At 62.5% G+C, this 56,024-nt stretch carries 49 protein-coding genes and 1 other RNA gene (2 of these 50 only partly in view); 20 read left to right on the forward strand and 30 right to left on the reverse strand.

The window, feature by feature from the left end; all coding sequences use genetic code 11:
• From purH to rnpB, 4 genes are all read right to left on the reverse strand, one after another.
• On the reverse strand, window positions 1-1,556 hold the 5' portion of the coding sequence (gene purH, locus ACZ9W6_RS03480; RefSeq protein ID WP_465189690.1) for a bifunctional phosphoribosylaminoimidazolecarboxamide formyltransferase/IMP cyclohydrolase. It extends 22 nt beyond the left edge of the window; only the first 1,556 of its 1,578 coding nucleotides appear in the window; it begins with the start codon at window positions 1,554-1,556; its stop codon lies off the left edge, out of view.
• 145 nt (window positions 1,557-1,701) lie between these two features.
• Complete coding sequence (gene fis, locus ACZ9W6_RS03485; RefSeq protein WP_465189691.1) at window positions 1,702-1,941, reverse strand: DNA-binding transcriptional regulator Fis; 240 nt, start codon at window positions 1,939-1,941, stop codon at window positions 1,702-1,704.
• Between the two features lie 23 nt (window positions 1,942-1,964).
• On the reverse strand, window positions 1,965-3,008 hold the full coding sequence (gene dusB, locus ACZ9W6_RS03490; protein ID WP_465189692.1) for a tRNA dihydrouridine synthase DusB: 1,044 nt from the start codon (window positions 3,006-3,008) through the stop codon (window positions 1,965-1,967).
• A gap of 132 nt (window positions 3,009-3,140) precedes the next feature.
• An RNA gene (gene rnpB / locus ACZ9W6_RS03495) (RNase P RNA component class A) lies at window positions 3,141-3,591 on the reverse strand.
• 105 nt (window positions 3,592-3,696) lie between these two features.
• Between rnpB and ACZ9W6_RS03500 the strand changes: the two genes are divergently transcribed.
• Window positions 3,697-6,831: a bifunctional diguanylate cyclase/phosphodiesterase gene (locus tag ACZ9W6_RS03500; RefSeq protein ID WP_465189693.1), complete on the forward strand. Its 3,135-nt coding sequence runs from the start codon at window positions 3,697-3,699 to the stop codon at window positions 6,829-6,831.
• Between the two features lie 80 nt (window positions 6,832-6,911).
• On the opposite strand, the gene ACZ9W6_RS03505 is transcribed toward ACZ9W6_RS03500, so the two are convergent.
• Together ACZ9W6_RS03505 and ACZ9W6_RS03510 are read right to left on the reverse strand one after the other, a co-directional pair.
• The gene (locus ACZ9W6_RS03505; protein WP_465189694.1) at window positions 6,912-10,730 is read right to left on the reverse strand and encodes a translocation/assembly module TamB domain-containing protein; all 3,819 of its coding nucleotides are present in this window, start codon (window positions 10,728-10,730) and stop codon (window positions 6,912-6,914) included.
• Entirely contained in the window at window positions 10,730-12,454 is a 1,725-nt protein-coding gene (locus ACZ9W6_RS03510) for an autotransporter assembly complex protein TamA (RefSeq protein ID WP_465189695.1), read from the reverse strand. The genes ACZ9W6_RS03505 and ACZ9W6_RS03510 overlap by 1 nt, the downstream gene beginning before the upstream one ends.
• 148 nt (window positions 12,455-12,602) lie before the next feature.
• Between ACZ9W6_RS03510 and ACZ9W6_RS03515 the strand changes: the two genes are divergently transcribed.
• Window positions 12,603-12,986, forward strand: a complete 384-nt coding sequence (locus tag ACZ9W6_RS03515) for a VOC family protein (protein WP_465189696.1) — start codon at window positions 12,603-12,605, stop codon at window positions 12,984-12,986.
• 118 nt (window positions 12,987-13,104) lie between these two features.
• Entirely contained in the window at window positions 13,105-13,485 is a 381-nt protein-coding gene (locus ACZ9W6_RS03520) for a DUF2513 domain-containing protein (RefSeq protein ID WP_465189697.1), read from the forward strand.
• A 115-nt stretch (window positions 13,486-13,600) separates the two neighbouring features.
• Here ACZ9W6_RS03520 and ACZ9W6_RS03525 read toward each other — a convergent pair whose 3' ends face one another.
• On the reverse strand, window positions 13,601-15,571 hold the full coding sequence (locus tag ACZ9W6_RS03525) for a M3 family metallopeptidase (protein WP_465189698.1): 1,971 nt from the start codon (window positions 15,569-15,571) through the stop codon (window positions 13,601-13,603).
• Window positions 15,572-15,796: 225 nt separating this feature from the next.
• On the opposite strand from ACZ9W6_RS03525, the gene ACZ9W6_RS03530 reads away from it, so the two are divergent.
• Window positions 15,797-16,273, forward strand: a complete 477-nt coding sequence (locus ACZ9W6_RS03530) for a glutathione peroxidase (RefSeq protein WP_465189699.1) — start codon at window positions 15,797-15,799, stop codon at window positions 16,271-16,273.
• A gap of 71 nt (window positions 16,274-16,344) precedes the next feature.
• Here the strand turns inward: ACZ9W6_RS03530 and ACZ9W6_RS03535 are convergent, their stop codons facing one another.
• The 3 genes from ACZ9W6_RS03535 to ACZ9W6_RS03545 form a co-directional block, all read right to left on the reverse strand.
• Window positions 16,345-17,646 (reverse strand): UDP-N-acetylglucosamine 1-carboxyvinyltransferase, encoded by a 1,302-nt coding sequence (locus ACZ9W6_RS03535; RefSeq protein WP_465189700.1) that lies wholly within the window; start codon window positions 17,644-17,646, stop codon window positions 16,345-16,347.
• Window positions 17,647-17,798: 152 nt separating this feature from the next.
• On the reverse strand, window positions 17,799-20,486 hold the full coding sequence (gene mdeB, locus ACZ9W6_RS03540) for an alpha-ketoglutarate dehydrogenase (RefSeq protein WP_465189701.1): 2,688 nt from the start codon (window positions 20,484-20,486) through the stop codon (window positions 17,799-17,801).
• Window positions 20,487-20,566: 80 nt separating this feature from the next.
• Window positions 20,567-21,763, reverse strand: a complete 1,197-nt coding sequence (locus ACZ9W6_RS03545; protein ID WP_465189702.1) for a methionine gamma-lyase — start codon at window positions 21,761-21,763, stop codon at window positions 20,567-20,569.
• A gap of 207 nt (window positions 21,764-21,970) precedes the next feature.
• On the opposite strand from ACZ9W6_RS03545, the gene ACZ9W6_RS03550 reads away from it, so the two are divergent.
• A complete protein-coding gene (locus tag ACZ9W6_RS03550; RefSeq protein ID WP_465189703.1) occupies window positions 21,971-22,477 on the forward strand; it encodes an Lrp/AsnC family transcriptional regulator in 507 nt (168 codons plus the stop codon).
• A 75-nt stretch (window positions 22,478-22,552) separates the two neighbouring features.
• Here the strand turns inward: ACZ9W6_RS03550 and ACZ9W6_RS03555 are convergent, their stop codons facing one another.
• The gene (locus ACZ9W6_RS03555; RefSeq protein ID WP_465189704.1) at window positions 22,553-23,179 is read right to left on the reverse strand and encodes a LysE family translocator; all 627 of its coding nucleotides are present in this window, start codon (window positions 23,177-23,179) and stop codon (window positions 22,553-22,555) included.
• Between the two features lie 170 nt (window positions 23,180-23,349).
• On the opposite strand from ACZ9W6_RS03555, the gene ACZ9W6_RS03560 reads away from it, so the two are divergent.
• Entirely contained in the window at window positions 23,350-23,793 is a 444-nt protein-coding gene (locus ACZ9W6_RS03560) for an N-acetyltransferase family protein (protein ID WP_465189705.1), read from the forward strand.
• A 37-nt stretch (window positions 23,794-23,830) separates the two neighbouring features.
• On the opposite strand, the gene ACZ9W6_RS03565 is transcribed toward ACZ9W6_RS03560, so the two are convergent.
• Entirely contained in the window at window positions 23,831-25,495 is a 1,665-nt protein-coding gene (locus ACZ9W6_RS03565) for a SulP family inorganic anion transporter (RefSeq protein ID WP_465189706.1), read from the reverse strand.
• Between the two features lie 32 nt (window positions 25,496-25,527).
• Window positions 25,528-25,668: a hypothetical protein gene (locus ACZ9W6_RS03570; protein WP_465189707.1), complete on the reverse strand. Its 141-nt coding sequence runs from the start codon at window positions 25,666-25,668 to the stop codon at window positions 25,528-25,530.
• 18 nt (window positions 25,669-25,686) lie between these two features.
• On the opposite strand from ACZ9W6_RS03570, the gene ACZ9W6_RS03575 reads away from it, so the two are divergent.
• Window positions 25,687-25,908, forward strand: a complete 222-nt coding sequence (locus tag ACZ9W6_RS03575) for a hypothetical protein (RefSeq protein ID WP_465189708.1) — start codon at window positions 25,687-25,689, stop codon at window positions 25,906-25,908.
• A gap of 16 nt (window positions 25,909-25,924) precedes the next feature.
• Here ACZ9W6_RS03575 and ACZ9W6_RS03580 read toward each other — a convergent pair whose 3' ends face one another.
• Complete coding sequence (locus tag ACZ9W6_RS03580) at window positions 25,925-26,491, reverse strand: GNAT family N-acetyltransferase (RefSeq protein ID WP_465189709.1); 567 nt, start codon at window positions 26,489-26,491, stop codon at window positions 25,925-25,927.
• Window positions 26,492-26,581: 90 nt separating this feature from the next.
• Entirely contained in the window at window positions 26,582-26,752 is a 171-nt protein-coding gene (locus ACZ9W6_RS03585) for a hypothetical protein (RefSeq protein WP_465189710.1), read from the reverse strand.
• Here ACZ9W6_RS03585 and ACZ9W6_RS03590 point away from each other — a divergent pair.
• From ACZ9W6_RS03590 to ACZ9W6_RS03605, 4 genes are all read left to right on the forward strand, one after another.
• On the forward strand, window positions 26,751-27,086 hold the full coding sequence (locus tag ACZ9W6_RS03590) for a DOPA 4,5-dioxygenase family protein (protein ID WP_465189711.1): 336 nt from the start codon (window positions 26,751-26,753) through the stop codon (window positions 27,084-27,086). The genes ACZ9W6_RS03585 and ACZ9W6_RS03590 overlap by 2 nt on opposite strands.
• Before the next feature lie 252 nt (window positions 27,087-27,338).
• On the forward strand, window positions 27,339-27,890 hold the full coding sequence (locus ACZ9W6_RS03595) for a hypothetical protein (protein ID WP_465189712.1): 552 nt from the start codon (window positions 27,339-27,341) through the stop codon (window positions 27,888-27,890).
• Between the two features lie 50 nt (window positions 27,891-27,940).
• Window positions 27,941-28,393, forward strand: a complete 453-nt coding sequence (locus ACZ9W6_RS03600) for a DUF6998 domain-containing protein (RefSeq protein WP_465189713.1) — start codon at window positions 27,941-27,943, stop codon at window positions 28,391-28,393.
• A gap of 283 nt (window positions 28,394-28,676) precedes the next feature.
• Window positions 28,677-29,027, forward strand: a complete 351-nt coding sequence (locus ACZ9W6_RS03605) for a DUF4236 domain-containing protein (protein ID WP_465189714.1) — start codon at window positions 28,677-28,679, stop codon at window positions 29,025-29,027.
• A gap of 622 nt (window positions 29,028-29,649) precedes the next feature.
• Here ACZ9W6_RS03605 and ACZ9W6_RS03610 read toward each other — a convergent pair.
• Window positions 29,650-32,169, reverse strand: a complete 2,520-nt coding sequence (locus tag ACZ9W6_RS03610; RefSeq protein ID WP_465189715.1) for a family 20 glycosylhydrolase — start codon at window positions 32,167-32,169, stop codon at window positions 29,650-29,652.
• A 195-nt stretch (window positions 32,170-32,364) separates the two neighbouring features.
• Between ACZ9W6_RS03610 and trxC the strand changes: the two genes are divergently transcribed.
• Both trxC and ACZ9W6_RS03620 read left to right on the forward strand, forming a co-directional pair.
• Window positions 32,365-32,817, forward strand: coding sequence for a thioredoxin TrxC (gene trxC, locus ACZ9W6_RS03615; protein ID WP_465189716.1), 453 nt, complete (start codon window positions 32,365-32,367; stop codon window positions 32,815-32,817).
• An 83-nt stretch (window positions 32,818-32,900) separates the two neighbouring features.
• Window positions 32,901-34,562 carry a methyl-accepting chemotaxis protein gene (locus tag ACZ9W6_RS03620; RefSeq protein WP_465189717.1) on the forward strand — a complete coding sequence of 554 codons (1,662 nt, stop codon included), beginning with the start codon at window positions 32,901-32,903 and terminating at the stop codon, window positions 34,560-34,562.
• Here the strand turns inward: ACZ9W6_RS03620 and ACZ9W6_RS03625 are convergent.
• Window positions 34,559-35,440: an alpha/beta hydrolase family protein gene (locus ACZ9W6_RS03625; RefSeq protein WP_465189718.1), complete on the reverse strand. Its 882-nt coding sequence runs from the start codon at window positions 35,438-35,440 to the stop codon at window positions 34,559-34,561. The two genes, ACZ9W6_RS03620 and ACZ9W6_RS03625, sit on opposite strands and share 4 nt — an antisense overlap.
• A gap of 57 nt (window positions 35,441-35,497) precedes the next feature.
• Between ACZ9W6_RS03625 and ACZ9W6_RS03630 the strand changes: the two genes are divergently transcribed.
• Both ACZ9W6_RS03630 and ACZ9W6_RS03635 read left to right on the forward strand, forming a co-directional pair.
• On the forward strand, window positions 35,498-36,130 hold the full coding sequence (locus ACZ9W6_RS03630; RefSeq protein WP_465189719.1) for an LmrA/YxaF family transcription factor: 633 nt from the start codon (window positions 35,498-35,500) through the stop codon (window positions 36,128-36,130).
• 120 nt (window positions 36,131-36,250) lie between these two features.
• On the forward strand, window positions 36,251-37,597 hold the full coding sequence (locus tag ACZ9W6_RS03635) for a glutamine synthetase family protein (RefSeq protein ID WP_465189804.1): 1,347 nt from the start codon (window positions 36,251-36,253) through the stop codon (window positions 37,595-37,597).
• Between the two features lie 106 nt (window positions 37,598-37,703).
• Here ACZ9W6_RS03635 and ACZ9W6_RS03640 read toward each other — a convergent pair whose 3' ends face one another.
• From ACZ9W6_RS03640 to ACZ9W6_RS03655, 4 genes are read right to left on the reverse strand one after another with little or no spacing between them, the layout of a single operon-like run.
• On the reverse strand, window positions 37,704-37,997 hold the full coding sequence (locus ACZ9W6_RS03640) for a copper-binding protein (protein ID WP_465189720.1): 294 nt from the start codon (window positions 37,995-37,997) through the stop codon (window positions 37,704-37,706).
• Window position 37,998: 1 nt separating this feature from the next.
• On the reverse strand, window positions 37,999-38,466 hold the full coding sequence (locus ACZ9W6_RS03645; RefSeq protein WP_465189721.1) for a cupredoxin domain-containing protein: 468 nt from the start codon (window positions 38,464-38,466) through the stop codon (window positions 37,999-38,001).
• Between the two features lie 33 nt (window positions 38,467-38,499).
• Window positions 38,500-39,885 carry a multicopper oxidase family protein gene (locus ACZ9W6_RS03650; RefSeq protein ID WP_465189722.1) on the reverse strand — a complete coding sequence of 462 codons (1,386 nt, stop codon included), beginning with the start codon at window positions 39,883-39,885 and terminating at the stop codon, window positions 38,500-38,502.
• A 23-nt stretch (window positions 39,886-39,908) separates the two neighbouring features.
• Entirely contained in the window at window positions 39,909-40,994 is a 1,086-nt protein-coding gene (locus tag ACZ9W6_RS03655; RefSeq protein ID WP_465189723.1) for a hypothetical protein, read from the reverse strand.
• A gap of 163 nt (window positions 40,995-41,157) precedes the next feature.
• Between ACZ9W6_RS03655 and ACZ9W6_RS03660 the strand changes: the two genes are divergently transcribed.
• Both ACZ9W6_RS03660 and ACZ9W6_RS03665 read left to right on the forward strand, forming a co-directional pair.
• Window positions 41,158-41,844: a heavy metal response regulator transcription factor gene (locus tag ACZ9W6_RS03660; protein WP_465189724.1), complete on the forward strand. Its 687-nt coding sequence runs from the start codon at window positions 41,158-41,160 to the stop codon at window positions 41,842-41,844.
• Window positions 41,845-43,188 carry a heavy metal sensor histidine kinase gene (locus ACZ9W6_RS03665; protein ID WP_465189725.1) on the forward strand — a complete coding sequence of 448 codons (1,344 nt, stop codon included), beginning with the start codon at window positions 41,845-41,847 and terminating at the stop codon, window positions 43,186-43,188.
• 3 nt (window positions 43,189-43,191) lie between these two features.
• Here ACZ9W6_RS03665 and ACZ9W6_RS03670 read toward each other — a convergent pair whose 3' ends face one another.
• Window positions 43,192-44,037: an EamA family transporter gene (locus ACZ9W6_RS03670; protein WP_465189726.1), complete on the reverse strand. Its 846-nt coding sequence runs from the start codon at window positions 44,035-44,037 to the stop codon at window positions 43,192-43,194.
• 244 nt (window positions 44,038-44,281) lie between these two features.
• Here ACZ9W6_RS03670 and ACZ9W6_RS03675 point away from each other — a divergent pair, with 244 nt between their 5' ends.
• The 3 genes from ACZ9W6_RS03675 (at window position 44,282) to ACZ9W6_RS03685 (ending at window position 45,751) form a co-directional block, all read left to right on the forward strand.
• Complete coding sequence (locus tag ACZ9W6_RS03675; RefSeq protein ID WP_465189727.1) at window positions 44,282-44,473, forward strand: hypothetical protein; 192 nt, start codon at window positions 44,282-44,284, stop codon at window positions 44,471-44,473.
• 147 nt (window positions 44,474-44,620) lie between these two features.
• The gene (locus ACZ9W6_RS03680; RefSeq protein ID WP_465189728.1) at window positions 44,621-45,016 is read left to right on the forward strand and encodes a thioredoxin family protein; all 396 of its coding nucleotides are present in this window, start codon (window positions 44,621-44,623) and stop codon (window positions 45,014-45,016) included.
• A 3-nt stretch (window positions 45,017-45,019) separates the two neighbouring features.
• Complete coding sequence (locus tag ACZ9W6_RS03685; protein ID WP_465189729.1) at window positions 45,020-45,751, forward strand: cytochrome c biogenesis CcdA family protein; 732 nt, start codon at window positions 45,020-45,022, stop codon at window positions 45,749-45,751.
• Window positions 45,752-45,815: 64 nt separating this feature from the next.
• On the opposite strand, the gene ACZ9W6_RS03690 is transcribed toward ACZ9W6_RS03685, so the two are convergent.
• The 8 genes from ACZ9W6_RS03690 to lpdA form a co-directional block, all read right to left on the reverse strand.
• On the reverse strand, window positions 45,816-46,205 hold the full coding sequence (locus ACZ9W6_RS03690) for a hypothetical protein (RefSeq protein ID WP_465189730.1): 390 nt from the start codon (window positions 46,203-46,205) through the stop codon (window positions 45,816-45,818).
• A 122-nt stretch (window positions 46,206-46,327) separates the two neighbouring features.
• Entirely contained in the window at window positions 46,328-47,116 is a 789-nt protein-coding gene (locus tag ACZ9W6_RS03695; RefSeq protein WP_465189731.1) for an EAL domain-containing protein, read from the reverse strand.
• Window positions 47,117-47,185: 69 nt separating this feature from the next.
• Window positions 47,186-48,847: a response regulator gene (locus tag ACZ9W6_RS03700; RefSeq protein ID WP_465189732.1), complete on the reverse strand. Its 1,662-nt coding sequence runs from the start codon at window positions 48,845-48,847 to the stop codon at window positions 47,186-47,188.
• Entirely contained in the window at window positions 48,834-49,730 is an 897-nt protein-coding gene (locus ACZ9W6_RS03705; protein WP_465189733.1) for a CheR family methyltransferase, read from the reverse strand. Before ACZ9W6_RS03705 ends, ACZ9W6_RS03700 begins: the two co-directional genes overlap by 14 nt.
• A complete protein-coding gene (locus ACZ9W6_RS03710; RefSeq protein ID WP_465189734.1) occupies window positions 49,727-53,173 on the reverse strand; it encodes a response regulator in 3,447 nt (1,148 codons plus the stop codon). Before ACZ9W6_RS03710 ends, ACZ9W6_RS03705 begins: the two co-directional genes overlap by 4 nt.
• 236 nt (window positions 53,174-53,409) lie before the next feature.
• Entirely contained in the window at window positions 53,410-54,285 is an 876-nt protein-coding gene (locus ACZ9W6_RS03715) for a hypothetical protein (RefSeq protein WP_465189735.1), read from the reverse strand.
• A 96-nt stretch (window positions 54,286-54,381) separates the two neighbouring features.
• The gene (locus ACZ9W6_RS03720) at window positions 54,382-54,834 is read right to left on the reverse strand and encodes a putative immunity protein (protein WP_465189736.1); all 453 of its coding nucleotides are present in this window, start codon (window positions 54,832-54,834) and stop codon (window positions 54,382-54,384) included.
• Window positions 54,835-54,976: 142 nt separating this feature from the next.
• Window positions 54,977-56,024 carry the 3' portion of a dihydrolipoyl dehydrogenase gene (lpdA, locus tag ACZ9W6_RS03725; protein ID WP_465189737.1) on the reverse strand. Its footprint extends 734 nt past the window's final position, so 1,048 of the gene's 1,782 nt are visible here — the last part of the coding sequence; its start codon lies beyond the right edge, outside the window — the gene reads right to left on this strand; the stop codon is at window positions 54,977-54,979.

Below are 56,024 nucleotides of genomic sequence, written 5' to 3' on the forward strand. Positions count from 1 at the left end.
CCGGTCAGTACCATGGCAATACCATGCTCGTCGGCGGCAGCAAACACTTCTTCGTCACGCATCGAGCCACCCGGCTGGATGATGGCCTTGATGCCCTGCTCGGCAATCACGTCGATACCGTCGCGGAACGGGAAGAAGGCATCAGACGAGGCGACCGCACCGATCAGACTCAGGCCGGCATCCTGCGCCTTGCGCGCGGCAATACGGGTAGAGTCCACGCGGCTCATCTGGCCGGCGCCGATACCGGCGGTCTGGCCGTTCTTGCAGAACACGATGGCGTTGGACTTCACATACTTGGCGACGCGCCAGGCGAACAGCAGATCGGACAGTTCTTGCTCGGTCGGCTGACGCTTGGTCACCACGCGCAGCTCGTCGAGGCCAACGTTGCGGATATCCGGCGTCTGTACCAGCACACCGCCACCCACGCGCTTCAGCTCGAAATGGTTGGCACCGGCTTCCAGTGGAATCTCCAGCACACGCACGTTTTTCTTGGCGGCGATGATGGCCTTGGCTTCTTCGGTGAAGGACGGGGCCAGCAGCACTTCCAGGAACTGGCCGGTTACCGCTTCAACGGTCTCGGCATCTACCGGACGGTTGAAGGCGATGATGCCGCCGAAGGCGCTGGTGGTGTCGGTGGCAAACGCCAGACGATAGGCCGACAGGGTGTCGCCAGCCACGGCCACGCCGCACGGGTTGGCATGCTTGACGATCACGCAAGCCGGCGCGTCGAAGGTCTTCACCGCTTCCCATGCCGCATCGGCGTCAGCGATATTGTTGTAGGACAGTTCCTTGCCCTGCAGCTGGCGGTAGTTGGCAATGCTGCCGGCGGCCGGATGCAGGTCGCGGTAGAACGCCGCCGCCTGGTGCGGGTTTTCGCCGTAGCGCATGTCCTGCACTTTGACGAATTGCGCGTTCAGGCGGTTCGGGAAAGCAGCGCGGTCTGGCACGCCGGCGTCCACACCTTCGGCCAGGCTGGTCAGGTAGTTGGAAATCGCACCATCGTAAGCGGCGGTGTGGGTGAAGGCTTTCTTGCAAAGGCTCAGGCGGGTCAGCTTGGACAGCTGGCCGGCGTTGGCCTGCATCTCTTCAACCAGCGCGCTGTAGTCTGCAGCGTCGGTGACAATGGCGACGTGCTGCCAGTTTTTCGCGGCAGAGCGCACCATGGTCGGGCCGCCGATGTCGATGTTCTCGATGGCATCTTCCAGCGGACAGTCAGCCTTGGCGATGGTGGCTTCGAACGGGTAGAGGTTCACGCACACCAGATCGATATTGCCGATGCCATGCTCCTGCATGGTGGCAACGTGCTCGGGCAGGTCGCGACGGCCCAGAATGCCGCCGTGGACTTTCGGGTGCAGGGTTTTGACACGGCCATCCAGCATTTCCGGGAAGCCGGTGTAATCGGAAACATCGATTACCGGCACGCCTTCGTCGCGCAGCAACTTGGCTGTACCGCCGGTGGAGAGGATTTCAACGCCAAAGCCGGCCAGAGCCCGGGCAAACTCCAGAACACCGGTCTTGTCGGAAACGCTGATCAGCGCACGTTCGATCTTGGTCATGGTTTTCTACCGCTTTCAAATTAACAGGGGCAGCCGCAGCTGCCGTTACAACTAAAAAGTGATCCCATCCCCCGCCCCTGCCTTGCAGGGGAGTTCGGTATTGCAGGCAAAACAAAAGCCACCCGTTTGCACGGGTGGCTTGTCGTCAAATCATGTCGTAACACTTCATCTTCTTGCGCAAGGTATTACGATTCAGGCCGAGCATTTCGGCAGCGCGGGTCTGGTTGCCCTGCGTGTGGTGCAATACCACTTCCAGCAAGGGCTTTTCCACCCGGGCCAGCACCATATCATAGATAGCCGAGGGCGCCTCGCCATCCAGATCGCGGAAATACTGTTCCATCGCATTACGAACGCTGTACGCAATATCGTCGTTATTGTTGTGCATGATTTGCCGTTTTTATTTTCGGTTTATTGACCCACTGCAAGCTCTGCAGCGCCCTCGTCCGTTTCCGGCGTGGTCTTTTCGTATTCCAGCCGGTCGGAGAAGCTCGCCAGCTGGTCAAAATAATTGCTGACAGCCACGAGCTGACTGCCGGTGTCTTCCAGTGCATACATCTGCTGGCGGAACTCATTGCTGCCGCGCAGACCCTTGGTGTACCAGGCAATATGCTTGCGCGCGATACGGCAGCCGCTGTACTCGCCGTAAAAGTCATACAGCTCGACCAGATGCGCGTGCATGATGGCCTGGATCTCGGCAATGCGCGGCGGCGGCAACAGCTCGCCGGTCTCCAGATAATGCTGGATCTCGCGGAAAATCCACGGCCGGCCCTGCGCGGCGCGACCGATCATGATCGCGTCGGCACCGGTGTGCTCCAGCACCAGCTTCGCCTTTTGCGGGCTGTCGATGTCGCCATTGGCCACCACCGGTATGCGCACCGCCTGCTTGACGGCGGCGATGGTGTCGTACTCGGCATCACCCTTGTACATGTCTTCACGCGTGCGGCCATGCAATGCCAGCGAGGCAATGCCGGCGTCTTCGGCCATGCGCGCCACCTGCAGCGCGGTCTTCACTTCGCGGCTCCAGCCGGTGCGTGTCTTCAGCGTGACCGGGACATCCACCGCCTTCACCACCGCGTCGAGGATGCGGCCAACGTTGTCGAGGTCGCGCAGCAGCGCCGAACCCGCGGCAACATTGCACACCTTCTTGGCCGGGCAACCCATATTGATGTCGATGATCTGCGCGCCGTGCTCGACATTCAGCCGGGCGGCGTCTGCCAGCTGCTGCGCATCGCCACCGGCGATCTGCACCACAATGGGTTCGACTTCACCTTCGTGGTTGGCGCGGCGCAAGGTCTTGGGGGTAGTCCACAAGGCCTTGTTGGCGGTGATCATCTCCGACACAGCCATGCCTGCCCCGAGCTTCTTGCACAGCATGCGGAACGGCCGGTCGGTAACACCCGCCATGGGCGCGACGATCAGACGGTTCTTGAGCAGGTAAGGGCCGATTTGCATTGCAAAAAGAAAGACATGGATGGATGAAGGGCGGCAATTGTACTGTCTTTTGGCCGGGCGGTAAAAGACATTTTTGCCTAAAAAATAGGCAAAACCACATTGACAAAGCGGCAAGAATTTGCAGGTGTGAGTGGGGGAAGCAGGCCGGTAAGCCGGGTTCTGTCGTTGGACAGCCATTCCTCTAGACCTGTCGTTACCAACAGGTTCAAGCAACCTACCCGGGTACAGCGCGGGCCACGCCAATGTACCCCTATTTGGTCTTGCTCCGGATGGGGTTTAGCCTGCCGTGCGTATCGCTACGTCCGCGGTGCGCTCTTACCGCACCTTTTCACCCTTGCCTGTGCCGTGCCGACAGCGGACTGACTTGCAGTACTCGTGCAGAACGTACACTGTAAGCAGTGCGTATTCTGCCCTGTCGGCGCGCCGCCTCACCTTGCGGTGGTGCGGCCAGCCATCGGCGGTTCAGCTCTCTGTTCCACTTTCCGTCGCCTCGCGGCGCCTGGCCGTTAGCCAGCATCCTGCCCTGCGGAGCCCGGACTTTCCTCCCCGTGATTGCTCACGCGGCGGCTGTCTGTCCTGCTTCCCGGCGCGCATTGTAGCCGAAAGCGGCCAACTGCACTGATAATTATCAAGCTTGGCCTTAATTGACACCCCTATACTGCAAAGCCGCTCAAACCGAGAAAGCATCATGAATCTAGATCAGCACAAACTCGCCCGACTGCAGCTTGCCGGCATGCTGGGCGCGGTGCTGACGGTGGTGCTGATTCTGGCCAGCTACTTTTTCTACCAGCAGTGGCGCGACTACCAGGACAACAGCGCCCAGCTGCAGCGCGAAACTCTGCATCGCGGCCAACTATTCCTGCGCGCCTATGGCGATCATGCCGGCATGCAGCTGGAAGCGATGTACAAGCAGACCCACGGCATCCTGCGCCAGCGCCTGCGCGAGCAGGTCGACCAGGCCTATGACATGGCCAGCTCGATCTACCGGCAAAACCACGCCAGCCTCGGCCGCGAGGCGACCGCCAGACTGATTACCGAAGCGCTGCGCCCGCTGCGTTTTTTTGATGGCCGCGGCTACTTCTTCATCGACACCCTGCAAGGCCAGTGTGTCTTGCTGCCGACCTCGCCCGGACTCGAAGGCAAGAGCCTGCTCGACAATCGCGACGACAAGGGCACCTTCATCATGCGCGAGCTGATCCGCTCGGTCGACAACCCCGAGGCGCGCGGCTATGCCAGCTACCGCTGGTTCCGCCCCGGCGAAAAGGTCATGAGCGAGAAAATCACCTACTCGCGCCGCTTTGACGAGCTGGGCTGGCTGATCGGGGCTGGTGAATATGTCAGCAATGTCGAGGAAGACCTGCAAAGACAAGGGCTGGACATTCTCGGACAGATGCAGATCGGCGATGGCGGCTATCTGCTGGTGATTGATGCCAAGGGCCAGGTGCGCCAGCTGGGCAGCAAACAGCAACAGTCGGTCAGCGAGCCGGCGCTGCTCAAACAGTTGGCCGCCATGGAAAACGGCAGCTTTCTCGGTTTTAGCCAGAACGGCACCCGCATGACCGCCTATGCCGCCAGCGTGCCGTCCTGGCAATGGCGTGTCCTGACCATCCTGCCGGACAATATGCTGCAGCAAAACACCGTCAATGATGGCCGCCTGCTGGAGGAGTCCACCCGCCAACGCGTGCTGACCACCCTGCTGATTCTCACCGTCGCCATCTGTCTGGCCTGGCTGTTCTCGGTGTATTTCAGCCGCTGGCTGCGCATGCTGATCGGCCAGTACCGCAACGAGCTGAAAGCCAATGCCAAACAACTGAGCGACAAGGCACGCGAAATCGAACTCACCCGCTATATGAGCGACAGCGCCGCCGACGCCATCATCATGCTCGACAGCCAGAGCCAGATTGCCTATTGCAACGAGGCGGCACGCCGCCTGTTTGGTGCCCGGCTGCAAGAGATGCTGCCGGTGCTGTTTCGCCAGGACCTGCGCAACCATTACTGCACCCTGCCTCTGGCCAGCCAGGAACTGACGCTGGATGTCAGCCTCAGCGTGCTCGACTACCAGGGCGAACGCTACCGCTGCGCCACCGTGCGCGATATCTCGGCGCGCCTCGCCGACGAGCGCCAGCTGCAGTTGGCCGCCACCGTGTTTGCCGCCAGCTCAGAGGCCATCCTGATTACCGACGCCCAGGCGCGCATCATTGCCGTTAACCGCTCCTTCAGCGAAATCACCGGCTACAGCGCCGACGAAGCCATCGGCAACCGGCCGAGCATGCTGAGCTCGGGCAAGCACGATCACAGCTTCTTTGACAGCATGTGGTCGCAACTGCGCGCCCGTGGCCGCTGGCGTGGCGAAATCTGGAACCGCCGCAAGAACGGTGACCTCTACCCAGAGTGGCTGACCATCAATCAGGTGAAAAACGACCGCGGCGAGATCATCCACTACGTCGCGCTGTTCTCCGACATCAGCGAACGCAAGGCGACCGAGCGCCAGGTGCAGCGTCTGGCCGAATACGATTACCTGACCGACCTGCCCAATCGCATGCTGCTGAACGACCGCCTGCAGCAGGCGCTGAATCTGGCCAAGCGCAACAAGCACCGGCTGGCGGTGCTGTTCATGGATCTCGACCGTTTCAAGAACGTCAACGACACCCTGGGCCACGCCACCGGCGATGCGCTGTTGCGCCAGGTCGGCCAGCGCACCCAGCATGTGCTGCGCGAGATGGACACGGTTGGCCGCACCGGCGGTGACGAATTCGTGATGATCCTGCCCGAGCTGGAGAACAGCGCCCAGGCCGGCATGATTGCCGAACGTGTGCTCGAAATCATGCAGCAGCCTTTCGATGTCGAAGGCCACACCCTGCGCATCGGTGCCAGCATCGGCATCGCGATTGCCCCCGGCGATGGCGATACCACCGACAGCCTGCTGAAAAACGCCGACCTCGCGATGTACGAAGCCAAGGCGGCCGGCCGCAATACCTACCGTTTCTTCAATGCCTCGATGACGGCCGAAGTCAGCGAGCGCCTGCTGCTGGAAAACCAGCTGCGCAGCGCGATTGCCACCCAGTCATTCCATCTCGAATTCCAGCCCAAGTTCAGCCTGCCCGGCCGCCAGCTCGGCGGCTTCGAGGCGCTGGTGCGCTGGCGCAACGAGGCTGGCGACATCATCCCGCCGGTACGCTTCATCCCTGTGGCCGAAGACAGTGGCCTGATCAACGAACTGGGGCTGTGGATTCTGCGTCAGGCCTGTCTGACCGCGGCCGGCTGGCATCGCGCCGGCCAGTCGCTGATCATCGCGGTCAATGTTTCGGCACGGCAGCTGGGCCATGGCGACTTCAGCGCCGATGTGGCCGACGCGCTGCGCCAAAGCGGCTTGCCAGCCGGGCTGCTGGAGCTTGAAGTCACCGAGAGCACGCTGATCGACTACGCCGGCCCGGTACGCCAGCAACTGTCAACGCTGAAACAGATGGGAGTGCGACTGGCGGTAGACGACTTCGGCACCGGCTATTCGAGTCTCGCCTATCTGAAAAACTTCGCGCCGGACACGGTCAAGATCGACCGCTCCTTCGTGCGCGAGCTGCAGCACAACAAGGACAACGCCGCGATTGTCTCGGCCATCATCACGCTGGCGCGCAACCTCGAGATGGAAGCGCTGGCCGAAGGCGTCGAAACCGAAGACGAACTGGCCGCGCTGATCGAACTCGGTTGTGACAGCGTGCAGGGCTTCCTCACCGGCCGGCCGCTGCCGCTGGAGCAGGCACAGGCGCTGATCACCCGCCACGCCGAAACAAGCGCCGCCGACAGCAACGAGACTGCAGCAGAATAAACCGTCAGCCAGGGTTGGCCGCAAACAGCAAGGGCTGTCGCCGCAGGCGACAGCCCTTGCTGTTTCACACCTGATCAGCCTCAGTCGAAACGCAGGGTGTAACGCAATTCACCATCGCTGTTGCGGCCGGCACGACCGATCAGCGACAGGCTGCGCGACAGCTGGTAGCTGACTTTCAGCGCTTGCTCGGCACTGCGCAGGCCAAACTCGTAGCCGACATACAGCTCGCGCGTCAGCTGCTTGCCCAGCGTCACCACCTGTTCGGCCGGGTTGATCACCCCGCTGCTGCTGGTACTGGCCGGACGCGAGCCGACACCGATATCGTCAAACAGGCCGAATTGCTCGTTGATCAGCCCGGCCAGCATGCCGCCGGCGGCCGCCCCGGCCACCGCACCATCCTTCTCGCCCGGCCCGGCCGCCCGGCCCAGCATCAGCCACGACAGGCGGTCTTTTTCCGACATCGGCTCTTCGGCCACCAGCCGCACCACCGGATTGAACACCGAGCCTGCCACCTCGACACCGGCACCAACCGGCGAGCCGCGCCGCGTAGCACGGATGTCCAGCGTCGGATTATCCAGCGCGCCATTGAAGGTCACCACACCACGGCTGATGTCGAGATCCTGACCGTAAGCCTTGAAACGACCGCGCTCGATACGCAGTTGGCCGCGAGCCTGCAAGGTGCCGCCACGCGGTGCCAGCAGCCGCACATCGCCGGCCAGCCAGGCTTCCAGCCCGTTACCGGCAAAACGCAGGCTGTCACCCAGCCGTATCGTCATGTCCAGCGCCAGCGGCCAGCGGTTGCCGCCATCGTCTATCACCTCGCGGCCAAGCACGATCACGTCATCCGACAGTTTCGGGCTGCCCAGCCGCGGCAGGTCGATCCGCCCCTCGTCCACCGTCAGCTCGCCGCCGAGGGTGATGCCCTGCTCCTTCACCTCGATCTGGCTGCGGCCGGACACCAGCAAACGGCGGCCGGGTTTCTCCAGCAGGGTGAAGCGGCGGAAGTCAAACAGCAGCAAGACCTCGGGCTGCGCGGCATTCAGGCCGATACGGCCGCTGCCCGACAGCTCGCCCTTGCCGAAACGCAGGCTGTCGATCAGCAATTGCTGGCCGCTGAAACGGGCCTGCAACTGGCCATCGCGCAGATAAATACCGTTGCGGCGCTCGCTGAACGCGAGCTGCTGGCCACTGAGGCTGCCATCCAGCAACGGTGCGGCCAAGGTACCGCCCAGCCGCAGATTGGCCTGCAGCCGGCCCTGCACATTCATGCCGGTATTCAGCCACGGCTGCGCCAGCGCCAGATCCGGCAGATTCAGCCTGACCGTTCCGTCCAGCGGCGTTGCCGCGATATTTTCGCCCTGGCCCCAGCCCAGTCGGCCATCCGCCTGCAGCTGGCCGTAACGGCTGTTCAACAGCGCATTAAACGGCGCCTGTGGGCCACTGCCCAGCTGCAAACGCAGCTCGCGCAGGCCCAGCGCCTGCTGCTCGCCCTTGATCGGCAGCCAGACATCACCGGCGCTGCGCTGCAGATTCAGCTGACCTTGCGGCCAACCTTGTCCCGGCTGGATCGCCCAGTCGGCAGCAAACACCAGATCCTGCTTCAGCGGGATGTCCAGCCACGGCCGCAGCGCCGCCAGTGCCAGCTGGTTGACGCGGCCACGGCTATACACGCCCTGCCCCGCCTGCCAGCCGCTGTCTTCGAGTTGCCATTGGGTATCCAGCGCCTGCCAGCGCGCCGCACCCAGTCGCACGCGGTCGGCCGCCAGTTGCAGGCTGGCCGGCTGCAATAACTGCAGCGGCAGCAGGCCGCCCAATTGCAGCTGGCGAAGCTCGCCCTGCCACGCCAGTTGCCCGGCCTGCAGGCCACCCTGCAGTTGCAGCTGGACATTCAGCGGCTTGCCGGCGGCAGTCGCCTGCGCCTGCAAGGCCAGCTTGTGCGCCGCCCGCAGACCATCCGCCTGCAGCGTCAGCTGCGCCAGACGCAGCTCGCCTTGCTGGATGTCGCGGCCATTGAGCTGCACACGGAAAGGACTGTCCTGCTGGATGCCGCTTTCGGCCTCCAGCTGCAGGTTGGCCGCAGCCAGCGCGCCCGGCAGGCGCAAGTCACGCGCCTGCAGGCTGGCTTTGAGTTGCGGCCGTTGCGGCACGCCCGAAACATCCAGCCCGCCCTGGATGCGGCCGGCAAAGGCCGGCCCCAGCAGCGCCAGATTCGGTGCATCCAGCAACAGCTTCAGCACATCACCGGGCTGGCCATAGCTGCCGCTACCCTGCAGGCGATTGCCACCCAAGCGCAAATCGGCCTGCAAACCCTGCACGCGCATACCCTGCCAGCGGGTTTGCAGCTGGCCACCGAGCGGCGCACCACTCAGCGTGCCGGCACTCAGCTGCAAATCCAGCTTGCCGCTGCTCTGCCCCTGCAGGCTCAGCTCGGTATTCAGCCGGCCATTGATATTGCCCTGCGGCAGGCTGGGTGCCAGCACGGCCGGATTAAGGTTTTTCAGCTCGCCTTTCAGCTGCAGCGCCTGGCTCAGCGGCTGCCACAGTGCATCCAGCAGCAGGCTACCGGCACCGGTCTGCAATTGCAGTTTTTCGGCGGCCCAGCTCTGGCTGTCACGCCGCAGCACGCGGCCGCTCAAGGCCAGATCGCGGTTTTTCAGCTTCGCGTCCAGCCGCGGCAGCGACCAGCTGCCGGCCAGCGCCAGCTCGCCATTGATGCGGTGGCTGGGCAGACCGGCGGCCAACTGCTGGCTGTCCAGTTGCTTCAGCGTCAGGCGCAGCGCCGGCTTTTGCGCGGTGAGGCTGCCGTCCAGCACCACCTCGCCATCGCCCAGCTTCGCGGTGATACCGCCGAGTTTCAGCCGCTCGCCAGCCACATGAAAATCGCCAAACAGCAGCGACAGCGGCAATTGCGCACGATCGGCCGGCCCCGGCTGATAGTTGATCAGCGACAGGCCGCCCTCGATCTGCTCGCTGCCCTTGGGCGTCAGCTGCACACCCAGCGCGAGCTCGGCCTTGGGCCAGGCCGGATTCAGCGCCTGCGGGTTGATGCCGCCCAGGCGCACATCCAGCTGGCGCAGGCGTTGCAGCGCCTGCGGCGCAAACGGCGCGAGTCCGGCTTTCAGCTCGGCCGACAGGCCCAGCGCGCTGACGGTGCCGACCAGCGCCGGCTGCAGCAAGTCCTGCTGCAATTGCAGCTGGCCGCTGGTGGCTACGCCTTCGAGTACGCCGCGGTAATCCAGCTGGCCACGTAGCGCAAACGGCCGGCTGTCGGCCAGCGCCAGCGAGGCATGCAGGCGGCCCCAGGGGCTGTCGACCTGCTGCAACACCAGCGCGTGCTGGCCCTGCTGATAGAAGTAGCCCAGCTGCAGATGCTGCAGCACGGGCGGCTTGTCCGCGGCCAACCTCAAGCTGGCGAGACTGAAGCGGTCGAGCTGGACATCCAGCGGCAAGGCCAGCGAGGCGGGCGCTTGCGGCGCTTGGCCCGGTTCGCCACTGCTGCCGCTGATCAGCACATCGCCCAGCGCCAGCTCGGCAATCTGCAAGCGGCTCTGCCACAGCGCCTGCGGCTGCCACGACAACGCCAGCCGGCTCAGCCGCGTCTGCTGTCCGCCCTGCTGCAGCCGTACATCGTGCAGCACGAAGTCATGCCACAACGTGCCCTCGCTGCGGCCAACCTGCAGCTGGCCCTTGCTGATGCGCTCGGCCGCCCGCCACAGCTGGGCAAAGCCTTGCTCGCTGGCGGTCAGCCAGGCGAGGCTGGCGACGACAAACAGCAGGGTAGAAAACAAGATGGCCAGCAGCCACGGCCAGCGGCGACGGCGGGCCTTGGCGGCAGGTTTGGCCGCGGCCGCTTCCGGCTCGGGAGTTTGCCCTTGTTGCGGGTCGGGGGTTGGCTGCATCAGAAAGCGAGTCCGAGATTGAGGTTCCAGCGCCAGCGCTTGTCGCGGTCGCCATAGCCCAGGTCAAACGCCAGCGGTGCCAGCGGGCTTAACCAGCGCACGCCAAGGCCATAACCGCTGGCCATGCGCCAGTCGCGCCAGCTGTCGGCGGCATCACCGCCGTCGATAAAGGCGGCCAGCCGCCAGTCTTTCCTGATCGGGTACTGATATTCGACCGAGCCGGTGGCCAGCACGCGACCACCGCTGATCACGCCGCTGGCCGGATCGCGCACGCCCAGGCCCTGGTCTTCATAACCGCGCACGCTGCCAACGCCACCGGCCTTGAACAGGCGCGAGGCCGGCACTTGCTGGCCATTCTGCGCATAGACCTGACCAAGCTCCAGCCGGCCAACCCAGGTGCCCGGCATGAAGCTGGGGCTGACATACCAGGCAGCCCGGCCATACAGCCGCACAAAGCGCGTATCGGAAGCCAGCCCGCCGACCGCGCCGGAAATATTGCCTTCCAGCAGATAGCCGTCCTGCGGCCGCAAGGCCGACTCGACCGCGCGCCGCGCCCAGCCGGCCGACAGCACCAGCGCGCCATTGTCGCGCTGCAGCTCGCTGCCCAGCTGTTCACGGTCCTGCAGCCACTCGATGCCGAGGCGCGATTCGATATTGTCTTGCTGGCGGATGCGGAACAGGCCGATCTCGCGGGTATCCAGCACCGTGCCGCCGCTTTCATCATGCTTTTGCTGCAAGTTCAGGCTGTGCGAATAGCCTCGGTTGTCGCGCGCAAAACCCAGACCCAGATCCAGCTGCTGCTTGTCTTTTTTCCAGTCGTAGGCAAAGGAGCCGGTATAACCCTGACGCAGCAGATTGTAGTGCTCGTAACCGAGGCGAAAGCCCGGCCCCTGGCCGGTGCTGAAGTTCAGGCCCAGCTCGACCTTCTGCCGTTTCTGTTCGGTCAGCTCCACGCTGACCGGCACCGTGTCGCCCTGCAGGTTTTCCCACAGCGGCGCGACGACCACGCCCGTAAAATGTGGGTCGGCCTCCAGCGCCGCCTGCAGGGTCAGCAGCTTGTCCTGATGGTAGGGGTCGCCGGCATTGAAACTGGCCATATCGCTGACCAGCCGTTGCGGATAGCGGCTCATGCCCTGAATCTGCAAGGCACCGAAACGCAGCAGCGGGCCGCTGTCGACATCCAGCCGGATCGCCGCCCGGCGCGTTTCGGGGTCGATCTTCACCTCGCTGCGGGTGATGCGCGCCTGCGGAAAACGGTCACGCAAAAACGGCCGCAAGGCGGCGCGCTTGCTGGCATCCCACTCGCTCTGGCGGAACACCGCGCCATCGGGCAGCGCCCAGTCTTCCATCACTTTCGACAGGAAACGGCTGAAATCCTGCTGCTGGCGCACCGGCCCCTGCAGGTTCACATCGACATCCATCACGATGACCGGCGCACCGGCCTCGACCGTCACGCTGATCTGCTGCCCCTTGCGGCCAACCTTCACCTGCGGGCTGAAATAGCCCTCGGTCTCCAGCAGGCTCTTCACCTCGGCCTCGGTACCGGCCACGATATTGGCCAGATCCTGCTCGCTCAGTGCCTCGTCATTGCGCAGCGCAAACAGGTCCAGATGCTCGCGCAGCAGCGGCTCCAGCGTCGACGGGGCCGCCAGCGTCACCTCGTAGTCGAGGGCCTGCGCCAGCGTCGACCAGCAGGCCAGCAGTAACAGCAGCTTTTTCGGCATGACAGCGCTCGTTGAATCGGGAATGACGCATAGTAGAACATGACGCCATAAAGCAAAATGGCATGCAGCGACTTCGATAAGCGCGGGCTTGCCTTGCCGGCCGCCAGCCCCATCTGCTGCTGCCACCCTCTAGCTGAAAGGATAAATCATGCCCGCCTTCATTTCGCGCTTCTCCCTGCTGGTTGCCGATTACGACGAGGCCATTGCCTGGTATCGCGACAAGCTGGGCTTCAGCGTACTGGAAGACCGCGCCGAGCCGGCCAAGCGCTGGGTGGTGATCAGCCCGCCTGGCGGCGGCTGCGCGATGGTGCTGGCGCGCGCCAGCACGCCGGCACAACAGGCGCTGATCGGCGCCCAAGCCGGCGAGCGCGTCTGGCTATTCCTGCAGACCGACGACTTCGCCCGCGACCACGCCGCCATGCTGGCTGCCGGCGTGCATTTCTGCGAAACCCCGCGCCACGAGGCTTATGGCACGGTGGCGGTATTCGAAGACCTGTATGGCAATCGCTGGGATTTGTTGCAGCCGAAGTGAGGGAGGCATAGACCTAACACTCAACACCTTGATCATTCGCGGTGAAAGCAATACCCTCCCAAGTCAATTGGAATATTTATTGCCAGATCGCACATAACAAACCTGTAATGAGGTGCATATGAAAAGAGATTGGGATGTCATCAGAGAGTTGCTTGTAAAAGTCGAAGAATGCACGCTACCTACTGAGATGGTGCGTCTGAGTGACTTTCCTCCTGAACGTGCTGCAGAAGTTTCTTATCACATGGCTCTGCTCATTGAGGCTCAGTTAGTGAATGGGCAGGTTTCCAAAACAATTGGCTCTTCTCCCCATGATTTTATTGCCAAGTCATTAACTTGGAATGGCCATGAATTTCTTGATGCGATTCGTAGCGATACGGTGTGGGAGAAGACAAAAAGACGGTTTACCGAGCAAGGTTTAACAATGACCTTTGACCTTGTGAAAGATGGTGCAAAACATATTGCCGCAGCACTTTTCAGCGGTGGCTTGAATGTTATTTAATTTAGCCGGCTAAATTAACACCGCCACCATCCTTCCACCAGCAACTTAAGGGCAAGCCTCATAGCTTGCCCTTTGGTTTTGCTGCTGACGGCCAGGGTTGGCCGCAAGGCTGCGCTTACTTGCCGGTGATCTGCTTGATGAAGGCTTCGGCATTCTGCTTGCGGCCGAGGAAGGCTTCTACCAGCTTGGCCGGGTTTTCTTCGCCGCCACGCGCGAGGATGGTGTCGCGGTAACGCTTGCCAACCTTGGCGTCCATGAAGTTGTCACCGAAGGCGGAACGCATGTCCAGCGCCATCACTTCCGACCACATATAGCTGTAGTAGCCGGCGGTGTAGCCGCTGGCGATGTGGTTGAACGCAGCCGGGAAACGGGTGCCGTCAACATGGCCCAGCAGCGTGGTCTTTTCCATTGCCTGCCAGGTTGCCAGCGTGCCCTTGGCTTCCGGCGTGGTCAGCGCCATGTCAAAGCGTGCAAACAATGCCTGACGTGCGTAACGCATGCCGGCACCGTAGTTTTGCGCGGCCTTGATCTTGCCAAGCAGCGCCTTGTCTACCGGCTTGGGCATCAGCGCCACGGTTTCGGGGCGGAAGGCCCATTCTTCGAACATCTGCGACGGGGCTTCGACGAAGTCACGCTTCACCGCGGTGCCGCCGTGGAAGGCGTAACGGGTCTTGGACAGTACGCCGTGCAGCACATGGCCGAATTCGTGGTAGAGGGTTTCCAGCTCGTTAACGTTCAGGCCATTGCGGTCGAAGTTGGTTACCAGTACCGACACCGGCTTGCTGCCCAGCTCGGTAGAGACGCTGCGCACGCCCCAGGCGGCAGCGTGGCCGTATTTGTCATCACGCGGATACAGATCGACATAGAAGCTGCCGACGTAATCATTGCCGTCAAACACGTCGTAAGCCTTCACCTCTTCGTGCCATACCGGCAGCTTGCTGTTGGCCGCAAAGCGCACGCCATACAGCTTGCTGCTCACGTCCAGCATCCAGTCCACCGCCATCTGGCTCGGGAAGGCCTTGCGCACGTCGTTCTGATCGAGCTGGTAATCCAGCTCTTTCAGCTTGTTCTGGTAGTAGGCGACATCCCAGCGCTCCAGCTTGCCGGGGAAAGCATCCGGGTCGCCCTTTTTCAGGCTTTCCAGATCGGCGATTTCCTTTTTCTCCAGCGCCACCACTTTCTGGCTGACATCGGCAAGGAAGTCGTTAACCGTCTTCACATTGCCGGCCATGCGGTCTTTCAGCGCCCAGTCGGCAAAGCTGGCATAACCGAGCAATTGCGCCTGCTGGCGGCGCAGAGTCTGCAGCTCGTCCAGAATCGCCAGGTTGCGCTCGCCACCACGCTGGTTGCCCAGCAGGAAGAACTGCTTGCGCACATTGGCGTCCTTGGCGTAAGTCGCGATATTTTCGCGCGCCGGGCCGTTGAGCTTGAACTGGTACTCGCCCTTGTCGTTTTTCGGGATGCGCGCGAGGAAGGCCGCCGGCACGCCGTCCACCTGCTTGGCGGTCAGGCTGATTACCTGCTTTTCGTCATTGGCGACGTTTTCGCGGAATTCGCTGGCCAGCTTGGTGATCTGCTCGCTCAGGCTCTTGAACTGCGCACGCTTGTCGGCCGGCAGGGCAATGCCGGACGACACGAAGCTGTCCAGCATGTCTTCACGCACGCCGGTCTCGAAGGCATCGGCCGGCTTGTAGGCCTGGAAGCGCTGATACAGCGCCTCGTCCTGATACATATTGGTGGAGAAGCCCGACAGCTTCTGCATGCAGTCCTTGCCGGCATCGCGCACGGCCTTGTCGGTGGAGGTGGCATTCTGCAGGCTGGCGGTGCCCGAGGTGCTGCGCAGCGTGGCGCTGACCTGGTTCCAGCGTGCCAGCAGGCCGGCTTCGTTCACCTTGTTCAGCGGCAGCTTGCGGATATCCGCCAGCCCCGCCTCGATAGTCTTGATATTCGCCTCGCAGGCGGCAGTCAGCGCCGGGCCGGTATTGCCCAGCAAAAAGGCACCGCGCAACTCGGCGTCAGTATTGGCATAAGCCTGGCCAACCAGCATGGTCAGCAATGGCAGGGACAGCAAAACCTGCTTCTTCATCCGTTTCTCTCCATTATTTTTTGTCGTACCCGGCTCGTGACCCGGCATCGCGAATGACTATAACAGGAGAAAAAGCGCGCAAAAAGCAAAATTAAAGCAATTTAATTCTGAAAAATAATATCTGTTAGTAAATAATATCCAAAGCATAATCATCAGGACAGCGGCCAGCTGGGCAGCTGTCCCTTGCCGGTGCACAATGCGCGCTTCAATTTGTCAGTCATCATCATGAGTGTTTACCCATACACCCTGCCCGGCCTTGCCGGCGAGGACATCCCGCTGGCCCGTCATCAGGGCCAGGTGCTGCTGCTGGTGAATACCGCCAGCGCCTGCGGCTTTACCCCGCAATTTGCCGGCCTGCAGGCCCTGCACGAGGCCTATGCCGCCCGTGGCCTGAGCATCATCGGCAGCCCGTGCAACCAGTTTGGCCAGCAAGAGCCCGGCGATGCCGCCGCTATCGGCGCTTTCTGCCAGAAAAACTACGGCGTGAGCTTTCTGATGTCGGCCAAGCTCGAGGTCAACGGCAAGCACGCCCACCCTCTGTGGCAATACCTGCAACAGGCGCGACCGGGGCTGTTCGGCAGCCGCCGCATCAAGTGGAATTTCACCAAGTTTCTGGTCGATCGCGAGGGCCAGGTCGTCGCGCGCTTCGGCCCGCGCACGCCGCCCGAGGCGCTGCGCAGCGCCATCGAAGCGCTGCTGTAAATGAAAAAAGGTTGGCCGCAATGCGGCCAACCTTTTTATCTGCTGAGCTCAGAAGAAACGCGCGCTGGCGCTCAGTCTTCTTCGGTCTGCCACTCGATCTGTGCGCCCAGGCTCACCAGGTTTTCTACAAAACGCGGGTGGGCACGGCGGATCGGGCCGGCATTCAGGATGCGCGAAGTGCCTTCGATGCTGGAAGCCAGCATCAGCAGCGCAATCGCCACACGGATGATGTAAGGGCTGTCGACCACGGCCGGCGTCAGTTGCTTGCCGCCGAAGATCACCACGCGATGCGGGTCGGAGATGAAGGCGTGCGCGCCAAACTTGCCCAACTCGGAAGTCCAGCCCAGGGCACCGTCGTAAATCTTGTTCCAGAACATCATATTGCCCTGTGCCTTCACGCCCAGCGCGATGAAGATAGGCAGCAGGTCAACCGGCAGATACGGCCACGGTGCGGCTTCGATCTTCGGCAGGATGTTCTTGGTGAATGGCTCGACCACGCGCAGCTCGTCGTAGTGGGCGGTAGACCAGCCATCCTTGTGCTCGATACGGATGCCGAACTTGGCAAAAGTGCGGTCGATCAGCGGGAAGAATTCCGGAGCGCTGTTCTTCACCTCGATATTGCCGCCGGTAATCGCGCCCAGTGCCAGGAAGGTCACCACTTCGTGGAAGTCTTCGACAAAGTGGAACTCGATACCGTTGAGCTTTTCCACACCTTCAACCGTCAGACGCGAGGTGCCGATGCCGTCGATCTTGGCGCCCATGGCAGCCATGAAGCGGCAGAATTCCTGCACGTGCGGCTCGGAGGCGGCATTGGTCAGCACCGCTGTACCCTTGGCCAGCGCCGCGCACATCACGAAGTTTTCGGTAGTGGTTACCGAGGCGTAGTCAGGCCAGTGATTGAAAGCCGACAGGCCGTTCGGTGCCATCACCTTGATACGGCCCGGCAGCGGTTCGACCACGCTGCCAAAACCGGTGAAGACGTCGATATGCGGATCGATCTCGCGCGCGCCCAGGGTGCAGCCCTGTACATCGCTTTCGATACGCGCCGCGCCGTAGCGAGCCAGCAGGCCCGGCACCAGCATGATGGACGAGCGCATTTCCTGCGGCAGGTGATGGATTTCGGCATCAAAGTGCGCGTCAGCGTGGCAGATGGTCAGCGGGCCGCCGTCCAGACCGCCTTCGACACTACTGCCGAAAGACTTGAAAACAGAGATGATCTTGCGCACATCGGTGATGTCCGGCACACCATGCAGGGTAACCGGCTCGCGCGTCAGCAAGGTGGCGCACAGGATGGGCAAAACCGCATTCTTGTTGGCAGAAGGGGTGATACGGCCACGCAGCGGAGCACCGCCGCGAACAAGCAGATGTGACATAGGGCAATTACCGATAGAGAGCCAGAAGGCGCGCCACAATGGCCACGCCGGATGGCAGGATTCTGCCAGTTGTCGCGCGGCTTTGCATGCTTAAATCGCCCTTTTGCGGCAGAAAATGGCAGGCCTGTCTCCGGCCTGCCCGCAAGGCCTGTTCAGCTCGACCACGGCGGCATGCCGGCATCCGCAATGGCATAACGCGCCAGTGCCGCCGCGCAGTCTTCGGCACTTACTTTCCCCAGCTGGCGCAGGGCACCCAAGGCGGCCAGCACGATGTGATGACGATCGACCTCGAAGAATGCCCGCAGCCGGGCGCGGTTGTCGCTGCGGCCAAACCCGTCGGTGCCCAGCACGCTGAACGGTGCTGCCACATAGGCAGCTATCAGCTGCGGCCAAGCCCGCACATAGTCGCTGGCGGCCAGCACCGGCGCACTGCCGGCCAGGCACTGTTGCAGATGCGATGGCGGTGTCTCGGCCAGGGGTTGCAGTCGTTGCGTGCGCTCATTGGCCGCCGCCTCGCGCGCCAGCTCGCTGTAGCTGGTCACGCTCCACACCTCGCTGCTGATGCCCCAGTCCTGCTGTAACAACTCGGCTGCGGCCAACACCTCGCGCAGGATCGCACCGGAGCCAAGCAGACGAATTGCCGTCTCGCCCGTACCAAACCGGCCGAAGCGATACATGCCGCGGATGATGTCGTCGGCCACGCCCTCGGGCAGGGTTGGCTGGGCATAGCTCTCGTTCATCATCGTCAGGTAGTAGAACTCGTCGTGCTGCGCCTCCAGCATGCGGCGCATGCCGTAATCGACAATCACCGCCAGCTCGCCGGCAAAGCACGGGTCGTAGGCGCGGCAGTTCGGCACGCTGGCTGCCTGCACCAGGCTGCTGCCGTCCTGATGCTGCAGCCCCTCGCCGCCCAGCGTGGTGCGGCCAGCCGTCGCGCCAAGCAGAAAGCCGCGCGCGCGCTGGTCGGCCGCCGCCCAGATCGCATCGCCGATGCGCTGAAAGCCGAACATCGAGTAGTAAATGTAAAACGGCAACATCGGCAGGCCATGCACCGAATAGCTGGTAGCGGCCGCCGTCCAGCTGCTGATGGCGCCGGCTTCGCTAATGCCTTCTTCCAGAATCTGGCCATCGGTGGCCTCGCGATAGCTGAGCATCGAACCGATGTCTTCCGGCTCGTAGCACTGACCACTACTCGAATAAATGCCGATCTGGCGGAACAGATTGGCCATGCCGAAGGTACGCGCCTCGTCAGCGACTATCGGCACGATGCGCGGCCCGAGCTGCGCATCTTTCAGCAAGCTGCTGAGCATGCGCACAAAGGCCATGGTGGTGCTCATTTCCTTGCCGTCGGCCTGCAAGGCAAAGTTGGCGTAGCTGGCCAGCGGCGGCACCGGCAAGCATTCTGCCTGCTGCAAGCGGCGCGGCAGGTAACCGCCGAGCGCGGCACGGCGTTGCTGCAGATAGCGCATTTCGGCGCTGTCCGCCGCCGGCCGGTAGAAGGCAAGGCCGGTCGCCTGTTCGTCGCTGAGCGGCAGATCGAAACGGTCGCGGAAGGCCAGCAGGTCGCTGTCATCCAGCTTTTTCTGCTGGTGGGTAGTCATGCGACCCTGGCCGGCCTCGCCCATGCCATAGCCTTTCTTGGTATGCGCGAGAATCACCACCGGTTGGCCGCTGACTTGCAACGCGGCGTGATAGGCGGCGTAAATCTTCACCAGATCGTGGCCGCCGCGCTTGAGGCGGTCGATCTCGCCATCGCTGAGCCCCTGCACCAGTGCGGCCAACTGCGGATTCTGGCCGAAGAAATGCTCGCGGTTGTAGCGGCCATCCTTGGCGGCAAAGGTCTGCAACTGGCCATCGACAGTCTGCGCCAGCGCCTGCAGCAAGGCCTGGCCGCTGTCGCGCGCAAACAGGCCGTCCCAGTCCGAGCCCCATACCAGCTTGATGACCTTCCAGCCGGCACCGGCAAACAGCGCCTCCAGCTCGTCGATGATGCGACCGTTGCCGCGTACCGGGCCATCGAGGCGCTGCAGATTGCAGTTCACCACCCACACCAGATTGTCGAGCTTCTCGCGTGCCGCCAATGTCAGCGCGCTCATGCTTTCCGGCTCGTCCATCTCGCCATCGCCGAACACGCCCCAAACGCGGCGCTGTGCGGTGTCGAGCAAGCCGCGATGTTGCAGATAACGCATGAAGCGCGCGTGATAGATCGAGCTGATCGGCCCCAGCCCCATCGAGCCGGTCGGGAACTGCCAGAAGTCCGGCATCAGCCACGGATGCGGATAACTGCACAGACCGCGCGCGCCATGCGTGCTGGCGGCCAACTCCTGCCGGTAATGGGCGAGATCGTCCTCTTGCAGCCGGCCTTCGAGATAGGCGCGCGCATACACGCCGGGGGCGGAATGCGGCTGGAAGAACACCAGATCGTCGCGTCCAGCCGCTTCACCGGCGCGGAAAAAATGGTTGAAACCGACTTCGAACAGATCGGCCGCACTGGCATAGCTGGCGATATGGCCGCCCAGCTCGCCATAGGCCTTGTTGGCACGCACTACCATTGCCAGCGCGTTCCAGCGCATCAATGCGGCCAACCTTTCCTCGATGGCCAGATCACCCGGAAACGGCGGCTGCACCTCGGCCGCAACGGTGTTGATAAAGGGCGTATGGCGCGGCGCCTGCCAGCCGATGGCCGCCTGTGCGGCCTGTTGCGCGAGACTATCCAGCAACTGACGCGCGCGCGCCGGGCCGTCGTGCTCGAGTACCGAGGCCAGTGCGGCCAACCATTCGGCGGTTTCTTCGGGGTCGATATCGTGCTCTGCCAGTGTCTGGCGGGTTCTGTCATTCATTGAACTCTTCCTTGCAGCCTGCCGGCCGCCGCCCGTGGCAGCGGCCCCAACCCGGCAGCGCCGGCTGCCGGACGACACGATCACATCGCCTGTGCCAGCGCCTGACGGATGTCGGCCAGGATGTCAGCCTGGCTTTCGAGGCCGGCAGAGAAACGCACCAGCCCTTCGGCAATGCCGGCTGCGGCGCGTTCTTCCGGGGTGTACGTCGCATGGGTCATGCTGGCCGGATGCTGTGCCAGGCTTTCGGCATCGCCGAGGCTGACAGCGCGGTGCACCAGCTGCAGCGCGTTCAGGAAGCGGCGGCCGGCTTCCTGCCCGCCCTTGAGTTCGAATGCCAGCATGCCGCCAAAACGCTTCATCTGCTGGCGGGCCAGTTCGTGTTGCGGGAAGGACGCCAGACCAGGGAAATGTACAACCTCGACCGCCGGGTGCGCCTGCAACATCGCGGCAACGGCCTCGGCGTTGTCGCAATGGCGTTCCATGCGCAGCTCCAGCGTTTTCAGGCCGCGCAGGATCAGGCTGGCATCGTTCGGCGACATCACCGCGCCGGTCATGTCCTTCAGGCCCTTCAGGCGGATTTCCTGCGCCAGCGCCGCATCGGCGCACACCACGATGCCGGCAGTGACATCGCCATGGCCGTTGATGTATTTGGTGGCCGAATGCAGCACCACATCGGCACCCAGCGCCAGCGGCTGCTGCAGATACGGCGTGCAATAGGTGTTGTCCACCACCAACTTCGCCCCGTGGCGGCGACAGACTTGCGCCGCCTGCGCCAGATCGACCAGCCTCATATTCGGGTTGGCCGGCGACTCGCAATACACCACGCGGGTGGCGGCGGTGACGGCTTTTTCCAGCTCGCCGGGCAGCGCCATGTCGACAGTGGTGACCTTGATGCCGAATTCCTTCAGCCCATGCTGCATGAAGGCAAAGGTGCAGCCATACAGCGTGCGGTCGGCAATGATTTCGTCGCCGGGACGCAGCAAGGTCCACAGCGTGCTGGTCACCGCGCCCATGCCGGAGCCGAAAGCAATCGCCGCGGCGCCGCCCTCGAGCGCTGCCATGCGGGTTTCCAGCAGATTGAGCGTCGGGTTGGCAATGCGGGTGTAGAAATAGCCGGGATCTTCACCGGCAAAGCGCGCGGCACCGGTCTCGACATCGGCAAAGGTGAAAGTGGCCGTCTGGTAGATCGGCGGCGTCAGCGAACCCTCGTGCTGCAAAGGGTCGTAACCATGATGAATCGCGAGGGTGGCAAAACCCTGTCCGGCTTTGGTCTGCATTTGTGTTGTCTCTTCTAGGTGTTGGCGGGCCTTGCGGGCCAGATGCGGCAGCCGGTTCTGTGTCCGGTCTGCGCGCCCCGGTCGTGGCGGGCAAGCTGCACCAGCACCACGGCTACACATAGTTTCCTGCAGCAAAGCGGAAAAATTCTTGCCATTTTCATCGCATAAAAACATGCTGATAGCAGACTTTTTCCGTCAGAGGCCAAAATGGAAAAGACTCCTCCAGGCGAGCAGCTCGACAATATCGACCTGTCCATCCTGCAACATCTGCAGCAAGACGGCCGCCTGAGCAATGCCAGGCTGGCCGAAAAACTGGCACTGAGCGAAACCCCGTGCTGGCGACGGCTGAAACGGCTGGAGAGCGAAGGCTATATCGCCGGCTATCAGGCCAACCTCAGCCGGCGCAAGCTGGGCTACAAGGTGATGGCCTATGTGCAGCTATCGTTTGCCAGTCATACCGATGGCCAGCTCGACCAGTTCGAGCAGCGCATCCAGGCGATTCCCGAAATCCTCAGCTGCCACAATGTCAGCGGCGAGGCTGACTACATGCTGCAAGTCGTGGCCAGCGATCTGGAAGCCTACGGCCAGTTTGTCTCCGAAGTGCTGCGCAAGCTGCCCGGGGTGACGGCGATCCGCTCCAGCCTCGCGCTGCGCGAAATCAAAGCAGTCAATCACCTGCCACTGCCCGACAGCACCCGCAGCAGCCTGCGCTGAGCCTGCGGCCAGGTTTCATCAGCATGAAAAAAGCCGCACGGCACTGCCGGCGGCTTTATCAGATACGAAAAACGCTTAACGCTGGCGCATGGCCGCCACCGACAGGCCGGAGGCAATAAAGGCCACGCCGGCACCGATATTCAGGCCATTGACCACGCGCGGCCGCGCCTGCAGCCAGCCGGACAAGCGGGCGGCAAAGATGCCCATCAGCGCAAAGCCGGCCGCGGTCAGCAGCGCAAACCACGCGCCGTACACCAGCATCTGGCTGGTGACATCCCCGCGCGCCGGGCTGACAAACTGCGGCAGGAAGGCCAGTACGAACAGGCCGGGCTTGGGATTCAACGCCGCCGACAAAAAACCGGTCGCGAAGATGCTGCGCAGCGGCTGGCGCGCCGCCGGCGTGAAGCTGACCAGATTGCGCGAGCGCAGCACCTTGTAGCCCAGCCACAAGAGATAAGCCGCACCGATGCCCTTCACCACCAGAAAGGCCAGCGCCGAGGTTTGCAACAGCAAAGTCAGGCCGAAGGTGGCCGCCGCGACATGAAACAGGATGCCGCCACCGGACGACAGGCCGGACACCAGCGCCGCCTGCCAGCCCTGACTCAGGCCACGGCCGATCGCCAGCAGATTATCGGGGCCGGGCGAGAGCACCAGTAGCAGACAGGCCGCGGTATACGCCAGCCAGATTTCAAACGGGAACATGGGCATCCTTTCAATGAGCGGGTGGCCGATTGCACGGCATCATTCATTCTGATGGCATCGCCAGCCAATACAAGACGAAGCGCGATAAATAGCGGCAAGCAGGCCAGCTGACGACAGACAATGGCACAATCTGCCACTATCTCGCCCCGCACACCGACAAAAGACCCGCCATGCCAGCCACCCTTGCCAGCCTGACCCTGCGCCCGATGCAGGCCGCAGACGCCACTGCCGTCAGCCATCTCATGCCCGATCTTGGCTATCAGGCCAGCCCCGCCGAGATTGCCCGCCGCTTTGCCGCCAGCCGGCCGGATGATCTCTTGCTGGTGGCCGAGCGGGATGGCCGGATCGCCGGTTTTTGCCATGCCACGCTGACGCCGTATCTGGCCAGCGACGGTTATGGCGAAATCCTCGCGCTGGTGGTGCAGGCCAAGGCGCAGCGCCAGGGTATCGGCAAGGCCTTGCTGGAGGCCGCGGCCAGCTGGGTGCACGCGCAGGGTTTTGCCCGTGTGCGGCTGGGCAGCGGTGCGCATCGCGAAGACGCCCACCGTTTTTACGAGGCGCAAGGCTTTCGCAAGAACCGGCCGGGCTTTAACTTCGAACGCCACGCCAGCTGAAGCGCTTGCGGCCAACCCTGAACGTTGGCCGCAAGGCTCAGGCCCAGACCACGCCCTGTTGCAGCAGCCTTTCGGCCTGCACCAGCGCGTCCTGCAGATCAGGCTGCAGATTGCCCGCGCCCAGCTGTTCGGCCAGGCCGGCCTTGTGCAGCATCTGCCGGCTTTCGCCCTCGGCCCCGCACAAGATCAGCACCCGCCCCTGCGTCGCCAGATGCTGTTGCAAGGCCGACAGCGCCAGCAGGCCGGTGGTGTCCAGCATCACCATGCGGTGCAACTGCAGGATGATGACGCGCGCGCCGGTTTGCTGCGCCAACAGCTCGACACGGTCGGCCGCGCCGAAAAACAGCGCGCCCTCGAGACGGAAGGCGGCGCAACCATCCGGCACCTGTTTGCCAGCCAGCGAGTGGCGCTGGTACAGCTGGTGATGGTCGGCGTGCAATTCCTGCACCCGCGTGCCGGCCGCCATGCGGCGGATGAAAAACACCGCCGCCATCAGCAAGCCGATCTGCACCGCCACGGTCAGATCGAACACCACGGTCAGCAGCAGCGTCACCACCAGCACCAGCGTGTCCTGGCGCGGGTAATGCGCCATCTTGCGGATGTCCCAGTCGCCCATCTTGATTGCCACCGCAATCAGGATGGCGGCCAGTACCGCCAGCGGGATGTACGCCGCCAGCGGTGCCGCCACCAGAATCACCAGCAGCAAAAACAGCGCATGCACAATGGCCGACAGCGGCGTGCGGCCGCCATTGCGGATATTGGTGGCGGTGCGGGCAATCGCGCCGGTGGCCGGAATGCCGCCGAAAAACGGCACCACCATATTGGCAATTCCCTGGGCAATCAGCTCCTGATTCGCATCGTGGCGCTCGCCGGTCATGCTGTCGGCCACCACCGCGCACAGCAAGGATTCAATCGCCCCCAGCAAGGCAATGGTGAAGGCCGGAGCCAGCAAGTCAGACAGGTGGGCCGGGTCGAAAGCCAGGCCGCGCACCTCGGGCAAGCCCAGCGGGATGCCGCCAAAGCGGCTGCCTATGGTGGCCACCGGCAACGCAAACAAGGTCACCAGCAAAGTGGCCAGCAGCAAGGCGACAAAAGGGGCCGGCAGCAGACGGTTCCAGCGCGCCGGCCACAGCAGGATCAGCAACAGGCTGGCCGATGCCAGCAGCAAGGTTGGCCAATCAAAAGACGGCAAGCTGCGCTGCAGGGTGTCAATCACCGCGAAAAAGCCGCTGGGCATGCGATCGACGGGCAGGCCGAAGAAGTCTTTCAGCTGGGTCAGCAAGATCAGCACCGCAATGCCGTTGGTAAAGCCGGTAATCAGCGGCATCGGAAAAAAGCGGATCACCTGCCCCAGCCGCAGCATGCCCATCAGCACCAGCATCACCCCGGCCATGAAGGTGCACACCAGCAAGTTGGCCACGCCGTATTTCAGCACGATGCCGTAGATGATGACGATGAAGGCCCCGGTCGGGCCGGTGACGGCTGTCTTGCTGCCGCCCAGCAGTGCGGCCAACAGGCCGGCCACCACCGCGGTAAAGATGCCGGCCTGCGGGCTGACACCACTGGCCATCGCAAAGGCCATCGCCAGCGGCAAGGCGACAATGCCGACGGTCAGCCCGGCCAGCGCCTCCTGCCGCAACAGCTGTTTGTCCAGCAGGGGCAGACAGGCAAGCAACACCGGGCGAAACGTCAGGCTGGCCATGGCAAACTTTCTGGCAAGAGGGAGTTTTCAGGCTAATAAAGAATGACGTCAAGCTCAAGGCCAGCCATGCCATACACATCTGGCAACATCATTTTTGCCACGGTTGTGACGATCTCGTTCAGGCTGACGGCTTGCTTGTTCAACAGCAATGGCGCAGCACCAGCCTTTGCCATTCACCGGGAGAACCCACCATGTTGCGACTGATTTGTGCCGCCCTGCTGGCTGGCAGCAGCCTTGCCGCCCTTGCCGACAGCCCGCCCGCCCCCGAAAAAGCCCCTACCCCTGTCAGCAAGCTGTTCTACCCCGCCTACAAGGGGCCGGAGCCGTGGCGCGAAGGCTCGGCCATGGCGCTGATTCCGCCGGCGCCCGTTGTTGTCGACAAGAGCGCGCCGGCCACAACACCCGCGCCTTGATGCCGGCTGCCGCCGCTCAGCCCTGTGCCGGGCGGTGGGCAAACTCGCTGGCCAGCAGGCCGTAAATCCGCGTGTCGTAGCACGAACCCTTACCGCACCAGCGCTGGCGCAAAGTGCCCTCCAGCCGGAAGCCCAGCCGCTCGACCAGCGCGCAAGACGGCAGATTGGCCGGATTCACCTCGGCCTCGATACGGCGAATCGCCATCGCGCCAAAAGCCTGAGCCAGCGTCGCCGCCACCGCCTCGTGCGCATAACCGTGGCCCTGATACTGGCGGCCAAACACATAACCCAGCTCCAGCCGTGCGCTGTCTTCGTCAAAACGGAACAGCACGATTGCGCCGATTACCCGATCATCCTCGCGCCGCGCCACCACCAGCTGGCGCGTATGCCCCTGCTCGACAAAACCCTGGATGCGCGCAAACCACGCCTCGGCATCCGCCATGCCCTGCCAGCTGGCGTAGGGCAGAAAACGGGTAGTCTCGTCATCGCCGTTGATCTCCAGCAGCGCCGGCAAATCGCCATGCCGCACCGCGCGCACAACCGTTCTTTCCGTCAGGAGGGTGTCAAATTCTGCCAATGCCATCTTGCTTGTCTCCGCTTGGGTGCTGCGGCCAACCACGCCTTGCCGGCGCAGCGCCGTGCCGCCCTGATTATTCGATACCTGCGATCAAATTTAAGTATCACTAAAATCCGGCAGATTACCAAACCGCCAGCCACGGCAATAAAGCTGCCAGCCAGCCCGACCAGGCACAGCAGATTGCCCACTTTGCGGATTTGACAGCACAAAGCTGCCACCAGATGGCATCTGCCAGTACAATTTGCTTTTTCTGAAGGTATTGGCCATGTCGCTGATCTACCACGCGCATATCTACTTCTTGCCCGCGCAAACCGCCTTCGCCGCCGAGCTGCACGCCCTGCTGGCCAGCCGCCTGCCCGAAGGCTGCTGGCTGGGCCGCCTGATCGAACGCGAAGTCGGGCCGCACACCCGGCCGATGTTCGAGATCGACTTCGCCGAAGCCCTGCTGCCGGCAGTAACCCAACTACTCGAAGCCCACCGCGGCGAACTGCCGGTGCTGCTGCACCCGGAGCTTGCCGACGAAGTCGCCGGCCACACCACCGCCGCCCGCTGGCTGGGCGAGCCGCTGCCACTGAAAATCGACACCCTGAGCCGCGGCTGAATCCCCCACCTGCCGCACGACAGCAGCAATAAAAAAGGTTGGCCGCAAGGCTTGCGGCCAACCTTTACACCACGCGAAACCGGCTAAATACCGCTACGCAGCCCCGACCCTTTGTGCCGTATCCGGCATCACACATCCCTTAGCCTTGCCTGCCGACAATCTATCGAAATATTATGTCGCGCAACTTACATCAACCAACGTAATAGACCGCTGAACACGACGTCCATTACACCTTGGGCATTGGAATGCACAGTGTTTGCCAGTTCTAATTCTCTACTAAATGCCAATAGCCACGAGTTACTTACACAGTTTGAACTTGTATGCAAAAACGCCAGTTTGATTACCCCGAGTCAGACTGACATTGGTATCGCTGACGGTAGTCATTGGGATCTCCCCGGCGTTTATCTTTGGTCAGTTCTTACAGAAAACACGCCAGCTTCGGAACATGTTGTCTATGTAGGGAAGACGAAATCATTTCGTCGGCGAATCAAAGAGTATCGACGAGAATTTCAAGCCCATTCGCCCAATGACTACAAACTTCAGGTATTCCAGCATGAGGTACAAAAAAGGGACACGCATGCAACGTTCCGTCTTTACTTTCGAGCCCTTCCCGCCGGAGAAATCACGGTAGCAGAAAATGAAGCCGTGTCTCGCTTTAACCCAATGCTCAATCAGCGTGCTTCAATTTCTTCTGAAGCACGAGCCGACTTCAAAAGTGCCTTCGAGAAGTACTACGCTGCCGGCTTCAATGCACACTTTATTGCACTTGGCGATACCCACACTACCAACATCACGCAGGCATAGTCCTGCGGTCAACCCGCCCTAACTGACTCACCTCCTCGTTAGAAGACAATATGGACTTAGAGCGCTTCCCTGAAATCATCAAACAAATCTATGGCTTGGTGTCTGAGCTAGAAGAAATGTTTGAGGGACGACATTTCACGCCCGACGGGCATATGGTCGGCAGCATAGGTGAAGCGTTAGCCGCACACTATTACGGCCTTCACCTGCTCACTGCATCGACAAAAGGGCACGACGCACTTAAAGACGGAAAGCAAATTGAAATAAAAGCAACACAAGGTTCAACCGTCGCATTCAGATCCTGCCCTCAGCATGCTCTAGTCCTCAAAATCAACAGAGATGGTAGCTTCGCCGAAATTTATAATGGCCCTGGCAAATTGGTATGGGATCAGTTCGCAGGAAAAAAACTCCCCAGCAACGGCCAATTTCAGATCAGTCTCAAAAAGTTAGAGGCTTTAAATTCGCGTATCCCGGAGCAGGAGCGAATCCAGCGTGTTGCCATCTAACAATGCGCTCATCTATCGACCACTTCGTTCGCAGCCTTGTAACCCTGTAGCCCTGTAGGGCGGGTTCGCCATTGGCGATACCCGCATCACCACATCACCAACATCACACGGGTATAGCCTTCCGGCTAACCCGCCCTACCTGACTCACCTCACGCCAGAGCATTGCCAGTCAACACGAAATCCCAATATCATGCAAATAAATACAAACCAACCAAAGAAATAGACACCTGAACAGGTCCACCTTACAGTCCGAGTCGGGCGGAAATAAATCTAGGAGAGCCGAATGGGATTCCGAGTCAGAAAAAGCTTAAAAATAGCCCCGGGAGTGCGCGTAAACATTGGGAAAACAGGAACCAGTCTTTCCGTAGGTGGAAAAGGTGCAACTGTAAACTTCAGCAAAAGAGGTATGCGGACAACCATTGGCATTCCTGGGACGGGGATTTCTTATACAAGCACTATAAAAAGCCACCCACAACCACAAAAAATTTACTCTAAGGGCGAATATATATTTTGTACTTTTTGTTTCTTGTTTCTGTTTCTTTTAGGGCTACTAATTAGCAAACCCTTTATTTGGGTTCCATTTGGCTTGCTGAGTATTTTAGGGGTGGTTGCAATTGTTGGATTCAGGAAGTAAGTCCATGCGCTGGTGCGGTTATGGCTTGCGCAGCCCTTTAGGGCGGGTTCGCCATTGGCGATACCCGCACCACCACATCACCAACATCGCGCGGGTATAGCCTTGCGGCTAACCCGCCCTACCTGAATCCACTCGAACTTGGCCTTGTGGCCAACTCGCCCCGTTCTACCTGATTCAAAAAACCTAAGTTACATTCATGAGATAAAAAACACCACTTGATAAAATCTGGAGAGCACGGTGAATTCAGACAAGAAACATACGTGGAAAGAATCTTTTGTAGAAATATCAAAACTAGGATTTATTGATTCTATAAAAATATCATTCAAGAGTTCGCTTGGTTTTTACGGCTTGTTTTCTCTGGCAAATGATATAGAAACCAATAATAAATTTTACCTAGTCTATATCCTGATAGTTGTGCCAGCATTTCTTCTGATATTGATTTGCAAGTTTATTTACAGAAATAAAGCTTAAGGCCGCAAGGCGGTCAATTGATAAGCGTAGCGTGCTGTCACCCCGCAGGGGCGACGTACCCTACTGACCTGCCACATGCGCCGCAAATGAAAAAGGTTGGCCGCAACACTTGCGGCCAACCTTTTTGCTTGCTGCTATCCGCTCAGGACATTCAGCCCACGCTGACCACGCGGCTGCGGCGGTTGCTGCTGCTGAAGGCGGCAAACTGCACCGGGCCGTCCAGACGCAGCGGGCTGCTGTACAGGGGCGAGGCCGGGGTGGGCTCGAAGCCGTCGGTGCTGTAGCGGATCGCCAGGCCCGGGGTGGACAGGTTGGCGTGCCACACGCCGTCGATGCGCTTCACGCCCGGCAGCGGGATGCGGTAGCCGTAGCCGCCTAGCAGGCCGTCCAGCCGTGGCAGCTCGCGCTGGCCAAGGCGGTTGGCAAACTGGTTCCAGTCGGCGTCCATGCGCGTCTGGCGCGCAGTGACGTCGGCAATCTGCGTCCAGCCCGGGTCGCGCGCCCACGCGCGTTCGGCCAGCGCCGTCAGCCGTGGCATGGCGAGGTATTCCAGCCGTTCGCGGTTGCGGATGTTTTCCGCCCACAATTCGCCCTGCAGGCCGATGATGTTGTTCACACCCTCGGGCGTCAGCCGTGCCTTTGCGGCCAACTTGTCCTTGTCCAGCGGCTGGCCCCACAGGTCGACGGTGGCGGTGGTATAGATATCCAGCGGGCAGAATTCGTAGGCCAGCCGTGTCTCGATGAAGCCGCCCCAGTAGTAGCCTGGCTCGTCCGGGTCCTTGCTGTAGGCGAGGTCGAAGTAGAGGTTGGTGACGTTGGCGAGCACGGTCTTGTAACCGGCATTGGCCAGCTGGTAGGCAAAGTCTTCCTGCCCCCAGCCCCAGACATTGTTCCAGACATAGGGCTGCAGGCCGGCGTTGACGAAGGCCGGGTTCGGGCCGTGGTGGCTGACGCCATCAACGGTGACTTTCTCCAGCGCGATTTCTTCCCAGCCGGCAAACACCAGGCCATGGCGCTTGAGGATGTCGCGCAGCCGCGCCAGTGCGTAGTTCTGCAAATCCTGAATCGTCGCCATGCCGTGTTCGCGCATGAAGGCCTGCGCCTGTGGCGAGCCTTCCCACGCGCCGGCCGGTACTTCGTCGCCGCCGGTGTGCAGGGTGGTCAGCGGCGCGCCGGCTTCGTCGTACATGGCGCGGATTTCGCGCAGCACCGTGTCGACAAAGCGGTAGTAGGATTCGCGCGCGATGCAGATCACATTGTCGTGCCACAGCTGCACCGATTCGTACTGCGAGGCATCGGCCAGATCGCTGAGCAGGTATTCCTCGGCCTCGGCCACCTTGCCTTCGGCCAGCAGCCGCGCATGACGCGCCTTCATCGCCACGATGGCGGCACGGGCGTGGCCCGGCGTGTTGATTTCGGGGATCACCTCGATATGGCGCGCGGTGGCATAGCGCAAGATCTCGATGAAGTCGGCGCGACTGTAATAGCCGCCGCCGGTGCCCAGCTCGTCGGCCGCGCCAGAGCCGAAGCTAGGCAGCAGGCGGTCTTCGCTGATGCTGAAGCCGCGACGGCTGCCGATTTCGGTCAGCTCCGGCAGCGCGGGGATTTCGAGTCGCCAGCCTTCGTCTTCGGACAGATGCAGGTGCAGACGATTGAGCTTGTACAGCGCCATGCATTCGATCAGGCGCAGCACGGTGTCCTTGCCGGAAAAGTGGCGGCCAACGTCCAGCATCAGGCCGCGATAGGCAAAGCGCGGCGCGTCGCTGATCTCGCAGGCGGCCAGCCTGAGGCGCGACTGCGGGTTTAGGAAAGCGGCTACCGGCAATAGCTGGCGCAGGCTCTGGATGGCGAGGAACACCGCCGCGGCACTGGCACCGGTAATGCGCACCGCGTCCGGCGTCACGCTCAGGCGGTAGGCTTCTTGCGGCGACAGCGTGTCGCGGATAGCCACCTCGCCCAGCGCCAGATGAATCGCCTGACGGCCGGCCGGACAGAAGGCGGCACGCTGCAGGCTGTGGCCGCTGACATCGTGCAGCGCGCTTTGCAGCAAGGCCGCTTCGCTGGCCAGCGCGTCGTCGTGCACGATCTGCGTGGCGGCGTCGATGATGAATTCGCCAGCCAGCAACTGGTAGGAAAGTGGTATCGGCAGCAGCGGGCACAGGCTGTCGGCCGGCAGCAGCGACAGGCCGGCATTGTCGTCAAAAGTGGTTTCGGCGGTGCTTAGCGGCACGGCATCGCCGGCCTTGCGATGGCGCTTGGCGGCGCTGTCGAATGGCGCAATCTGCGGGTCGCCTATCACCTCGGCGCGCGCCTCGGGCGTGCCGTCGTCGTAGACGATGTAAAAGCCCAGCGGCGCATCGGTGCGGGCGATGGTCCAGAACAGGCCTTCGTAGGCAAAGCGGCGCGCTTCGCCCGGTGCAATCGGCGCAAAGCCCGGCAGCGGGCTTAGCCGCCACAGGTCGCCGTTGACTTGCTCCACCCGCACATTGCCTGCGATGGTCTCCGGCTTGAGCTTGCGGCAGGTATTGAAATACAGCGCCCAGCCGCTGGCCGGCAGCGCATGGGCCGCGTAGTTGGCAAGCGTCAGCTCGGCCAGATAATTGTCGCCCTGATGGCCGTTGCCCAGACATGCCCAGTGCACGGCTAGCTGGCTTCCCGCTGGCAGTTTCATGAACTCCCCTTTTTCTCTCTGAGTGTGTGTTGCCGGCGGCACGCACGGTCGCCGCGACTCGGGGCATGATGCCCGAATTCAATACCACTTTCATGCCAATTTTGTCGCGCTGTTGCAGCAAGCTGACAGCGCCGGCCGCTTGAAAGCCAGCGGCAGCGAACCGATATTGCTCCTGTCACCTCAAGGAGCCTCACCATGACCCAGCCAGACGCCCTGCACCTGGTTTGCCCGCACTGCAATGCCATCAACCGCGTGCCGGCCAGCCGCCTGAACGATGCCCCCAATTGCGGCCAGTGCCATCAGCCGCTGCTGCACGGCAAGGCCGTCGAGCTGACGGTGGATAATGCCGAGCGCCATATCTCGCGCAATGATGTGCCGGTGCTGGTGGATTTCTGGGCGCCGTGGTGCGGCCCCTGTCAGATCATGGGGCCAGCCTTTGCCCAGGCCGCCGCCGCCATGCCACAGGTGCGCTTTGCCAAGGTCGACACCCAAAGCGAAACCACGCTGGGCCAGCGCTTTGGCATTCGCAGCATCCCGACGCTGATCCTGTTTGTGCAGGGCCGTGAAGTTGCGCGCCAGGCCGGCGCGATGGACACCGCCAGCATCCAGCGCTGGCTGATGCAGCAGTTGGCCGCACAGCGCGGCTGAATGCGCCGGTAGATCTTTCCCCTGCGTCTTATACTTCGCTGGCAGCCTTCACAAACTGCCGCCGTCGACGACAGGGGAAAGTCATGAGCCCAGCACAACAAGACAAATTCAGCCTGCGGCTGTTTTATCTGCAAACCAATCTGCTGACGCTGGCCATCATCATCGCGCTGGCCTTGTATGGCGGTTTTACCTACCTGCAGCTGCGAAGCCAGAACGAGCTAGCCGACCGCTTGCGGCATGAGACGGCCCTGCTTGACGAGCTTCGGGTAGATGCGATCCAGGTGCAGCAATTCCTCACCGATGTCGCGGCCACCCATGACCGTGATGGCGTGGCCCAGGCCGACAAATTCGTCGCTGACGCCAAGCAGCATCTGGACGCCCTGCAACAACTATCCCCCGATCTCGCCACCGACTGGCAAGTCCTGCAACAGGACATCGCCAGCCTTAATCAGCTTGGCCGCGACATGGCCGAGGTCTATATCCGCGACGGCCGCGAGGCCGGCAACGCCATCATGAAACAGCCGGGCAGCGGCTTTGATGCGCGCACGGCGGCCTTTCTCGACAAGCTGGCCAGCGTCAGCCAGCCACTGCTGGCCAAGCACACCGAGGCAGAAGGCCAGCTCGACCAGATGCTGGCACGCTTTGGCCTGATTCTCGGCATATTGCTGCTGGTGCTGTTGCTTAGCCTGCCAGCTATCAGCCTGTGGTCTTACCGCAAGCTGCAGGCGCGCGTCGGCGGCGAGGTGCAGGAGGCACGCGATCTGGCCAGCGAGCTATCCAACGGCAATCTCGATCTTCATATCGATCAGCACGACAAGATCAGCGGCAGCCTCATGCATACGCTGGCGCTGATGCGCCACCGCTGGACCGATGTCGTCACCGCGCTCCTGGGCCAGACCCAGCTGCTGGGCAGCAGCTGTCAGGGCTTGCAGCAGATGGCCAGCTCGCTGCGCGAAAGCAGCGATCACAACAGCCTGGCGGTGGCCAGCATCGCCAGCAATATGGAGCAGCTGAGCGTCACCATGCACGAGCTGGCACAACAGGCCTCGACCGCCAGCAGCGAGGCGCGTGATGCCGGCGATCAGGCGGAACAAGGCAGCGCGCTGATGGGCGATCTGGCGCACGAGCTGGGCGTGGTGTCCGGCCAGACGCAACAGACCATGCAGGAAGTGAATGCGCTGAACGCGCGCGCGCAGGAAATTGCCGGCATTGTCGGCACCATCAGCGAGATTGCCGAACAGACCAATCTGCTGGCGCTGAATGCCGCCATCGAGGCGGCGCGCGCCGGCGAGAGCGGCCGCGGCTTTGCCGTGGTGGCTGACGAGGTGCGCAAGCTGGCCGAGCGCACTTCGCAATCCACCGCGGTGATTTCGGGCAAGATCAGCGCCACCCAGCAGGCGGTCAGCGCGATCTCGCAGGCGATACACGACAGCAACGAGCAGGTTGGCCGCAGCATCAGCCTGATGAACGACACCCGCAGCAGTATCGAACAACTGGCCGCCCAGTCCGGCCGCACTGCCCACACCGTGGCGCTGATCGACCAGTCGCTGACGCAGCAGCAGGCGGCGATTCACGATGTCTCGCTGCAGCTGGGCCGCATCAGCGAGCAGGCCAATCACACCGCCGATGCCGCCCGCACCCTGTCGGAGCAAAGCGGCCATATGAGCAGCAGCGCCACGGCCATCGTGCAGGATCTGCAGTTTTTCAAGGTGCGGCAGAACGCCAGCGATCTGGAGATGTTCTAGGCTGGCAGCGGCGAGCCACCCTCGAACCAGTCCAGCACTGCCGCCCACAAGGGCTGGGCCTCGCGGCGGAAATAGCCCATATGGCCAAGCTTGCCGCATTTGGCCGGGTCCAGATCGACGCGGGTTTGCGGCGCATTGCAATAGCCGTCAAAAAAGGCATCGCGCGAACGCGGCATCGCCCACAGATCATCCAGCGAGGTGGCGGCCACCAGCGGCGTGCGCACACTGGCATAGGCCTCGTGCACCCAGCGCTGCTGCGGGTCATCAAAGAAATAGCGCGGGTAGCGGCACCAGTGCCGCCATTGCCAGAACACGCCATCGGGCAGGTCTTCACCTATGCCCAGCATCGCCCACGGCGAATAGCCCTTCCAGCGCGTCAGCAGCGGCAACACCGTCGCCCACATGAAGCGCACGCGCAGGCTTTCATACCACGGCATCCAGCCATGCCAGCCGGCACCAACACCAAAGGCATAGCAGCCGCTGAGGCGACGATGATTAGGCAGCATGCCCAGCGCGTGGCCACCGAATGAATGCCCTACCAGATACAGCGGCACGCCGTCTTTCGCCATCCAGTCCACCGCCGCTGCCAGATCCAGCCGGCCCCAGTCGACGTAGTCCATGGCAAAGCCCTTGAGCGTGGCCGGCCGTGACAAGCCAATGCCGCGGTAATCAAGGGTCAGCACCTGATAGCCGCGTTCCTGGGCAAACTCGGCAAAGCGCCGGTAAAAGCGCTGCGGCACGCCGGTAGCACCGGCCACCACGATATGGCCGCGCACGGGGCCGGTCGTGCTGAACAGTGTCGCCGTCAGCGGATAGCCGTCGCGCGCCGGCAGGGTAAAAGTCTGCACCGTGCCCGGTGCGTGTTCTTGCAGTGTCATGACAGCCTCTCGTCGTGGTGATGGCAGCCTGCTGGCCGCTCTATAACAGTCGTTATAATGGATTCGATGCTAGACTATGACAGTCGTTATAGCAAGACCCTGCATATGCAAGACACCACCACTGATCCGCGCCAGCGCCTGGTACAGGCCGCCGCCGAGATGCTGCGCCGCCGTGGCTTGAACGCCACCAGCGTGCGCGAAGTTGCCAAGCTGGCGCAGGCGCCACTGGGCTCGACCTATCACTATTTTCCGGCCGGCAAGCCGCAGCTGGTCAGCGAGGCGGTCAGCCTCAGCGCCGGCCAGATTGCCGGCTATCTGCAAAAGCAGCTGGCAAACGGCCCGCGCGCCGGCCTCGCGGCATTTTTTGCGCTGTGGCGACAGCTGCTGGCCGACAGCGATTACGCCGCCGGCTGCCCGGTGATGGCGGTGGTGGCCGATGAAGACGCGGCACGCGACGAGGCGCTGCCGCTGGCTGCCGCCTTGCAGGCGATTGCGCGCTGGCAGCAATTGCTGGCCGAGGCGCTGGCTGCGGCCGGCCTGCCGCCAGCGCGTGCGGCCAACCTTGCGCGGCTGATGATTGCCGCGGTAGAAGGCGCCATCCTGCTGTGCCGGGCCGAGCGCAGCAGCGCGCCGCTGGATGCGGTGGCCAGCGAGCTGGATGCCTGGCTGGCCAGCCTGCTGCCCGACTGAAACCGGCGTACCGCACTGGCGATTTTGAAACACAAAACTGCATTGCGGAACGAATAACTTGCCCGGCAGCAGGCGATCAGGCACAACAGGCTATCGCACCGAGACAGGAATGCTGCCGTGATGCCCTTGCCGAACTCCCCCGCCCAGGACTGGCTGCGTGATGCCGCCTGCCGCGATGTCGAACTGGCGTTTGCCGACATCACCGGCTTTGCCCGTGGCAAGACCCTGCCGCGCGAGGCCTTTCTCGCCGGCCAGGAATTGCGCATCGCGCGCGCCGTCGCCATCCAGAGCTGCACCGGCGACTTTCCCGATTACCGCTACTACGGCGAGCGCGATCCGGACGTGGTGCTGCGCCCCGATATGGACACCCTGCGGCTGATTCCGTGGGCGCGCACGCCGCGCGCGCTGGTGATTTGCGACCAGATCGACGCCGACGGCGAACTCAGCCCGCTAGCACCGCGCAGCGTGCTCAAGCGCGTGCTGGCCGGCCTTGAGGCGCTGGGCCTGCGGGCGATTGTCGCGCCAGAGCTGGAGTTCTACCTGTTTGCGGCCAACCCCGACAGCAGCCAGCCCTTCCTGCCGCCGCCCCTGGCCAATGGCCGCCGCGAGTGCGGTTTTGACTCCTTCAGCTTCAGCACGCTGAACGATCACGAGGCCTTCTTTGACGAGGTCTATCGCGGCTGCGAGCTGCTGGGCATCCACACCGACACCTGGGTGCACGAGATGGGCCCCAGCCAGTTCGAGATCAATCTCAAGCATGGCGATGCGCTGCAGCTGGCCGACCAGACCTTCCTGTTCAAGACCCTGCTGAAACAGACCGGCCAGCGCCACGGCCTGCAGGTGGTGTGCATGGCCAAGCCGCTGGAAGGCCAGCCCGGCAGCTCGATGCATCTGCACCAGAGCCTGCTCGACCAGGTTGGCCGCAATGCCTTCAGCCGCGACGATGGCCAGCCGGATGCGCGCTTTCATCACTTCATCGCCGGCCTGCAGCGCTATCTGCCCGAGCTGATGCCGCTGTTTTGCCCGAGCCCGAATTCCTACCGCCGCTTCGTGAAAAACCTCGCCGCGCCGGTCAACCTGTCGTGGGGCGAGGACAACCGCTCGGTCGGCCTGCGCATCCCGCGCGGCAATGCGGCCAACCGCCGCATCGAAAACCGCCTGCCCGGCTGCGATGCCAATCCGTATCTGGCGCTGGCCGCCAGCCTCGGTGCCGGCCTGCTCGGCTTGCGTCAAGGCCTGCAGCCGGATGCGGCGGTCAGCGGCAATGTGTTCCGCGACGAGGCGGCGACGGCGCTGCCGACCACGCTGGATGCCGCGCTGCAGGGCATGCAGGCCGGCACTGCGCTGCGCGAACTGTGCGGCAGCGAGTTTGCCGAGGCTTATGCCGCGGTGAAGGCGCTGGAGCTGGATCACTATCACCGCCAGATCACCCCGTGGGAGCGACAATACCTGTCGCTGCTGGCCTGAGCCACGCCCTGCCGCCAGCGCGACTGCCCGGAAAACGCGCAAAAAAACGACAGGGTTGCGGCCAACCCTGCCCAATTCCTTGGCAAAACCTTGATCAAAAAAACGCTTAAGGCTTGTCGGCCTGCAGGCTTTGCAGCTGCAGCTTGCTGCCCTGCTGCGCCACGGTAAACAGCACGCGATCGCCAACCTTGAAGCCCTGCAGCATGCCGGGCTGGGCGGTGGTGAACACCATGGTCATCGGCGGCATATCGAGGTTGACGATGTGCTCGTGACGGATAGACACCTTCTGCTGGGCAACATCAATGCGCTTGATCTCGCCCTTGGTCTGCGGCAGGGCCTGCGCGATGGCCAGCGCCGGCAACAGGCTCAGCGCCAGCAGGATGGATTTGACGGTTTTCATCTCAGTTTCCTTTCTTGCTGACCAGTACCTGACCCTTCATGCCCGCATCGTAGTGGCCGGGATGCAGGCAGGCGAAGTGGATGGTGCCCGCTTGGCTGAAGCGCCAGATGATTTCGCCGTCCTTGCCCGGTGCCAGATTCAGCTTGCCCGGCTCGTCGTGCTCCATATCGGGGTATTTCTTCATCACTTCGTAATGCTCTTTCAGCTCGGCCTCGCTGCCAAGGCTGAATTCATGCTTGAGCTTGCCCTCGTTGCGGATGATCAGCCGCACGGTTTCGCCCTGCTTCACCTGCAGGCTGGACGGGGTGTAACGCATATTGTCCGTCATGCTGATGGTGATGGTGCGGCCAACCTGCGCGGCCTTGCCCGGCTCGCCGATGGCGCTACTGCCATGATGGCCGGGCGAAGCCAGTACGCTGCTGCTGAGGGCCAGCGCCAGCAGGGCGCCGCCAAATCGGGTGAGTGTCATTTGTGTCCTCGGTGGTGGGGGTGATCTGTCTGTTTAGTGGTGCCCGTTATGGCCGGCCGGCTTCTTGACCGCCGCCTGCGGCTGGCTGGCCGGGGTGGCCGCGCGTTTGGGCTCGGGCAAGGGCGCGCCCTTGTATTCGTAGGCCACCGTGCCTGGCGGATGCCTGAACGCGCCCGGGTCGCGATAGTCACCGCGCGGCTGGTCCTTGCGCACTTTCAGCACACTGAACATGCCGCCCATTTCCAGCGGGCCGAACTGGCCTTCGCCGGTCATCATCGGCGCGGTGTTGTCGGGGATAGGCATCGCCATCTCGCCCATATCGGCCATGCCGCGCTCGCCCATCAGCATGTAATCGGGGGCGGATTTTTGCAGCTTGCCGACCAGACCACGGTGATCGACGCCGATCAGCGTCGGCACGTCGTGGCCCATCGCGTTCATGGTGTGGTGGCTCTTGTGGCAGTGAATCGCCCAGTCGCCCTCTTCATCGGCAACAAAATCCAGCTGGCGCATCTGGCCGACGGCGATATCGGTGGTCACCTCGTACCAGCGTGTCGATTTCGGCGTCGGGCCGCCATCGGTGCCGGTCACCATGAATTCGTGGCCGTGCAGATGAATCGGGTGATTGGTCATGGTCAGGTTGCCGACGCGGATGCGTACCTTGTCGCCCAGGCGCACATTCAGCGTATCGATACCGGGGAAGATGCGGCTGTTCCACGCCCAGATATTGAAATCGGTCATGGTCATCACCTTGGGCGTGCGGCTGCCCGGCTCGACATCAAAGGCATTCAACAGGAAGCAGAAATCACGATCGACCGGGTCGATCAGCGGATGCTTGCCCTTGGGATGGGTAATCCACATGCCGTGCATGCCCATCGCCATCTGCACCATTTCATCGGCATGCGGGTGGTACATGAAGGTGCCGGGACGGCGCGCGACAAACTCGTAGACAAAAGTCTTGCCCGGCTTGATCGACGCCTGGGTCAGGCCGGAGACGCCATCCATGCCGTTGGGCAGGCGCTGGCCATGCCAGTGCACACTGGTATGTTCGGGCAGTTTGTTGGTAACGAAGATGCGCACGCGGTCGCCCTCCACCACCTCGATGGTCGGGCCGGGGCTCTGGCCGTTATAGCCCCACAGCTGTACGAAAAAGCCGGGCGACATCTCGCGCACCACCGGCTCGGCCACCAGATGGAATTCCTTGACGCCATTATTCATGCGCCACGGCAGGGTCCAGCCGTTCAGCGTCACCACCGGGTTGTAAGGCTGGCCATTGGGCGGCAGCAGCGGTGGCGCCGTATCGCTGGATGTCTGGATCACCGGCTCGGGCAGGCCGGCCAGCGCCGAGCGCGCTACGGTGGCACCAAGCACGGCACCGGTTGCCCCAGCCAGCAGCTGGCGGCGTGAAGTATTGAATGTCATGTCAAATCCTCGGGCAATCGGGCTCAATGCGGGGCAGCAGCGGCAGCACCTTCGCCGCCACCGGCCAGACTTTGCAGACTCGCAGGCTTGCCGCCTTGCAACACCAGCTGCAGGTCAGCCTCGGCCAGCCAGAAGTCGCGCAGGCTGGCGCTGGCCTGCTGCTGTGCGACAAGGTTGGCCGCAGCGGCATCCAGCACGTCCCAGGTATGTTTCAGCATGCCGTTGTAGCGCAGCACAGTTTCTTCGTAAGCCTGCTGTTGCAGTGGCAACACCTGCCGCCACTGGCTGTCGGCAATCTGCCAGGCCGCAAGATAGGTCTGGTAAGCAAGCCCGGCGCTCTGATTCAGCGTGCTGGCTTCGGCCTGGCCCAGGGTTGGCCGCAAGCTGGCCAGACGGGTCTGCAGCATCGCCTCATCCATCGCCTTTTCCGGCAAAGCCGGCAGGCTGTCGGCCACGCGCAGCGGCTGGCTGACGCGGCCTTGCGGCACGAACTGCGCCGCCAGTGCATTCAGCGCCAGCCGGCCAGCCTGGGCGCTGCGCCAGCTTTGCTGTTTCGCCTCTTGGGCTTTCAGTGCATAACCCAGTTGTTGCTGTGCGCTCCAGCTGCCGGCAGCCACCAGCCGCTGGCCAAGCTCGGCCGCAGTAGCATGGGTGTCGCTGATGCGCTGCTGCAGCGCCATGTGCTGACGGGCCGCCACGGCTACCAGCCAGCTCTGGCGTGCGGCATGGGCAACTTCAAGCGCCTCGCGACTGTCGTCGATCTGGCGCAGACGCACCGGCGACAGCGCCTGCCAGTTACCGTCCTGCAGCGCCGTCATGCCGTCCTTGCCCAGCCGGATAGCCAGATTGGCGAGATCCGCATGGCCGGCCAGCGCGAGGCTGACTGCCTGAGCCGGCGTGGCCAGCAGCAGGCCGTTCTCGGCCGGGGTGGCTGCGGTCGGCGGCAGATTGGCCGCCTCCCACTTCAGCACATCTGCGTGGCCACGCGGAAACTCGGCGACGGCCGCGTTGGCCGCACGCCAGGCTTCGGCCAGCCGCGCCTGCTCACTGGCAAATGCCGGGGCGGCCAACAGCGCCAGCCACAGTGCCATGCCGATTCGTCTTGTCATCTGTTTGCTCCTGTTTGATCGCAGCCGGGCTGCGCAGCGGATAAGCTGCCGCCATACTGCAGGCTAGCAACTGACAGGCAAATGACTACAAGATGACAAAACTGTCATCTTGGCGCGCACGCCACGCGGCGCTGGCAAAATGGCGGTCTGCAAGGAGCAAGACATGAAGATTCTGCTGGTCGAAGACGAAAGCAAAACCGGTGACTACCTGCGCCAGGGCTTGAGCGAGGCGGGTTTTGCCGTCGAATGGTGCGATAACGGCCTGCAGGGCTGGCTGCGGCTGCAGGACGACGAGGCGATTGATCTGGCGATTCTCGATGTGATGCTGCCCGGCATGGATGGTTTCGAGATCCTGCGTCGCCTGCGCGAACAGGGCCACAGCCTGCCGGTGCTGCTGCTGACCGCACGCGACTCGGTTGCCGACCGCGTGCACGGGCTGGAGCTGGGCGCGGATGATTATCTGGTCAAGCCCTTCTCCTTTGCCGAGCTGCTGGCGCGGGTGCGTACCATTCTGCGCCGTGGCCGCGCGCCCTTGGAAAACCCGCTGCTGAGCATTGCCGATCTCGAGCTCGACACCCTGCGCCGCCGCGTCAGCCGGGGTGGCAAAAAGCTGCATCTGTCGGCCAAGGAATTCGCGCTGCTGGAATTGCTGTTGCGCCGCCGTGGCGAGGTGCTGACGCGCTCGCTGATTGCCTCGCAGGTATGGGACATGAATTTTGACAGCGACACCAATGTGATCGACGTCGCTGTGCGCCGGCTCCGCAACAAGATCGACGATGGTTTTAATCCCAAGCTGATCCACACCGTGCGCGGCATGGGCTATGTGCTCGACGAGCAGGAGGAAGCCTGAATGTGGCAGCGTCTGTCACTGACGGCGCGGCTCAGCCTCGCCTATGCCGCGGTCAGCAGCGCGCTGCTGCTGGGCCTCGGGCTGTTGCTGTCGCACGGCATCAACAGCCATTTTGCCGAGATGGACAGGCACAGCCTGCACGCCAAGGCCGGCCAGTTGCAGCAGATGTTCCTGCAGACGCCGCAACAAGGTTGGCCGCAAAAGCTGCCGCTCTTGCTGGAAAACCACGAAGGCCTGTCGGCGCGGCTGTGGCTGAACGGCAGCCTGCTGTACCAGAGCCGCGGCCAACCCTGGGCCAGCTGGCAGACGGTGCAGCAAGGCGGCAGCTGGCAGTACGCCGGGCGCGATTATCAGTCGTGGCAACAGGAGCTGGCCAGCCCGGCCGGCAAGATCAGCCTGCAGCTGGTGCAGGACGATAGCCAGCACAGCCACTTCCGGCTGGCGATGCAGCAGCAATTGCTGCTCTACACCCTGCTGGCGATGTTGCTGGGCGCACTGCTGGCCTGGGCCATCGCCCGCCGCGGCCTCGCCCCGCTGCATCTGATGAAGCAGCGTGCGCAGGAAGTCAGCGCCAGCGCACTGGCCCCGCGCATGCCGGTGGAGAGCGTGCCGGTCGAGATGGCCGATCTGGCCGCCTCGCTCAATGCCATGCTGAGCCGGCTGCAGGCCGACTTTGCGCGGCTGAATGACTTTTCCAGCGACCTTGCGCACGAGTTGCGCACGCCGATCAGCAATCTGCTGATGCAGACCCAAGTCACCCTCAGCCAGAGCCGCAGCGCGGCCGCTTACCGCGAGGTGCTGGCGTCCAATGCCGAAGAGTTGCAGAGGCTAAGCCGCATGGTGGCCGATATGCTGCTGCTGGCCCGCGCCGAAAACGGCCTCGCGCTGCCGCAGCGCGAAACCATACAGCTGGACGAAGAAGTCGCCGCGCTGCTGGCGTTTTACGAGATGCTGGCCGAGGACAAACAGGTGAACCTGCAGCAGCAAGGTGAGGGGCAGGTCAGCGGCGACCGGCTGATGCTGCGCCGCGCGCTGGGCAATCTGCTGTCCAATGCCGTGCGCCACGCCGCCGAGGGCAGTACGGTCGAGGTCAGGATTCACCAGCAAGTTGGCCGCATTAACATCGAGGTGCATAACGACGGCGACACCATCCCCGCCAGCGAGCTGCCGCGACTGTTTGACCGCTTCTACCGCAGCGACAAGGCGCGTCGCCATCTGGCTGCGGAAGGCGCCGGACTCGGCCTCGCGATTACCCGCGCGATTGCACTGGCGCACGGCGGCGAAGTCAGCGTCAGCAGCGCACAGGGGCATAGCTGTTTCGTGCTGAGTCTGCCGGGCGGGTAAGCTTCAGCGCGGCCGCCGGCCGGCAATTACCAGCGCGATGCCGCCCAGAATCGCCAGGCTCGCCCACGCCAGCCGCCAGCCCGGCGACTCGGCCAGCCACAGCCAGGCCAGCAAGGCCGTCAGTAGCGGCACGCTCAGCTGGACCGAGGCGGCCACGGTGGCGCTCAGGCCCCTGAGCGCGCGATACCACAGCGCATAACCTAGGCCGGACGTCAGCGCGCCGGAGGCTATCGCATAAGCCACGCCCTCGGCCGCCGGCCACTGTGCCGGCCATTGCCATAACAGCAGCAACAAGCCCAGCAGTGTTGCCCGCAAGAAGTTGCCGGCCGTCACGGCCGTGGCATCGCCGGCCCCGCGCCCGAGCAACGAATACACACCCCAGGCAATGCCGGCCAGCAGCATCAGGGCCAGCCCCAGCGGCGAAGGTGCCGCCACGCCGGGCCACAGCAAGAGCAACAGCCCGGCCAGCGCCGCCGCAAAACCCAGCCACTGCCAAGGCCGCAGACGCTCGCCCTGCCAGCTGGCATAGCTGATCATGCTGACCTGCACCGCACCAAACAAGGCCAGGGCACCAGTGGCCGCCGGCAAGGACAGATAGGCAAAGGAAAACGCTGCCGCATAGACAAACAGCGCCGCCGCGCCACGCCAGCTGCCGGCACGCGGCAGGCTGCGGTTTTGCAGCAGGACAATCAGCAGCAACATCAGCGCACCGGCCAGCAGCCTGATGGCGGTGAAGCTGGCCGCATCCATCTGGCTGCGCGCCAGTGCCTGGCGGCATAGCAGGGAGTTACCGGCAAAAGCCAGCATGGCCAGTATCGTAAACAGGCTGTTGCGGAACTGGCTGGGCATCGGACACTCCGCTTGGCTGATGACAGGGCAAGTTTCAGCCTAGCAGCGATCAGCAGCGCTGCCGAGCCTGGACTCGTGCCACACAACTATCTTGGAGGCGAGATTTTTTTCGCAAAGCTTTAACGAATGTGAATGTCTATGTTAGAACTAATATTTGCTCAAACCTGTCAGTGTTCCGGCAACAATGCAGCAAATACTTGGGCGCATAGTGACACCACGTTAACAAGCCCCAAGGATCAAGATCATGAAAACCACTCTGAAAACCACCCTGTTCGTTGCTCTGTTCGCTGTTGCTGGTTCCGCCATGGCTGCCGGCCTGCATGACTACGACGGTCTGCCTTCTGCCGTTCACGCTGCGTCCACCGGTGGTGACAGCAACGCTGCCCAGCAGAACATGGCACCGCAAGTACAGAAAGAGTACAACGACAAGATCTGAGCATCATAAGCTCGGCAGCGCCCTGTCGCTGACAATGCCCCGCCCGCTCCTTGATGGAAGCCGCGGGGTATTTTCTTGTCTGCCGTTGTAAGAATCCGTCGGCTGCGCCGACCAAGCTTCATGACATCACTGCTTATGGAGCGCATCATGAATCTGCAAACCCGCCTGCCTACCCTCGTTCTCGCCTTGCCGCTGCTGCTTGCGGCCAACCTGGCGCTAGCCCTTGAAGTCAAGATGTTCAATGCCGCCGAGCTGCAAAGCCTGCAAAATGCCGGCAAGCCGGTTGGCCTGCATTTTCATGCCGACTGGTGCCCGACCTGCCGCGCCCAGAGCCTGTCACTGCAAGAACTCAAAGCCGATGCCCAGCTGCGTGGCTACACCGTGCTGATTGCCAATTACGACAATGAGCGCGAGCTGAAAAAGCGCCTGAACGTGCGCGCCCAATCAACGCTGGTGGTGTTGAAGGGCATGCAGGAAACCGTCCGCATTGGCGGCCAGACCCGCCCGGAGCAGCTGAAAGCTGCCTTGCTGACTGCGCGCTAAGGCATGGAGAGCATCGCACTGAGTCATCTCGTGCTGGCCTTGCTGGCCGGCAGCCTGTCTACGCTTAACCCCTGCGTGTTTCCCCTGCTGCCGCTGGTGGCCGGCGGCAGCCTGCAAGGCCATCGTGCCGGCCCGCTGGTGATGGGCGCCGGCATGGTCAGCAGCTTTGCCCTGGCCGGCCTGCTGCTGGGGCTGGCTGGGCCGGCACTGGGTATTGATGGCGACAGCCTGCGCCTCTTCGGCGGCAGCCTGTTGCTGTTGATGGGGGGATTGTTATTGCTGCCGGCGCTGGGCGGCCGGCTGGCACAAGGCCTGTCGCCGCTGGCCAGCCGCGCCGATGGCTGGTCGGCGCGATTCGACAGCCGCACCCTGCCCGGTGCCTTCATGCTGGGAGCCCTGCTCGGTCTGGTGTGGAGCCCGTGCTCCGGCCCCTTGCTGATTTCGGCGCTGACACTGGTGGCCAGCGAAGGCGGCGCGCTGCGCGGTACGCTGATCCTCGGCGCATTTGGCCTGGGGGCAGCCGTACCGCTGATTGTGGCCGCACATGTCTCGCGGGCGGCGTTTGGCCGTGCACGCGGCTGGCTGCAACAACACCAGCCACGCATGAAGCTGGCTTTTGCCTGCCTGTTGCTGTTACTGGGTAGTGCGATTCTGCTGGGCTGGGACAAACGGCTGGAGGCCTTGCTGGTGCCACTGATGTCGGACTGGTGGGTCGCGCTGACCGTCGCCATCTAGGTGCATCGCCCGCTACTGCGCCGGCATCGCTGCAGGCGCAGTGGCTGCCTTGTCGCCAGCTCGCCTAGCCGGCCGGCTGGCGACAGCTGCAAACCACCTGCCAGGCCATCATCAGCATGCCGGCCAGCACCGCCATCGAACTGAGGCCAAGCAAGGGGCCCAGCGTGCTTTCCGGCAGGCGCTCGCCAAACAGCAAGAACAACCCGACAGCCATCAGCAATGCACCGGCGGCATGACAGTAAAAATGCAGGCAGACGAGCCGGCCGGTGGCCTGCGGCAGCCACAAGCGGTAGATCACGGCATAGCTGAACGACAGCAGAAAACCCACCGTCAGAATGTGCACATGGGTCACTTTCTGCACCAGATCATGCGTGGACGCCATATAGATGCCAAACAGCAGACCGGCTACCGCGAACAGCAGCGCCAGCAACAGGAAACGCCTATCCATTGCCATGATGTACTCCTTGCGGCACAGCCGCTGTGCCCTGACTGCACTATAGGCAGCAATCTGCACAATCTGGCCGCAAGTTGGCCGCCACGCGGCGGCCGGCATTTCGATAATCCGCGCTTGTCATGTCACCAGGGACCAAGCTCGTCGAAGTGCATGACACATTGCTCGAAGCGTGGTTTGCCGAACAGATACCCCTGCATCAGCACAACGTCCATATCTGCCAGACAGTCATGCTCGGCACGGGTTTCGACACCTTCGGCAATCAGCCGTACACCCAGTTGCCGGCAGACCTCCACCATGCCGGCGACAATGATGCGTGCTGCTGGCTTGCGGTCGATATCGCGTACCAATGCCATGTCCAGTTTCAGCAGATCCGGCTGGAAATCGGCCAGCAGGTTCAGCCCGGCATAGCCGGCGCCAAAATCATCGATCGCGGTCTGAAAGCCGATGCGGCGATATTCGCGAAACACCTCGGCCAGCCAGTTGCCGTCATCCACCCGCTCGCTTTCGACGGTCTCGAAGATGATGCGCGAGATCGGGAAATCATGTTCGCGCGCCGCCTGCAGGGTGGTACGGATACAGACTTCGGGGCGGTAAATCGCATTGGGCAGGAAGTTGATCGACAGATGGCTCTGCATGCCCAGCCGCGCCGCCAGTGCAATTGCCCGGATACGGCAGGTCTGGTCGAAGCGGTAGCGATTGTGCTCGTTCACCTGCGCCAGCACCGTCATCGCACCCTCGCCATTCGGCCCGCGCACCAGCGCCTCGTGCGCAAAAATCTGGCGCGCGGCAATATCGACGATCGGCTGGAAGGCATGGCTGAAGGCAAAATCCGGTGCCTTGCCATCGCGGCAGCCCGCGCAGCGTGACGGACCTGCACCCTGCTTGTCATCGGCAATCCGGAAGCTGGACATCTCGCATAGTCCTCACTGACAACATCGTTTGGCTCGCCGGCTCATCTGTGCTGCATGAGCGGAACGCGGCTAGCTCGGGTTTACCAGATTGATGGGGCAGCGCAGTTCAAACCGCAAGGCTTGTTGCTGGCCTGTATGCACTGTCAGCTCGCCGTGCAGGGCTTTTTTCAGCAGATTGTGTATCCGCGACAAGCCAAGCCCGGAACAGCCTTGCCCCATGCGGGTGGTGAAAAAGGGCTCGAACATCCTTTGCCTGGTCGCCTCATCCACCCCCACGCCATTATCCGCAATGCTGATGGCGACCTGATCCGGCATCACCGCGGCGTCCAGCGTAATGCACGGCGCCGCCACGCCGGCAAAGGCATGCTGCAAGGCGTTTTCAGCCAACTGGCAAATAATGTGATGCAGTGCTTGCGGCCGCGAGTGCATCACGATGCCGCGCGGAATGCGGTTGTCCCACTGCACGCCGGCAGCCGACAGCGCTTCTTGCAAGATCTGGTAAGCATCCTCGGCCAGACAATACAGGTCAAAATGGCAGGCATTCTCACGAAAGTCTTCCAGCGCGATCGCCTTGAAATCCGACACCAGCCGTGCCGCCCGCCCGGCCGCGTCCTCGATCAGCCGGGTGGCCTGCTGCGCCAGCTCGGCCTGGCTGCGCAACATGGCACGCGATACCTTCTCGCCGCCCAGCAGATCGAGCAAATCCTGCAAACCGGCACGCTGGCTGCCTGCCGCCAGGATGATATTGCCCAGCGGCGTGTTCAGCTCATGGGCTATCCCCGCCACCAGATGGGTCAGCGCCTGCAAGTGCTGGGCTTCGGCCACTTTTGCCAGTGCCTGCTCCAGCTCGCGTCCCCGCTCCGCCACCCGTGCCTCCAGCTCCTCGCTCAACGCATGCAGGGCACGTTCGGTGTGCTTGTGCGAAGAGATATCCTGCAAGACGCCATCCAGCACACTGCCCGCACTCTCGCGACGACAACGCATGATCAGCATCAGATCCAGCCACTCGCCGGATGGCAGCTGATAAGTCAGCTCCTGCTGAAGGTTGGCCGCAAGGCCATGCAACAGCCCGGCGGCACCGCGCAATAATCCATGCCATTGCACCGGCCCCATCGCCTGGCGGATCTCCAGCGCGGACAAGGTTTCCGGCAGATGCAGCAAGCGCTGCAATGAGGCCGAGCACTGCAGTTGCCCGTTTTCCAGCTGGAAGTGCCCCGATCTGGCCAGCAGCTGGGCGTCCTGCAGGCGCGACTCGCTTTGCAATAGCTGCTGCGTCCGGCGTGCCACCTCGTCTTCCAGCCGCTCTTCATTGCGCTTCAAGGCATAGTGCTGGCGATAAAGCTCGCCAAACACCCTGATCTTGCCAGCCAGCAGACGGCGGTCTAGCGGCTTGCTGAGGTAATCCACCGCGCCGACTTCATAGCCACGGAACACCTGTGGCTCGGTATTCATGCCGGCGGTGACAAAGATGATGGGCAAGGTGCTGGTTTGCGGATTGGCCCGCAACATTTCGGCCACCTCGTAACCATCGATATCCGGCATCTGCACATCCAGCAATACCATGGCGTATTCGTGCTGCAGGCACAGTCGCAGGGCGCGCGCGCCGCTATCCGCCGTGGTAATCGCCAGTGGCGGCGAGAAATCTGCCAGCAATGACTCCATCACCAGCAGATTGGCCGGCTGGTCATCCACCACCAGCACGGGAATCGGTAACAACTCAGAGAAGCGCATTCACTTTGCCCCGGTGAGAGAGATAGCGCATACCGGCCCGTCTCTTGCAATAAACACGCGAGCCGCGCTCCAGCTCCTGGTATTGCACCGCATGCGGCCAGTCGCCCAGGGTCTCGCTGCTCCCCAGAATCAGCAAGCCGCCGTCTTTCAGACTCCGGTTCAGCAGGTCGAGGATGTGATAGCGGCAGGAAGGCTGATAGTAGATCAGCAGATTGCGGCAAAAGATCAGGTCCATCGCGGCAAAGTCGGCGTCAAACAGCAGATTGTGCGCCGCCAGCACCATATTGCGCCGCAAGCTCGGGTCAAGATAGGCATAAGCCTGTTCGGTACGGTAGTAGTCGGCAAAGTCACCCTCGCCACCACTGGCCTGATAGTTGGCCGCAGCCCGCGCCATGCTGGCCGCGCTATACCGCCCCTCGCCGGCCAGCTGCAAGACCTGATCATTGATATCGGTGGCATACAAACGGCTGCGCCGCTCAAGCCCGGCCTCGCGCAACAGGATGGCCATGCTGTACACCTCTTCGCCAGCGGCACAGCCGGCATGCCAGATATTCAGGCTGGGCTGTGTTGCCAGTGCCGGCAGCCACTGCTGGCGCAATTGCAGGAAAAGCTGCGGATCGCGAAACATCTCGGACACACTGACCATCACCTGGCCAAACAAGGCCTGGGCCAGATTGCGCTGATGCAGCAGATCCGGAATCGCATGGGCAAAGCTCGGGTATGGGCTGTGGTATAGCCAGCGGCGCATGCCGCGCTCCAGCGGCTCGGCACAGCAGGCCGACAGGTCAACCCCATAGACTTGCGCCAGACCGCTGATCAGCAGCTGCATTTCGATCTGCTGCAGACGCTCATGATCCGCATGCCGGATACCCGGCGCTTTCATTTCGCCACTCCCAGCCATTGCTGCAGCATGGCAATCAGCCTGGCATTGTCCAGCGGCTTGCTGATGTAGTCGCTGGCACCGGCATCACGGCACTGCTGCTCGTCGCCGGGCATGCTCTTGGCGGTCATCGCGATAATCGGCAGGCTGGCGTGGACGGGGTTTTCCCTGATCTTGCGCATGGCGGTAAAGCCATCCATCTCCGGCATCATGATGTCCATCAGCACCAGCTCGATTTCCGGGTGTTTTTCCAGTTGCTCCAGCGCCTCGCGGCCGTTCTCGGCCTCCAGAATGCGGATCTGCTGCATACCCAACAGGCTGCTGATTGCAAAGATATTGCGGATATCGTCATCCACCAGCAGCAAAGTTCGCCCCTTGAGCGTGCCGAGCGGCTCGGCCGGCTCCGACACGGTGACGGATCGCCTCTCCGGCGGGCGGGCTTCCCTCGCCGCCAGCAGACGAGCCAGCTCGTCCAGAATCCGCGTGATGCCATGTTCACCCTTGCAAACGACAGCCTGAGCATGGCAGCGCAACTGCTGCTCGCGCTTGCGGCTGATATCAGCGGCCGAATGGACGATCACGATCAGCTCGTGTTCGGCGAAAGTCTCGCGCACCCGCGCCAGCAAGGCATCGCCCGGCATATCCGGCAATTGCAGATCGACAATCATGGCGGTAAAGCCCTGCCGGCCAAGGCTGGCCAGTGCCTGCTCGCCATTGCCGGCATAAGCCACACGCCAGTGGCGCGCTTCAAACAGTGCCCCCAGCGCCTGCGCCTCATCGGCACGGTCTTCGACTATCAGTACGCTGCGCATTACCTGCCGGCTGACAGACTCGAACAACTGCACCAGCAATCGGGGCTGCACCGGTTTGAGCAGATAACTGCGAGCCCCGAGCAGCATCGCCTCGTCAGCCGCATCCAGCGCACTGAGAAAATGCACAGGAATATCTGCCGTATCGTCACTGGCCTGCAAATGGCGCATCACCTCCCAGCCATTGAGCTTGGGCAGCATCACGTCCAGCAAGATCGCATCCGGCTGCCGGCTGCGTGCCAGCTGCAAGGCGGTCTCGCCATCGGCCGCACAGTCGACCAGCAAGCCATGCTCGCGCGCCTGCTCTGCCAGCATCTGCTGCATCAGCAGATCATCCTCCACAATCAGCAGCCTCGCCTGCGCAGCGCCAATGGCCGCGGTGGCCTGTGCGACCGCCTCGGGCGGATCATCCGGCACGCTTGCCGAATCGTCTGCCTGTCGCCACGGCAGCAGCAGACAGAAGGTACTGCCCTTGCCGACCTCGCTGCTGACCGTCAGATCACCCTGCATGTTTTGCGCCAGCCGCGACGAAATCGACAAACCCAGTCCGGTGCCGCCAAAACGGCGACTGATGCCGGCATCTGCCTGGCGGAAGGCCTCGAACACCATTGACAGCTGCTCGGCCGCGATGCCGATACCGCTATCCTCGACGGCCAGCTGCAAGCTGGCTACCTGCAGCGGGCTGTCCTGTGCCGCCAGCCGCCTGGCCGTCAGCCGGACACGGCCATTGCCGGTAAACTTCAGGGCATTCGACAGCAGGTTTTTCAGGATCTGCTGGGTATGCCGCACATCGAGCAGACAGCGCTGGCCGGCGATGTCGGTCATGTCGACCTCGAACTGCAGGCCTTTTTGCTCGGCCATCGGCCGGAACAACTCGTTCATCGACTGGCACAGCTCGGCAATCCGCAGCGGCTCGTAAACGCAGTCCATCTTGCCGGCTTCGATCTTGGACAAGTCGAGGATATCGTTGATCAGCAGCAGCAAATCCTTGCCGGAACGATGAATGGCATCCGCAAAGCGTACCTGCTGCTCGCTCAGATTCTGCTCGCGGTTTTCCCGCAGCAGCTCGGACAGCATCAGCATGCTGTTAAGCGGCGTGCGCAGTTCGTGCGACATATTCGCCAGAAAATCCGTCTTGTACTGACTGGCCTTTTCCAGCTCGCCGGCACGCCACTCGATCTCGCGGCTGCTGGCCTGCAGCTGGGCATTGCGCTGATCCAGCTCGTGTCTTTGCTCGTCCAGCATGCGACTGTGTTCGCGCAGCTCGTGGTTGCTTTGCTCCAGCTCGACCTGCTGCCGCTGCAGCGTCTCGGCCTGCTCGACGGTTTTCTCCAGCAACTCGCGCATGCGTGCCCGCGCCCTTACCGAACCCAGCGCTGCGCCCAGTGCCTCGCGAATCTGCTCGGCCAGCGCCAATGCCTGTGCCGAGAACTTGCCCACGCACGCCAGCTCGACCACCCCTACCAGTGCCAGCGAATCAAACAGCGGCAAGATCAGCACGCTTTGCGGTGTCGTGCTGCCCGTCGCCGACTCGATGCGCAGATAGTCCGCCGGCAGCTCGGTCTTCAGCAGCAGCTTGTTCTGCAGGGCTGCCCGCCCGAGCACGCCTTCGCCCAGCGCCATGTGCTGGCCAAGACGGGGTTCCAGCAGACCCGCACTGGCCACCCGTCGCAAATCATCGGCGTCTGCAAGATACAAGGCACCCACATCTGCCCCCAGCTTGTCCAGCAAGAAGTCCAGCGCCAGCCCGGCTACGTGCCCGGCATCATCCTCGCGCTGCATCAGCTCGCTCAAGGTCGTCTTGCAACTCTTGATCCACTCGGACTCGACCAATACCTTCTGGTTGGCCGCAATCGCCTCACCCATGCGGGCAATCGCGTACAACAGGCTGGAACGATCGCCGGCCTCCAGCCGGATATCAGTATCAAACTTGCCCTCGGCCAGCCGCTTGGCAATCGTCGCGGTGTATTGCGGGTCCGCCCCCAGCTGCCGCCACAAATTACGGACAAATACCCCGGCCACAAGCGCCATCAGCAACAAGACAATGCCGTCAATCAGCAGAATCAGCCTGTCATTCAACCTGGCATTTTCTTCAACCCGCAAGCGGCTCTCCGCCAGCAATCGCGTCTGCAGATCCAGATAGGCCTTCAGATGGTCTTTGTAAATCAGCTGGGCCGGTCGCATGGACTCCAGCAGAAACGCCTTGGCTTCGTCGAGTTGCCCGTTGCGGATCAGCTCGATGTAACGGCTCTCCAGCGGCATATACACTTTCTGGGTGCTGATTACCTGATGCATCGCCGCCTGTGATTCGACATCTTGCGACATCTGCTGCAACTGTTCCCTGAATTGCAGACGGTGCTGCTTTTCCTGTTCCAGAAAAACCAGCTCGTCATTGATCAGCGCCGGATCGTCCAGAATCAGCACATTGCGGGTATGACGGGCAGACTCCAGTACGCTGACCAGCCAGCCCGACGCCAGCTCGGAACGCGGCATCAGATTACGACTCAGATCGCGGCTGATATCGGTCTGCTGACGCAATACCCACTGGGAAACCAGCTGCGCCAGCGCTGACAACAGCAAGAACACTCCCATGCTCAACAGCAGCTTGCTGCGAAACGACAAAACCTTGCCTTGCATGTCTCCCCCGTATCCAACTGCCGGCCTGTTGCACGCGCTAGCAAGCCACAATGGCTCACGGTGCCACTCTGTACTCTAGACGATCTGCCGGCGGCATCAGCGCGGCTTGCCGGACAGCATGGTTTGGCCGGCGCGCAAACACAAAAGGGCAAACCTCGCGGCTTGCCCTTCTCGTCATTGCGGCCAACCTTGTTCGCCGCTGTCTTCTGCCATTCGCAGTCAGCACCCGGTCATGATCAAGGTACCCGCTCCAGCGGGCTGAACTTCAGCCAGTCACGTACCTTGTCATTGTAAAAACCGGCCTCGCGATAGGCACGATCAAACGCGCCGCGCGCCAGCATGATGGCCAGCCCCTTTTCGAGCGCCTGATAAAAACGCTGGCCATCCGCATGCAAACGCGACACCACAAAATGCCGCGAGCCAAGCAGACCCAGCTTGACCCCGGCAATCGGCATGAACACCACGCCATTCGCCTCGAAACTCATGTCATCCGTTGCCTGAAACGGTGCCAGCAGAAAATCGGCGCGGTCGGCAATCACCATATTCAGCATATTCGGCCAGCTGGCCGTATCAAACAATTGCTGCAATGGCAGGCCGCTCAGCGTGCGCCAGTCACTGCTCCAGCCATGACTGCTGACGGCACTCAGTCGCAACAGATCCGCGCCGGAACGGATACGGTAGCTGCCGACACGGGCCTTGGTGGTATACAGCCCGGCCTCGAACTGGCCATTGCGGATCACCGCCGTACTCAGCCAGAAGGCATCCGGTGCTTCGCCTATGCTGTCCTGCCAGACCGTGTTGGCCGCTGCCACATACTTGCCGGTCTGCAATTCGCGCATCAGCCGCAGATGATTAGGCATGAACTCGAAACGTACACGGTCAGTATCCCCACCCAGCGCCAGCGCCTGCTGCAACAGCACCAGCTCGATCGAGGTGCGGCTGGCTCCCTGCCCGCCAAAGCTTTTGACAGACAACGGCGGCCGCCCGGCCAGGAAAGTCTGGTATTGCTGGTAGGTACGCTCTTCTACCAGCAATACCGCCTCCCCCTGCGCACGCGCCAGCGACGCCCACAGCAGCAAGCAGCCAACAAGAAACAAATGGGAGACTCGCATGGCCCGCACTCCGACCAGACCCAGGTTTTACCTTAGCAGCCATGCATCCCACCCGCCATTCGCGCATCAATATGCCAACGACACCATCCCAAACGACTATATTCCGGTGGATTCAAGCTCGCGCAGGCAAGCAAGTTGCCAGGCATATTCCGGGTCAAAAGCTGCCGGATCTGTGGTTGCGCCATAGCCACCACCGCCGTAAACCATGGCATAAGCAGCATAATCCGCCGCCACAGCGGCCCGCCCGGCCAATGCATTGGCCACGGCATGACTCGCCGACACCGCCGCATGCCCCACCCCATCCAGCGAAGGCGAGCCCGGATGCCGTCGCGCCAGCCTCGCCGCCTCGACCGCCGCTGCGGCCAACTCATCCGCCGCCAGTTGCCCGTCGACAAACGCCTGCAAGGCATCCAGACAGGCAAGCAGCGCCTCGTCTTCCAGCAAATGACGCACGCGCCGTGCGCAATGGCAGGCAAACACATAAGCCAGCCGCCCCGTTTCATCCGCCGCCAACGCCACCGCCAATGCCTGCTCCAGTTGTGCTCTCATGCCGCCTCCCTCTGCCGCCTTGCCACGCTGCACTATAGGCAATGCCACCTCCCGGCTGCGCTTGGCAAAACAAAAAGGGCAAACCTCGCGGTTTGCCCTTTTTTTGTCTGCTTTGCGGCCAAGGTTGGCCGCATTCACACGTTTACTTCTTGCGCTGCGGTGGCAGGTCGGTACACGTACCGTGTGCCACTTCGGCGGCCATGCCGATGGATTCGCCCATGGTCGGGTGCGGGTGGATGGTCTTGCCGATATCGGTTGCGTCGCAACCCATTTCGATCGCCAGACACACTTCGCCGATCATGTCGCCGGCGTGCGGGCCGACAATCGCGCCACCGATGATCTGGTGGGTTTCCGCATCGAACAAGAGCTTGGTGAAGCCTTCGTCACGACCGTTGGCGATCGCGCGGCCGGAAGCGGCCCACGGGAACACGCCCTTCTCGATCTTGCGGCCCTGCTTCTTGGCTTCTTCTTCGGTCACGCCAACCCATGCCACTTCCGGATCGGTGTAAGCCACGCCCGGAATCACGCGCGCGTCGAAGAAGGACTTCAGGCCGGCGCAGTTTTCTGCCGCCACATGGCCTTCGTGCACGCCTTTGTGCGCCAGCATAGGCTGGCCGACGATGTCGCCGATGGCAAAGATGTGCGGCACATTGGTGCGCTGCTGCTTGTCCACTTCGATGAAGCCGCGGTCGCTGACGATGATGCCGGCGTTTTCCGCGCCGATCAGCTTGCCGTTCGGCACACGGCCGGTGGCGTACAGCACCAGGTCGTAACGCTGTGGCTCTTTCGGCGCGCTGGCACCTTCGAAGGTCACGTAAATACCGTCTTCACGCGGCTCGACGCCGACGGTCTTGGTATTCAGCATGATGTTGTCGAAGCGGTGGGCGTTCCACTTTTGCCAAACCTTGACGAGGTCACGGTCCGGGCCTTGCATCAGGCCGTCCATCATCTCGACCACGTCGAGGCGTGCGCCCAGTGTGGAGTACACGGTGCCCATTTCCAGACCGATAATGCCGCCGCCGATCACCAGCATCTTGCCCGGTACGGACTTGAGCGCCAGTGCGCCGGTGGAATCCACCACGCGCGGATCGTCCGGAATGAACGGCAGCTTCATCACGCGGCTGCCCGCGGCGATGATGGCGTGCTTGAACTTCACCACGCGCTTGGCACCGCTCTCGTCGCGGCCAGTG

Source organism: Vogesella lacus (assembly GCF_979366295.1).

Excerpts from the sequence above, each read along its gene's own strand:
- fis (WP_465189691.1), bottom strand. The coding sequence starts at position 1,941 with ATGCACAACAATAACGACGATATTGCGTACAGCGTTCGTAATGCGATG.
- dusB (WP_465189692.1), bottom strand. The coding sequence starts at position 3,008 with ATGCAAATCGGCCCTTACCTGCTCAAGAACCGTCTGATCGTCGCGCCC.
- ACZ9W6_RS03500 (WP_465189693.1), top strand. The coding sequence starts at position 3,697 with ATGAATCTAGATCAGCACAAACTCGCCCGACTGCAGCTTGCCGGCATG.
- ACZ9W6_RS03505 (WP_465189694.1), bottom strand. The coding sequence starts at position 10,730 with ATGCAGCCAACCCCCGACCCGCAACAAGGGCAAACTCCCGAGCCGGAA.
- ACZ9W6_RS03510 (WP_465189695.1), bottom strand. The coding sequence starts at position 12,454 with ATGCCGAAAAAGCTGCTGTTACTGCTGGCCTGCTGGTCGACGCTGGCG.
- ACZ9W6_RS03515 (WP_465189696.1), top strand. The coding sequence starts at position 12,603 with ATGCCCGCCTTCATTTCGCGCTTCTCCCTGCTGGTTGCCGATTACGAC.
- ACZ9W6_RS03520 (WP_465189697.1), top strand. The coding sequence starts at position 13,105 with ATGAAAAGAGATTGGGATGTCATCAGAGAGTTGCTTGTAAAAGTCGAA.
- ACZ9W6_RS03525 (WP_465189698.1), bottom strand. The coding sequence starts at position 15,571 with ATGAAGAAGCAGGTTTTGCTGTCCCTGCCATTGCTGACCATGCTGGTT.
- ACZ9W6_RS03530 (WP_465189699.1), top strand. The coding sequence starts at position 15,797 with ATGAGTGTTTACCCATACACCCTGCCCGGCCTTGCCGGCGAGGACATC.
- ACZ9W6_RS03535 (WP_465189700.1), bottom strand. The coding sequence starts at position 17,646 with ATGTCACATCTGCTTGTTCGCGGCGGTGCTCCGCTGCGTGGCCGTATC.
- mdeB (WP_465189701.1), bottom strand. The coding sequence starts at position 20,486 with ATGAATGACAGAACCCGCCAGACACTGGCAGAGCACGATATCGACCCC.
- ACZ9W6_RS03545 (WP_465189702.1), bottom strand. The coding sequence starts at position 21,763 with ATGCAGACCAAAGCCGGACAGGGTTTTGCCACCCTCGCGATTCATCAT.
- ACZ9W6_RS03550 (WP_465189703.1), top strand. The coding sequence starts at position 21,971 with ATGGAAAAGACTCCTCCAGGCGAGCAGCTCGACAATATCGACCTGTCC.
- ACZ9W6_RS03555 (WP_465189704.1), bottom strand. The coding sequence starts at position 23,179 with ATGTTCCCGTTTGAAATCTGGCTGGCGTATACCGCGGCCTGTCTGCTA.
- ACZ9W6_RS03560 (WP_465189705.1), top strand. The coding sequence starts at position 23,350 with ATGCCAGCCACCCTTGCCAGCCTGACCCTGCGCCCGATGCAGGCCGCA.
- ACZ9W6_RS03565 (WP_465189706.1), bottom strand. The coding sequence starts at position 25,495 with ATGGCCAGCCTGACGTTTCGCCCGGTGTTGCTTGCCTGTCTGCCCCTG.
- ACZ9W6_RS03570 (WP_465189707.1), bottom strand. The coding sequence starts at position 25,668 with ATGGCAAAGGCTGGTGCTGCGCCATTGCTGTTGAACAAGCAAGCCGTC.
- ACZ9W6_RS03575 (WP_465189708.1), top strand. The coding sequence starts at position 25,687 with ATGTTGCGACTGATTTGTGCCGCCCTGCTGGCTGGCAGCAGCCTTGCC.
- ACZ9W6_RS03580 (WP_465189709.1), bottom strand. The coding sequence starts at position 26,491 with ATGGCATTGGCAGAATTTGACACCCTCCTGACGGAAAGAACGGTTGTG.
- ACZ9W6_RS03590 (WP_465189711.1), top strand. The coding sequence starts at position 26,751 with ATGTCGCTGATCTACCACGCGCATATCTACTTCTTGCCCGCGCAAACC.
- ACZ9W6_RS03585 (WP_465189710.1), bottom strand. The coding sequence starts at position 26,752 with ATGGCCAATACCTTCAGAAAAAGCAAATTGTACTGGCAGATGCCATCT.
- ACZ9W6_RS03600 (WP_465189713.1), top strand. The coding sequence starts at position 27,941 with ATGGACTTAGAGCGCTTCCCTGAAATCATCAAACAAATCTATGGCTTG.
- ACZ9W6_RS03605 (WP_465189714.1), top strand. The coding sequence starts at position 28,677 with ATGGGATTCCGAGTCAGAAAAAGCTTAAAAATAGCCCCGGGAGTGCGC.
- ACZ9W6_RS03610 (WP_465189715.1), bottom strand. The coding sequence starts at position 32,169 with ATGAAACTGCCAGCGGGAAGCCAGCTAGCCGTGCACTGGGCATGTCTG.
- trxC (WP_465189716.1), top strand. The coding sequence starts at position 32,365 with ATGACCCAGCCAGACGCCCTGCACCTGGTTTGCCCGCACTGCAATGCC.
- ACZ9W6_RS03620 (WP_465189717.1), top strand. The coding sequence starts at position 32,901 with ATGAGCCCAGCACAACAAGACAAATTCAGCCTGCGGCTGTTTTATCTG.
- ACZ9W6_RS03625 (WP_465189718.1), bottom strand. The coding sequence starts at position 35,440 with ATGACACTGCAAGAACACGCACCGGGCACGGTGCAGACTTTTACCCTG.
- ACZ9W6_RS03630 (WP_465189719.1), top strand. The coding sequence starts at position 35,498 with ATGGATTCGATGCTAGACTATGACAGTCGTTATAGCAAGACCCTGCAT.
- ACZ9W6_RS03635 (WP_465189804.1), top strand. The coding sequence starts at position 36,251 with ATGCCCTTGCCGAACTCCCCCGCCCAGGACTGGCTGCGTGATGCCGCC.
- ACZ9W6_RS03640 (WP_465189720.1), bottom strand. The coding sequence starts at position 37,997 with ATGAAAACCGTCAAATCCATCCTGCTGGCGCTGAGCCTGTTGCCGGCG.
- ACZ9W6_RS03645 (WP_465189721.1), bottom strand. The coding sequence starts at position 38,466 with ATGACACTCACCCGATTTGGCGGCGCCCTGCTGGCGCTGGCCCTCAGC.
- ACZ9W6_RS03650 (WP_465189722.1), bottom strand. The coding sequence starts at position 39,885 with ATGACATTCAATACTTCACGCCGCCAGCTGCTGGCTGGGGCAACCGGT.
- ACZ9W6_RS03655 (WP_465189723.1), bottom strand. The coding sequence starts at position 40,994 with ATGACAAGACGAATCGGCATGGCACTGTGGCTGGCGCTGTTGGCCGCC.
- ACZ9W6_RS03660 (WP_465189724.1), top strand. The coding sequence starts at position 41,158 with ATGAAGATTCTGCTGGTCGAAGACGAAAGCAAAACCGGTGACTACCTG.
- ACZ9W6_RS03665 (WP_465189725.1), top strand. The coding sequence starts at position 41,845 with ATGTGGCAGCGTCTGTCACTGACGGCGCGGCTCAGCCTCGCCTATGCC.
- ACZ9W6_RS03670 (WP_465189726.1), bottom strand. The coding sequence starts at position 44,037 with ATGCCCAGCCAGTTCCGCAACAGCCTGTTTACGATACTGGCCATGCTG.
- ACZ9W6_RS03675 (WP_465189727.1), top strand. The coding sequence starts at position 44,282 with ATGAAAACCACTCTGAAAACCACCCTGTTCGTTGCTCTGTTCGCTGTT.
- ACZ9W6_RS03680 (WP_465189728.1), top strand. The coding sequence starts at position 44,621 with ATGAATCTGCAAACCCGCCTGCCTACCCTCGTTCTCGCCTTGCCGCTG.
- ACZ9W6_RS03685 (WP_465189729.1), top strand. The coding sequence starts at position 45,020 with ATGGAGAGCATCGCACTGAGTCATCTCGTGCTGGCCTTGCTGGCCGGC.
- ACZ9W6_RS03690 (WP_465189730.1), bottom strand. The coding sequence starts at position 46,205 with ATGGCAATGGATAGGCGTTTCCTGTTGCTGGCGCTGCTGTTCGCGGTA.
- ACZ9W6_RS03695 (WP_465189731.1), bottom strand. The coding sequence starts at position 47,116 with ATGTCCAGCTTCCGGATTGCCGATGACAAGCAGGGTGCAGGTCCGTCA.
- ACZ9W6_RS03700 (WP_465189732.1), bottom strand. The coding sequence starts at position 48,847 with ATGCGCTTCTCTGAGTTGTTACCGATTCCCGTGCTGGTGGTGGATGAC.
- ACZ9W6_RS03705 (WP_465189733.1), bottom strand. The coding sequence starts at position 49,730 with ATGAAAGCGCCGGGTATCCGGCATGCGGATCATGAGCGTCTGCAGCAG.
- ACZ9W6_RS03710 (WP_465189734.1), bottom strand. The coding sequence starts at position 53,173 with ATGCAAGGCAAGGTTTTGTCGTTTCGCAGCAAGCTGCTGTTGAGCATG.
- ACZ9W6_RS03715 (WP_465189735.1), bottom strand. The coding sequence starts at position 54,285 with ATGCGAGTCTCCCATTTGTTTCTTGTTGGCTGCTTGCTGCTGTGGGCG.
- ACZ9W6_RS03720 (WP_465189736.1), bottom strand. The coding sequence starts at position 54,834 with ATGAGAGCACAACTGGAGCAGGCATTGGCGGTGGCGTTGGCGGCGGAT.